The following is a 57,129-nucleotide window of genomic DNA, read 5'->3' on the forward strand; positions in this document are numbered from 1 at the left end:
GGAATAAGGTATGGGATCCGTGCAGCTTTCCTGAACCAAACCTGAGGCGTGCCCAGCTTTCTTCATTGCCTGTTAATTTGTAGGCTGCCCCAGCCCAATGGGCTGAGGGGAGGCGAGGGTGTTGTTTTCAACAAAAATTCCCGTGAAAAAAGCTAGGCGCGGTGCAATAATGGCGCCAAGCCATCACCCTATTTTTTAAAGTATTCTTGATGAAAACAACTTTTTTCGCGCAATTATTTATTGTTTCTATTGTTTCCCTGCTGGTCTGCGTTACGTTTCTCCTGATTAAAGAAATGCTCTAACGCGGCTCACGCTGTTTGTATTGTCGAATAAAAAATCTGCCCAATACAAAGACACTCCCGAGTATCAGCCCTAGAAAAGCGCCCAGGAAAACAAATTTCTTGGTGCTCTTGGTGGTATAAGTTTTTACGTCATCGAGAGTGTTAAACGCTTTTAATGTATTGCGGGCATCCAGTGTCGGCAAGTTAAGCGCTACGGCTTCGGTACTGGCAATCGCCATCGCGGATTTCAGCTGCGCAGTGGCCTGTTCTGCCGTGGTCGCAATGGTTGATGCGATGTAAAGCACAGGTTCACCTGCACCTGATTTCGGTGGGATGTCTTTCAAGCTGACGGATTTGGCAGCCATGACGCCCATCGCGGAATAGAAAACGTCATTCTGGATGGTGCTGTACAGCTTGGTTTCCAGCGACTGTGGACTCGGTGTAGCAGGCGCGTCCTTTTCATTCACTTCTTTATAAAGGCTGTAGAGCGAAGGTTTAGTGATGTAAGTGCTGGCAGTCCACTGTTCAGGTATCGATGCAGAGAGCGCCAGTGAAGCCGCGATGCCCACTGCGGCAGCCGCGATAATAGTGATCTTGCTTTTCCACAACGCCTGAACAAGGGGGATCAAATCAATTTCATCATCGTTGGTGCGGGCTTTAGAATTCGTTGGACTGCTCACGAAAAATTCCTATATTTGCGTTCCGGAATTGTAGAGAAAAAAACACGAAACGCCCATTTAATAGTGCGATGGGTGCTGGATGCGAATAATTCGTCTTTGTTGGGTTCGGCGCGACTTTTAGGTTGAGTCGCGCAGACTTTTCACAGGATCACTCCTACAGCACCTTCGTTCAAGCGGCTCGGATTTCAATGTCCGCCCTGCATCCGTCGGGCCACCAGATACACGCCAAGCCCGACCAGCGCCGTGGCCGCCCCGATGTACCCGGTGCTCGTCCATCCCAGCCCGGCCGTGATCGCCATCCCGCCAAACCACGGGCCCAGCGCGTTGGCCAGGTTGAATGCGGCATGGTTGGATGCCGCTGCCAGGCTCGGCGCTTCATGGGCGATATCCATCAAGCGGATCTGTAACGGCGCCGCCAATGACACCATGGTGCCGACCAGCCCGATACCCAGCAACACGCCCCACAACGAGCCTGCGGCAAACGGGAAGAACACCAGCACCGCCATCGACCACACCAAAATCAGGCCCACTGCGCGAAACTGCAGGCGGTCGAACAGTTTGCCGCCAGCAATATTGCCGATGATCCCACCCACGCCAAATGCCGCGAGGCCGAAGGGGATCCATTGCGGCGAGACTTTGGTGACTTCGAGCATGGTCGGCGCCAGGTAGCTGAACACGCAGAACATCCCCGCAAAGCCGATGGCGCCAATGGCCAGCGCCATCCATACCTGCGGTTTGGTGAAGGCGCGCAGTTCCTTGCGTGGATCGCTGCGTGGTTCGTCGTGGCGGTCGGGGACGAATTGCCAGACCAGTGCAATCGTGCACAACGCGATGACGCTCACTAGCGCAAACGCCGAGCGCCAGCCCAGATATTGACCGAGGAAGGTCGCAATCGGGTTGCCCAGGAGCATCGCCAGGGTCAGTCCCATCATCACCCGTGCTACAGCGCCGGCGCGCTTGTCGTTCGGCACCATGCTCGAAGCCACCACTGCGGCAATACCGAAATAGGCACCGTGGGGCAGGCCGCTGATAAATCGAAACGCCACCAGTGAGCCGAAGGTCGGGGTGAAGGCCGTGGCCAGGTTACCCAGGGCATACAGCCCCATCAGCAACAGCAGCATATGTTTGCGCAGGAGTTTGGCGCCGAGGATCGCCAGCAGGGGTGCACCGACCATCACGCCAAGGGCGTAGGCGCTGATCGCGTGGCCGACCTGGGGTTCGCTCAGGTTGAGGTTATGGGCGATGTCGGGCATCAGGCCCATGATGGCGAACTCGCCAGTGCCGATCGCGAAGGCGCCCACGGCCATGGCAGCTTCCATTTTTGCGGCGCTGCGCGCGGACAGCACATGCCCGGGTGTTTGCTGGATAGTCATGGGTAACTCTATTGGAATGGATTGCACGAAGGGGAGCCGTCGATGCTACGCAAGCGGCGCCGAGGGTGTCTAGAACAGCCTTTTTCGGCAGAGTTCCGCGCCTGTGACCCCAGGTCGCGCCTGCCAGGCTTGACATCGGAGCATTAAAAGCCGCGATTTAGAGCTGTCAATTGGCCAAACGGCGCATAAACGCTGTTTGCCGTGATATTCTGCGCGCCGTCTTGGTCTAGTCTTTCCTGGGTGCGTACATCCGCATACGTCCCAGCGATTGGCTGTCGCCCAGGTAGCTGAAGCCAATAATGATAAGAAGTCAGCGCAGAAGGGACATAAACAGTGAGGTCGATACGTCGGCCTTGTGTGCCCACCCTGCAGTTCTCTCGTGAATGTGCAAACCCCGCGGTGCTGCCTTGCGCAGCTGCGATGGAGGGTTGCCCATGATCAGGGGCGGTAGGGCGGATGGCGTTTTATCATAGGTGCTACTGATGTTTAAAAAAGTAAACACTGCCCTGCTGGGGCTGGCTTTGTCGCTGGGGATCAGCTCCGTTCACGCGGAAGAGGCAAAGAAAGTCGATGTGCTGCTCATTGGCGGCGGCATCATGAGTGCAACCCTGGGTGTATGGCTCAATGAGCTGGAGCCGGGTTGGTCGATGGAAATGGTCGAGCGTCTTGATGGCGTGGCCGAAGAAAGCTCCAACGGCTGGAACAACGCGGGTACCGGTCACTCGGCCCTGGCTGAGCTGAACTACACCCCGGAAGACAAGAACGGCAACGTTGAGATCCCGAAAGCGGTCGAGATCAACGAAGCGTTCCAGATCTCCCGTCAGTTCTGGGCCTGGCAGGTCCAGCAGGGCGTGCTGAAGAACCCGCGTTCGTTCATCAACACCACACCGCACATGAGCTTTGTGTGGGGCGATGACAATATCAAGTTCCTGAAAAAACGCTACGAAGCCCTGAAAGCGAGCCCGCTGTTCGCGGGCATGCAGTACTCCGAAGACCCGGCGCAGATCGCCAAGTGGGTTCCGCTGATGATGGAAGGGCGTGACCCGAACCAGAAAATCGCGGCGACCTGGAGCCCGCTGGGTACCGACATGAATTTCGGCGAGATCACTCGCCAGTTCGTCGCTCACCTGCAAACCACCCCTAAGTTCGACCTGAAACTGTCGAGCGAAGTGCAGGACATCACCAAGAACGCTGACGGTTCGTGGCGTGTGAGCTACAAAAACCTGAAAGACGGCACCAAGACCGAAACCGACGCCAAGTTCGTGTTCATCGGCGCGGGCGGCGGTGCACTGCACCTGCTGCAAAAGTCGGGCATTCCTGAAGCCAAGGAATATGCTGGCTTCCCGGTAGGCGGCTCGTTCCTGGTAACCGATAACCCAGCCGTGGCCGAGCAGCACCTGGCCAAGGCCTACGGTAAAGCGTCGGTGGGCGCACCGCCGATGTCGGTTCCGCACTTGGACACCCGCGTGCTGGATGGCAAGCGCGTGATCCTGTTTGGCCCATTCGCGACCTTCTCGACCAAGTTCCTGAAAGAAGGCTCGTACCTGGACCTGCTGACCAGCACCACCACTCACAACATCTGGCCAATGACCAAAGTCGGTATTCGTGAATACCCACTGGTCGAGTACCTTGCTGGCCAACTGATGCTGTCCGATGACGACCGCTTCAAGGCGCTGCAGGAATACTTCCCGAACGCCAAGCAATCCGACTGGCGCCTGTGGCAAGCCGGTCAGCGCGTGCAGATCATCAAGCGTGACGAAGAGCAGGGCGGCGTCCTGAAACTCGGTACCGAAGTGGTCAGCTCCGCTGACAACACCATTGCAGGCCTGTTGGGTGCATCGCCAGGCGCGTCCACCGCGGCTCCGATCATGCTGACCGTGCTGCAAAAAGTCTTCAAGGACAAGGTCGCGACCCCTGAGTGGCAGACCAAGCTGCACCAGATCGTACCGAGCTACGGCACCAAGCTGAACGACAGCCCTGAAGCGGTTGCCAAGGAATGGGCGTACACCGCCGAAATCCTGCAACTGCCGACGCCACCTGCGATTCCGCAAGGTGCTGCTCCGAAGGCCGCCGAGGCTGCCAAGCCAGCAGCTGAGCCAAGCAAGCCGGCCTCTGACCTGGCGCTGTAAGCCAAGTATCGAGTCGCTGTAAAAAGCCCGCTGAACCGGTAACGGTCAGCGGGCTTTTTTGTCCCTGGCGTTCAGACCTGGAAGTGCCTGAGCTGCTCATGCAGATGCAACGCCAGTGCATTGCTGCTATCGCACAACAAGTACAGGTGTTGTGCTGGTAGTGGAGGCAGGTCTGTTATCTGCCTGAGCCCTTCACCCATGCGGCTTTCCTCCATCAGGCCTACCGCCACGCCACTGCGAACGCAGGCCTCGACGGCGGATGAATTGGGGCTTTCCAGCAGCATCCGGTGATAAATCCCGTGATCCTTCAGTACCTGCAAGGCGGCGGCGCGATAGGGGCAGCCGGCGATGGGGACGGTGATGGGCAGCGGTGCATTCGACGGACAGCTAAAGTGCTCGGCCGCGACCCATAGCGGTTGTACGGGGCCGAGACGTTCACCCTGGGCCAGCGGGTGTGCGCTGACGGTGATGGTCAGGTCCAGGTGATTGGCCGTGAACAGGTTGAGCAGCTCGCCGCTGGTGCGGGCTTCGACTTCAAGCTCCAGCAGCGGGTTGTCAGCGATCAACCGGGGTAAAAACTCCCGAATGAAGGCCGGTGCATAGGTGTCCGGTACACCCAGGCGGATCTTGCCCTGCATGCGCTGGGGCATCAGCGAGATCAGCAGGCGATCATGGCTCTTGAGGAACTCGGTAGTTTCGCCCAGCAGTTTCTTACCGTAGAGCGTCAACTCCACGCCTTGGTTGTTGCGGCTGAACAAGCGCTGGCCCACCTGATCTTCGAGCTTTTGTATCTGTGTGGTCACGGTGGACGCGCTGCGGTGCACCTGCTCGGCCGCTTCGTTGAAACGTCCAAAGCGCGCCACGGCGTGAAAGGTACGCAGCAGGTCGATATTCAGTTGTTTGGCCATGATTCCGCTTTTATGGATTGATGGTGCAGATTATTCAAATATACAGAATCATGCGTGGCCCTTAGCCTTTCAGTCAATGCGTACTGACCGGAGGCTACATGACGCGATCAACCTTAAAGCGACTGCTGTTACAGGTGGCGTTCGTACTGTCATGGAGCTCCGGTTATATCGGCGCCAAACTGGGTACGCAGGGCGGCGGGGCGTTCAATCTGTTGTTCTGGCGATTCCTGTTGGTCGCGGTGTGCCTGGGGCTGTTCCTGAACGTCAGGTTGTTGAAGGTTTCTTTGGCGCAGGTTCGCCATTACGCCGTCATTGGGTTTCTCTCACAGTTCCTGTACCTGAGTTGCCTCTACGTCGCGATCCAGAACGGCTTGCCCCCCGGCATTGCTGCGATCATCGCGGCCCTGCAGCCGTTGATGACGGCGGCGTTGTCGACCGGCAGCGCAACCGAGCGCAGTGGTGGCTGGCAGTGGGTTGGCCTGATGATCAGCTTCGTTGGCGTTTCCATTGTGATAGCCGGGCAGTACGGCAGTGGCGGGGAAGGCGTTGGTCTTGTCATTTACTTGCTGCCCTTGGCTGCGGCGCTGGGGCTGACGCTGGCGACCCTGTATGAGCGCCGCACGGTGCAAAGCCAGGACGCAGGCTTGGTCTTGCCGCTGTTCATCCAGTCGTTGCTGACCTTGATCGGCTTTACCGTCGCCGTGCTCTATACCGACACGCTGAGCATTCCCCGCGATCCAGACGTATTGATCTCAATTGTCTGGCTCACTGTGTTCTCAACCTTCGTTGCCTATTTGAGCCTCTGGATGCTGCTGCGCGTCATGACCGCGACCCACGTCGCTGCGCTGGTCTACCTGGAGCCGCCAGTAACGCTGGTGTGGGCAGCGCTGATGTTCGGCGATGTGATCCATGCCTCGACCTGCGCCGGCATTGCCGTGGTTGTCGCCGGGCTGCTGTTGGTGCGTCTGAAACGACCGACCGTCGCGTGCGCCTCTTGAGGCTTGCGGGTTCAGCAAGCTGACAGACATCACCTGTTAAAAATACCCACAGCCAAGCAGGAGCGCGGCTGTCACAACGGGGGATTTTTCGCGGTGCAAGTGTTGGGCGTCAGCGCCCGAGGGGGTTGTATGTGGCTACGTTATGCGGCATTGACGGCCATGGTCGTCGCAGCATCCGGGTGTGTGCAAGAGCGCGTCGTGCATGAGCGCAGGCCGGTACAACGCGAATATGTGGAAGTCATCGCGCCGCAACCGCCGCCGGTTCAGGTGATCGAAGTCGAGCCGCCGGTGCGCTATGGCTACATTTGGTCACGCGGCTATTGGCGTTGGGAAGGCGGGCGCTATGTCGCAGTACACGGTCACTGGGAGCCGGTGCGCGAAGGTTATCGCTACGTGCATCCACATTGGGTCCAGCGCAACGACGGCTACCATTGGCAAGGCGGTGGCTGGGTTCGTTGAGCCTTGGTCAGATCGGCTTCGTCGTGCCCAGAAGCCGAACTTCACGCAATAGCGCGGCGCCGAGTTGATCGGTGCCCAGTTCCTTGTAGCCGACGGCTTTGATTTCGCCGTTCTCTTCTGCCTGGATGAGGATCACCGGGGTTTCCTTGCCGGTGGCTTCGTCGACGTGCAGGGCGTACTGCGGAATATCCAGCTTGATCGGCGTGCCTGCGGCCTGGCCTTTCACGTTGATCAGGAAGGCTGCACAGCCCGCGTCGACGTCCAGGCTGGTGGCGGAGCGACCACTGACGAAGCAGGTCTTTGGCAGGTCGGGCCAGGTGATCGATTCGGCGATCACCGTGCCGGACGCCATCGTCAAGGTAGCGAGAAGAAGCGTGCGCACGTAGGTCTTTCTCTCGATGGGGGTTGAACGCGACTTTTACCAAAGCCTGGTGGGCGTCGCAACGGCAAAGGCTCAGATCAGTCGTTTCATCCCCGCGGCCTTCGCAGCGTTCAAATCAAAGGTGGCGGTATATACGCAGCCTGCAGCATGAGCACAGCGTTCTATCAGGCAGTCCGCGAAATCGGCTGTGCTGGCGGTGAATCGTCGCAGTGCCTGCCAGATGATCTCGGCGTGTTCGATGGTCAGTTCTCGGGTGCGTAGCAGCGTTTCGAGCACGGTCACCACATCACCCTTGGCAGACTGATAACAACTTTGCAGGACCCATACCAACTCCACCACGGACACCAGGCTGACAAAGCCTGGTGCAAAGGCGGTGAGCGACTCAATCAATTCAGATGCCTTGGGCGATTGCACAGGATCGTCCTGGGTGACATAGCGCACCAGCACATTGGTATCCAGTCCGATCATCCCGCTTTCGCCCCTTGTGCCGCGATGGCACGGTTCATCTCATCCAGCGAGACGGCCTTGGCGGGCTTTTGGATCAGGCCTTTGAGGTCCTGTACGGTTTTGCTGGCGGCAATCATGGAAAATTTGCCGTCTTCCATTTCGACAAATTCAACGCGATCGCCTGTCTCCAGGCCCAGGGCAGTTCTGACCTGGACGGGAATGGTGATTTGCCCTTTTGAAGTAAGCGTGGCGGTGGCCATAGTGAAGATCTCCATCGTGATGCTCCTTACCTTAGGGTAAGGAATTATGGAGGACAAGATCCGTTGGTCCATAGGTTGCTCTTCTGGTGTGAGTTGATCGGAACAGGTAAAAAGATAGCCCGAGTTATGCCTCGGGCACGTCCGAAAACACCCGCAAAGAGATACAACATATGACCGATCGCCAGCTCATCATACCTATTGCCATGCAGCCCATTGTCGAACGCGCCGGCTACGTGCCCGCCGTCAAGATCGGCAAGACGTTGTACTGCGCGGGGCAGGTCGGACGCACGGCGGCATTGGCGGTGATTGACGACCCAGAGGCGCAATTCATCGCCGCCTGGGAGAACCTGAGGCAGGTGCTGGAGGAGGGTGGCTGTACGTTCGAGGACGTGGTGGACATGACCACCTACCACGTCAACATGAGCGAGCACATGGCGGTTTTCCGTGACGTGAAAAACCGCCTGTTCCCGCGCGGGCATTGCGCCTGGACCACCATCGGAGTGTCCGAACTGGCACACCCCGGCCTGCTGGTGGAGATCAAATGCGTGGCAGTGCAGCGCTAGCTTACTGAACCACGCGATAGCACGGCACATACGCCGCGCCTCCCGGCAGCTTCATGCGGTGCTGGGCGACAAATGCCTGTAGCAGCTCGTCCAGTGGTTTCATGATGGCCGGGTCACCGTGGATCTCGTAGGGGCCGTTCTGCTCGATCAGGCGGATGCCCTTGTCCTTCACGTTACCCGCTACGATCCCCGAGAACGCACGGCGCAGGTTGGCGGCGAGTTCGTGGGGCGGCAGCGCGTGGCTCAGTTGCAGGCTGGCCATGTTCTCGTGGGTCGGATCGAACGGGCGCTGGAAGCCCTCGTCGATCTTCAGCAGCCAGTTGAAGTGGAACGCGTCGTTGCGCTCGCGACGGAACTGCTTCACGGCCTTGAGGCCGGCGGTCATCTGGCGCGCCACTTCGGCGGGGTCGTCGATGATGATCTGGTAGTGCGCCTGCGCCGCTTCGCCCAAGGTGGCGCCGACGAACGCGTGCAACTGCTGCAGGTACGGCGCTGCGTGTTTCGGCCCGGTGAGGATGACCGGGAACGGCAGGTCGCGGTTGTCCGGGTGCATCAGGATGCCCAGCAGGTACAGGAACTCTTCGGCCGTGCCAGCGCCGCCTGGGAAGATGATGATGCCGTGGCCCACACGCACGAAGGCTTCAAGGCGTTTTTCGATGTCCGGCAGGATCACCAGCTCATTGACGATCGGGTTCGGCGCTTCGGCAGCGATGATGCCCGGCTCGGTCAGACCCAGGTAGCGGCCTCCGGTAATGCGTTGCTTGGCGTGGGAAATGGTCGCGCCTTTCATAGGGCCTTTCATCACGCCGGGGCCGCAGCCTGTGCACACGTCGAGGCTGCGCAGGCCCAGCTCGTGGCCGACCTTCTTGGTGTATTTGTATTCTTCGGTGTTGATCGAGTGCCCGCCCCAGCACACCACGATCTTCGGCTCGACACCGGGGCGCAGCGTACGGGCGTTGCGCAGCAGGTGGAACACGTAGTCGGTGATGCCCTGGGAATTGCTCAGGTCGATGCGCTGGCTGTCCAGTTCGTTCTCGGTGTAGACGATGTCGCGCAGTGCACTGAACAGCATTTCACGGGTGCTGGCGATCATTTCACCGTCGACGAAGGCGTCGGCGGGTGCGTTCAGCAGTTCCAGGCGTACGCCGCGGTCTTGCTGGTGGATGCGTACTTCAAAGTCTTTGTAGGCGTCGAGGATGGTCTTGGCGTTATCGATATGCGCGCCGGTGTTGAGGATCGCCAGGGCGCACTGGCGGAACAGGGTGTAGATGCTGCCGGTACCGGCTTCGCTCAGTTGCTGGACTTCACGTTGGGACAGGGTTTCGAGGCTGCCCTTGGGGCTGACGGAGGCATTGATGACATGACGTTGGGGCATTCTGATTCCTTGAAAGCGCAGCCACCGCACCCGCAAGGGGCCGCGATGGCTTGAGAATGATGGGCGCCGAATTCGGTCGCACGAGACGAATATTTACCTCAGGCGCAAGGCCGAGCGCAAACACCGTCCAGCACCATCATGCCGCAGAACTCACTGAATCAGCTTCCAGTTTTTGTAGAAAACCCGACGCAGGGTAAAGGCCATCCCGGCAAACCCAGCGATCACTGCGTTAAGGACCATCGGCACCGGTGTCGGCCGCACGATGTCGATAAACAGGCAGTAACGCTTGGCATCATTTTTGTTGAAAGACGCGTGCATCAGGGTGTCATCGAAGATAAACAGCGGGTCGTCGTGCCAGTAATGCTTGTGCTTGCCGACCTGGATGTAGACGCCTTCATGATGGGGCGCTGGTGCCATGTTGTAGAGCACGCGGAACATCATGCGCAGGGGGCCGAAATGGAAGGAGGTGGAGCGGTTTTCGTTGAATACCGACACGCCGATGGTCTTCACGAACGGTAGCTTTTTGCGCAGCTCCGGAATGTTGAGCGTGGTCTCGATGGGTTGGCCGTACCACTGAAAAAACAACATGCCGCGCTTCTTCTCGGCCATGCGTGCGTCCAGGTAACCGATGATTTCGTCCTTGTGGGCCATGGCGTCATCGAGCACCTGTTGCAGGTCTTCACGCCAGGCCGGTGGCAGGTCGGCCATCGTGTAGACGTGGCGGTTAGGTGAACTGAACAGGTCGAACAGGGTGTTGAACGGTGCCAGCAGCCAGGTGTTACGGCCACTGCCAATAAAGTATTTTTTGACGGTGGGCGCGTCATAGAGGCCATTACGCAGGAAGTCGTAAATGCCGCAGATCACCACCAGGCCGAAAAATACCAGCGTGGTCTCGGGGAAAATATCGATAATCATCAGCACGCCTAATACCCAGGCGACCGATACCGCTTTTTTACGCAAAGCAGGGTTATTCATGACACTCAGCTCCAGCAGGACGCCATTCGACAGGTCCGGATCCGTGGCCGCGAGTGGTGGGGTTTCGAAACATATTGAAACAACTGCGTCATGATAAGACGTTCGGCGCTGGAGAGGCGTTTTAAATATTGCAAAATTGTGAAGGCTCAACACAGTTTTTAACCGTCTCAGCGCTGAGTGGATTGGATTTTGTAAACAGAAGATTTGCGACTATCGTGACGCTTCGGTTTTTTGGACGTCATAGACCGGTACGATTGAAGTTGAATGGCCACCACTGGCCTTCGGCACCTTGGAAGAGGCAGAAATTTTATGATCATCAAACCGCGGGTTCGTGGCTTTATCTGTGTGACCGCTCACCCTGTTGGCTGTGAAGCGAACGTCAAAGAACAGATCGACTACGTGACTCAACACGGCGTCATCGAAGGCGGCCCGAAAAAGGTGCTGGTCCTCGGCGCTTCCACCGGTTACGGCCTGGCTGCGCGCATCAGTGCTGCCTTCGGCTGCGGCGCCGACACCCTGGGCGTGTTTTTTGAGAAAGAAGGCGAAGAAGGCAAGCTGAGCTCCGCCGGCTGGTACAACAGCGCCGCGTTCGAGAAGTTTGCTGTCGAGAAAGGCCTGTACGCCAAGAGCATCAACGGCGACGCGTTCTCCGACGAAATCAAGCGCCTGACCATCGAAACCATCAAGAAAGACCTGGGCAAGATCGACCTGGTGGTCTACAGCCTGGCCGCGCCGCGCCGTACCGACCCGCAAGGCGTGGTGCACAATTCCACCCTCAAGCCGATCGGCAAGGCTGTGACCCTGCGCGGGATCAATACCGACAAAGGCGTTGTGGTCGATACCACCCTTGAGCCTGCGACCCAGGAAGAAATCGACGGCACCGTCAAAGTGATGGGCGGCGAAGACTGGCAGCTGTGGATCGACGCCCTGCGTGACGCAGACGTGCTGGCCGAAGGTGCCAAGACCACTGCGTTCACCTACCTTGGTGAGAAGCTGACCCAGGACATCTACTGGAACGGCTCCATCGGCGAAGCCAAGAAAGACCTCGACAAGAAAGTCCTGACCCTGCGCGACAACCTCGCGGCTCTCAAGGGCGACGCCCGTGTGTCGGTGCTCAAGGCCGTGGTCACCCAGGCCAGCTCGGCCATTCCAATCATGCCGCTGTACCTGTCGCTGCTGTTCAAAGTGATGAAAGAGCAGGGCACCCACGAAGGTTGCATCGAACAGGTCTACGGCCTGTTCAAGGACAGCCTGTACGGCAGCCAGCCGAAACTCGACGCCGATGGCCGCTTGCGTGCCGACCTGGCCGAGTTGGAGCCGAAAGTCCAGGACGCCGTGGCGGCACTGTGGAACCAGGTCACCGACGACAACGTCAACGAGATCAGCGACTTTGCCGGCTACAAGGCTGAATTCCTGCGTCTGTTCGGTTTTGAAATCGACGGCGTGGACTACGAGGCTGACGTGAATCCGACCGTGAAGATCAACGGTCTCGTCTCGGCCTAATTGCTGGGGTGGGCAGCAGCCTCGATGATGAGGCTGCTGTTTCACTTGCGCCCTGCGTGATCAACCGTGGCTGAAGCGGTCTCGGGCTTGGTTGAAGCCAGTGCGTCTAATACTGGTCACTTCGTTCTCCCAAAGCGGGTTGATAGGCACCTGATATCCGCTGTCTTTGGCCGTTTTTATCAACTGCGCCAGTTCCTTGCTGTCGTGGATAATACAGACTTCGTCAAACTGCCCCAGCTTCGTCGGCAGGAAGAACGTCGCCGGGTAGTTGGCGGCGACCTCCGTAACGGGGTTCGCAGTATCAGTGCTGTGATGAACTACCCGCTCGCCGTTGCCGACCAACTTGTCATTGATCTGCTCTATCATTTGCTTTATTCGTGGCGTGACATTGCCTAGTTCGTGGTCAGCCTTATCATAGAAGTGTGAGGAGCTTTCGAAGTCTGCACGTAACTGCATGGGGACCTGGAAAGCCTCGGGATCAGAATGTTGCCTTTTATAGCGATCAACCTTTTGGGTGAACACGCTGTGCGCAACGTCGGGCAATGGGAGTCTATCGTCGGGGCCGAAGTTACTGATATGAGGCGCCACCATGTGCAGGTCGTAGTCGGCCGTCAGTGCTTTGCCGTTTTTCTCTTTCGCCAGTACTTCAACTTTCTTGCCCTCTTGGGTAATGAGGTAGTTCTGTTCTGATGGCGATGACCGCGTGCCTTCGAATGTATAGAGCTGTTGGCTTGGTCCTCGGGCACTGAATAGCAGTTTGCCGTTTTGCTCTTCCGGTTTAGTGATCTTGCCTAATTTCACCAATTCGTCGAGTCGGTTGTATGAAACCTCCAAAGGGACAGCAACCGCATATCCTTCGTTGATGGACTTCTCAACCTGGTTGTTAGCGCTGGCTACTCTGTCGGCGTCATTACGCTGGAACTTTTCAAGTTTACTGAAGGCTTGGTCCCGGCAGATTAAACCTGCTTGTGGCCCCCAGTTGGCGCTTTTTCCCTTGATATGTAGATCCTTGGTAGGGTGACCGGCCTCTATCAGCCCGGTTGCAATGGTTTCTACGGGGCGTACGCCGATGATGGAGTTGGTGTGTGCCGCGATTTTCTGCAAGGGGACAAGGTGGGTCGCGACGATCCCGGTTTCTTCTCTGGCGCGCTCAGCTGCAAGTTCTACCGGGTTGACTTCGCCTCGACCGGTACCGGTAGACTGCCTTGAAGGGGCGTCTTGCAATGCGTTTATGTGCGGCATGGAAGGAGCGTTAGCTGAGGTTATTCGTCCTATCATGGTACTACTCCGAATCATGTTTATCGGCATGTTGGATAATCCCTTCCAGACCAGCGTAATCCCTCGGTTGCACTTGAAAACACTAAGGGAGTCTTGAGTTTGTCGCGACAGAAAGAGTGTGACGGGTTGTGAGATGCCTCGTTGGACAGCGAGCGTTCAAGGCCCCAATCAAGGGGGGGTGTCACGCGGGCCGTATAGGAGCTGTGAAATTATCGGAGGGGTCCTACGCTTAATTGCTCGCGACCGTGTGTTACTGGTATGGGGGAGTGTTGCAACACACTCATTGGGAGGCGCATATGACAATTCGTGCAGTGGTTTTTGATTTCGGCGGTGTCCTGTTCGATTGGAGCCCGCAACACCTTTACCGCAAGCTGATTGCCGATGATCACGAACGGCAGTGGTTTCTTGAGAACATCTGCACCCAGGCCTGGAATACCGAACAGGACGCCGGTCGCTCCCTGGCCGAAGGCACCCGCCGCCTGATTGAGCAGTACCCAGATCATGAGCCCCTGATCCAGGCCTATTACGACCGTTGGCACGAAATGCTACGTGGTCCGCTGCCGGAGGGCGTGGCGATTCTGGAGGCGCTGCACCAGGCCGATATGCCGTTGTTCGGGCTCACCAACTGGTCGGCTGAGACCTTTCCTTATGCGCGAGCCAATTACCCATTCCTTGAATACTTTCGCGACATTGTGGTATCCGGCAAGCTGAAATTGATCAAGCCCGACGCAGCTATCTACAACGCCAGCCTCAGTCAGGTCCGTGCTCACCTGCCGGATATCCAGCCCGCTGAAGTGGTGTTTATCGATGATGTCGCTGGCAATATCGAAGCGGCCATCGCCCTTGGCTGGCAAGGGATTCACCATGTGTCTGCCGAGGGCACTGCGGCGCAATTGCGGGCGTTGGGCGTGGGCTTTTAGCGCGCCCACTTCTCCATGGCGAAGTCGACGAACGCCCGTAGTTTCGGCAGGCGGTAGCGGTCCTGGCCGTAGAGCAGGTGCATGGGGCGGCTGGGCAGTCGGTAGGTGGTTAACAGTGCCACCAGCTTGCCGCTTTCCAGATCCGGTTGCACCAGGGCATCGGCCAGCATGATGATGCCCATGCCGTTGACGGCCGCCTGGCGTAAGCCTTGCGAGCTGTTGATGGTCAATGAGCCGGACACCGGGACTTCCACCTCGCCGCCATCGCCGGTCATGCGCCACAGTTTGTCGGCGTCGCGCCAGTTGTCACTCGCTGGGTAGGCGAACGCCAGGCAGTCGTGGTGCTGCAGGTCATCGGGTGTCTGAGGCGTGCCACGTCGCGCCAGGTATTCAGGTGACGCGCAGAGTGTGAGGGTGTATGCCTGCATTGGCCTGGCGATCAGACTGGAGGTTTCCAGTTCGCCGAGACGGATCGCCACGTCGAAGCCGCTGTCGACCAGATCCATCCGCTCATTGCTCAGCACCACGTACAGGTTGATCAGCGGATAGCGCCGGGAAAATTCACTCAAGGCGGGTGTAAGGCGTTCGGTGCCGAACACGGGGGGCGCGGTGATGCGCAGGGTGCCTTTGGGGATGTCACTGTGGGCTTGTTCGGCGAGTTGCTCGGAGTCGGCCACCAGCCCCAGCACTTCCAGGCAGCGCTGGTAATACTGCCCGCCGAACTCCGTGAGGCTTTGTTTACGCGTGGTGCGTTTGAGCAGACTGACGCCCAGTCGCTGCTCCAGGGCGCGCAGGTGATTGCCGACCATGGTGGTGGACATCCCGCAAGCCTGGGCTGCCGCCGTCATGCTGCCGGTCTCGACCACTTTCACGTATACCGACATTGCCTGGAACAGATCCATTATCAAGCCTTGGTTTAAAGTCATTGCAGGAATTCGCAGTTTATCCAGCATGAGTGGCTAACGATACTGCAGCCATCACTACGATGCACTGGAGCCACACCATGACCGCCGCCTGCCTGATGACCACTTATCAACCCTTGGCCCTGAGCTTCACGCGCGGCCTGGGCACGCGACTCTGGGACCAGCAGGGCCGCGAATACCTGGACGCGGTTGCCGGCGTGGCGGTGACCAATGTCGGCCATTCGCACCCCCGGCTAGTAACGGCGATCAGTGAGCAGGCTGGGCTCTTGCTGCACACCTCCAATCTTTACAGCATCGACTGGCAACAACGGCTGGCCCAGCGCCTCTCTCAGTTGTCAGGCCTGGACCGCGCCTTCTTCAACAATTCCGGTGCTGAAGCCAATGAGACAGCGCTCAAGCTGGCGCGCCTGCATGGCTGGAAAAAGGGCATCGAAGAGCCGTTGGTGGTGGTGATGGAAAACGCCTTTCATGGCCGCACCCTCGGCACCATGGCCGCGAGCGATGGCCCTTCGGTGCGGCTGGGCTTCCAGCGTTTGCCGGGGGATTTTCTCAAGGTGGGCTTTGGTGATCTGGAGGCGCTGGAGGTGATCACCCAGAAGTTTGGTCCGCGTATCGCGGCGGTGCTGCTGGAGCCGATCCAGGGGGAAAGTGGCGTACTGCCGGCGCCACCGGGTTACCTGCGAGCCCTGCGCGACCACTGCACAGGCCATGGCTGGCTGATGATGCTGGACGAAATCCAGACCGGCATCGGCCGCACTGGCACCTGGTTCGCCTTCCAGCATGAAGGCATCGTCCCGGACGTGATGACCCTGGCCAAAGGCCTGGGCAATGGTGTGCCGATCGGCGCGTGCCTGGCTCGGTCCGCCGTGGCCCAATTGTTCACGCCAGGCAGTCACGGCAGCACCTTTGGTGGCAACCCGCTGGCGTGTCGTGTGGGGTGCACCGTGCTGGACATCATCGAAGAACAAGGCTTGCTGCAGAACGCCGCGCAACAGGGCGAGCGCCTGCTGGCGCGGTTGCGCGCGGAGTTGAGTGAGCACCCGCAGGTCCTGGCGATTCGTGGCCAGGGGCTGATGATTGGGATTGAGTTGGCCAGCCCTTATCGGGACCTGGCTCAGCGCGCCGCCCAGGAGCACGGGCTGCTGATCAACGTCACGCGAGGCAAGATCATTCGCCTGCTGCCGCCGCTGACCCTGAATGCCAAGGAGGTCGAGATGATCGTGCGGGCCATTACTCGGTTGCTGGCGTAGGGCCGTTGAGCCATTCCTGGTTCAGGGTTTCGGTATCGCCCAGGTATTCCAACAGCCAGGCCATGGCCGGGGACAGCTTGTTCTGCGCCCAGGCCACACACGACGGGCTGGCCGGAAACGGCCGGCTCAATTGCAGTGCCACCAACTCACCGCGCTCGATCCACGGCAACACCTGATGCGCTGGCGCCATGCCGACGCACAGGCCGTCGCGCAGGCAATCGATGGCAGAAGCCCAATTGGGCACCACCAAGCGTCGCTGGTTATCCAATGTCCACGTGTCGCGCTTGGGCAGGTTACGCGAGGTGTCGGTCATGCACAGCGAGGCAAAGGGGCGCAGTTGATCGTCACTCAGTAACCCTTCGACACTGGCCAGAGGGTGTCGCGCGCTGACCACGCACAGCCAGTTCAACAAGCCCATGTCGCGGAAAGTGAAGTGGCTGGCCACGGGCACCGCGCTGGTCGCGCCGATCACAATGTCGGTGCGTTCATCGGCCAGGGCATCCCACACGCCGTTGTACACCTCGTATTCCAGCAGCAGCTCGACCTCAGGAAATTGTCGATAGAAGTCCAACACCAACTGTCGGCAGCGCTGGGGTTTGACGATGGAATCCACGGCCACCTTCAATTGGCCGCTCCAGCCATTGGCCACCTGCTGGCACAGGCGTCGTGTGCCGAGCATTTTTTTCATCACGCCACGGGCTTCGTCGATAAACAGGCGGCCAGCGGGCGTCAGTTCCACGTCCCGGTGGCGCCGCACAAACAGCGGCACTGCCAACCATTCTTCCAACTGGCGCACGGTATAGCTGACGGCCGACGGCACGCGATGCAGTTCCTGGGCGGCGGCGCTGAAACTGCCATGGCGCGCCACGGCATCGACCACATCCAGGGAATATTCTGACCACATGGCGGCTGCCTTCAAATTTATTGATAAGAGTGTCCAATTATTATCGCTTCACACAGAAAATGTCAGCTTCATAATGGGCGCCAGTCAGCAAATAGTTTGATGGCAGGATTAACAAGGCTTCAATGAAAAATTCTTTTGGTTTCACTTGGTATCTGGCGGGGCTGAGCATGCTCGGTTACCTCGCCATGGACATGTACTTGCCGGCATTCGGCGCCATGGGCGAACAGTTGCAGATTGGCGCAGGCGCGGTGGGTGCCAGCTTGAGTATTTTCCTCGCCGGCTTTGCGGTGGGGCAGTTGTTGTGGGGGCCGTTATCCGACCGCCTGGGGCGCAAGCCCATCCTGCTCGCCGGGCTGAGCCTGTTTGTGCTGGGTTGCGCGGGGATGTTCTGGGTCGAGACCGCACCGCAATTGCTGGCGCTGCGTTTTGTCCAGGCGATTGGCGTGTGTTCCGCCGCCGTCAGTTGGCAGGCGCTGGTGATCGACCGCTACCCGGCCGACAAGGCTCATCGTGTGTTCGCCAGCATCATGCCGCTGATGTCGTTGTCGCCAGCGCTGGCGCCGTTGCTGGGCGCGATGGTGCTGAACCACTTGGGTTGGCAGGCAATCTTCGGCGTATTGCTGGGCGTCTCATTGCTGTTGCTGCTACCGACGTTGTTCCTACGCACCACGGCGAAACGTCCGGCAGAGGAGGGTGAGCGTTCGCGCCTCGGTTATGGGCAGTTACTGACGTCTCGCGTGTTTACCGGCAACGTCATGATCTTCGCCGCCTGCTCGGCCAGTTTCTTCGCCTGGCTGACGGCTTCGCCCTTCATCCTGGGCGACATGGGCTACAGCCCCAATGACATTGGCCTGAGCTACGTATTGCCGACATTGGCCTTCCTGGTCGGTGGCTACAGTTGCCGCAGCGCCTTGCAGCACTTCCAGGGCAAGACGCTGTTGCCCTGGTTGCTGCTGGCGTATTGCATCAGCATGCTGGCGTTGTACCTGGTTGCCACGCTGACGGTGCCAACCCTCACCACCTTGCTGATTCCGTTCTGCCTGATGGCGCTGGTCAACGGCGCCAGTTACCCCATCGTCGTGGCGAATGCGCTGATGCCGTTTGCGGAAAATTCCGGCAAGGCAGCGGCATTGCAAAACACCCTGCAACTGGGCCTGTGTTTCCTCAGCAGCCTGCTGGTATCGTCGATGATCGACCAGCCGCTGCTGATTACCGTGATCGTGATGCTGGCGACCGCGCCACTGGCGGTGTTGGGTTACTGGCTGGCGCGGCCGAAAGCCGGTGATTCGGAACTGGCGACCGCCTAGAACGTCACTTCCAGGTTCACCGTCGGCGTCGATGTGCGGCTACCCCGGCCGCCATCCACGCCGAACTTGTTATGCCAATACTCGTAACCCACCCCCAGGTAGAGGTTTGGCTTGACGTTTTTGCCCGGTCGCACCGCCACCATCAACGCGGTACGCATCAGGGCCTCGGGCGCGGTGTCACGGCCGTGGTAGTCCTCGCCTTTTTCCCCGACGTAATTGATGAAACCCTGGAATTTCGCCGCATGGTTGGCGATTTCGAAGGGGCGCATCCACGTCAGGTTGAGCATGTAGGTGTCTTCAAACGTGTGGTTCGACTCTTTCGCGCCGGGGATGCCGGTGTGGTTCCTTTCCTTGTAGTACATCAGGCTCAGGTCGAGAACGCCGACGGTGTTGAACTTCACTGTCGGGCCAATCACCAGTGCGCGTTTCTTCGCTGAGGCGAAGTTGTTGTTACGGTTGGCGTCAAAACCCAGGGTCAGCGCGTAATCCTTGACTAGGCCGGTGCCCAACGGCACATCGAACACCCGCGACGCATACAGTTGGTGGCGGTACACCGCGTACACCTCACTCCCGCCATGATCAGTACCCTTGCGCGGGTCACGGCTGTCGGACAGGAACACATCGAGGTTGAGGAAATTGCTGCCGTACTGGTAGCCGCTGGCGTGGGTGAAGCTGTAGATGCGCTTGCTGAATTCGTCGGGGTTATTCGGATTGGTGAACTGCTGGCCGTAGCGAAATCCTACGCTGTTGTTCATCCATTCCACTGCGACGGCCTCCCCGCCGCCGAGCAGGGTGAGTGCGACGGTTGCGCCCTGTAGTGCCTTTTTCATTGTTCTGGGTCCTTTGGCGTTCTGGCTCATCACGGCCGGATTGTTTTTGTAACGCCGATGGAGGGTAACTTGTTCGATTGATTGTATACAACTCTATGGACATCCAGTCCAAACATTGCATACAGTGGCCGCACAACAAAAACAGAGAACCCCTCACCATGACTATCCCGAAGGCGTCACCGCAGCGGCCAGAAGATGAGAATCTTGGCGTCGCCGCCAACATGGCTTACGGCCTGCAACATGTGCTCACGATGTATGGCGGCATTGTTGCGGTGCCCCTGATTGTCGGCCAGGCGGCCGGGTTGTCCCCGGCGGATATCGGCCTGCTGATCGCCGCGTCGCTGTTTGCCGGTGGCTTGGCCACGCTGTTGCAGACCTTGGGTCTACCGTTTTTTGGCTGTCAGTTGCCGCTGGTGCAGGGCGTGTCGTTTGCCGGTGTGGCAACCATGGTGGCGATTGTCGGCAGTGATGGCGCCGGCGGGGTGCCGGCGATTCTCGGGGCGGTCATGGCTGCGTCGTTTATCGGGCTGCTGATAACCCCGGTGTTTTCACGGATCACCAAGTTCTTCCCGCCGCTGGTGACGGGCATCGTGATCACGACCATCGGCCTGACCCTGATGCCCGTTGCGGCGCGCTGGGCCATGGGCGGCAACAGTCGCGCGGCGGATTTTGGCAGCATGTCCAACATCGGCCTGGCGGCGCTGACCCTGGTGCTGGTGTTGCTGCTGAGCAAGATTGGCAGCGCGACTATCTCGCGTCTGTCGATTTTGCTGGCCATGGTCATCGGCACGGTGATTGCGGTATTCCTCGGCATGGCCGACTTCTCCGGCGTGACCCAGGGGCCGATGTTCGGTTTCCCTGCGCCATTCCATTTCGGCATGCCAACCTTCCATGTCGCCGCGATCATTTCCATGTGCATTGTGGTGATGGTAACCCTGGTCGAGACCTCGGCGGACATCCTGGCGGTGGGCGAGATCATCGACACCAAGGTCGATTCGAAACGCCTGGGCAACGGCCTGCGCGCCGACATGCTGTCGAGCATGTTTGCGCCGATCTTCGGTTCATTCACCCAAAGCGCCTTCGCCCAAAACGTCGGCCTGGTGGCGGTGACCGGGGTCAAGAGCCGCTTTGTGGTAGCCACGGGCGGGCTGTTCCTGGTAATTCTCGGCTTGTTGCCCTTCATGGGCAGGGTGATCGCGGCGGTGCCGACTTCCGTGTTGGGCGGGGCCGGGATTGTGCTGTTCGGCACCGTGGCGGCCAGTGGCATCCGCACGCTGTCGAAGGTGGATTACCGCAACAACATGAACCTGATCATCGTGGCCACTTCCATCGGTTTTGGCATGATCCCGATTGCGGCACCGAGCTTCTATGATCACTTCCCGACCTGGTTCGCGACCATCTTCCACTCAGGGATCAGTTCGTCGGCCATCATGGCGATCCTGCTGAACCTGGCATTCAACCACTTCACCGCCGGTAACTCAGACCAGCAGTCGGTGTTTGTGGCAGGGACTGAGCGCAGCCTGTGCTTCCGTGATGTGTCGGAACTGCGCGATGGGGATTACTTCAAAGGCGGCAAGTTGTTTGATGCCGAGGGGCGGGAGATTCCGCTGGTGCCGGATGCCCCGAAAAGGGCAACCAAAGCTGAGGCTACCGAGGTCTGAAGTAAGGGGGGCTGGCCTGCCAGCCCCTACACTGATTCAGCCAGCCTTGAGCACGTTGTACTTCGCTGAACATACCTCATCCAGAAACTTCACCACAGTCCCCATGCACGCCTGGCGTTCTTCCACATGGGGCATGTGGCTGGAGTCTTCAAACAGCGCCCAGCGCACATCGGCGATTTCATCCAGGAACGGCTTGACCACCAGCGGCGTGGCCTCGTCGTGTCGGCCAGAGATCACCAGTGTCGGTACATTGATCGCCGACAGACGGCCCGTGGACTTCCAGTCTTTCAAGCTGCCGATCACATGGAACTCGGTCGGGCCACTCATGGCGTGGTACACCGTCGGGTCTGCGTCGACCGCAGCGAATGTGCGTGCCACTTCCTCTGGCCACGGGATGACTCGGCACACGTGCTGGTCATAAAACACCCGTGATGCAGCGAGGTATTCAGGGTCCTGGTAAGTGCCAGCGGCTTCGTGCTTGAGCAGGGTTTCATGCACACCTTCCGGCAACAATTTGCGCAGTCGGTTGGCTTCGCTGACCCAGGTGCGCATGCAGGTGGGCGAGTTGGCCGGGATGAACGCGCGCAGGCCCTTGGGCTGCAGGATCGCGTGTTCACTGCCGAGCATGCCGCCCCAGGATTGGCCGAGGATCGCGTAGTTATCGCTGATCTGCAGGTGGTCCAGCAGGTTGTCGAGTTCTGCGAGGAACAGGCCCACGGTCCAAAAGGACGGGTCTTTTTCGGGGAGATGAGTGGAGCGGCCGTTGCCCAACTGATCGTAGTGGATCACGGCATGGCCGCTGGCGGCGACGTCCTTGAACGCGTCAACATAATCATGGGTGCATCCGGGGCCGCCGTGGATAACCACCAGGGGAGTGCGGCCGGTCGACAAGTCACCGGTGACGCGGTACCAGGTTTGGTAGGCGCCAAACGCCGCATACCCTTCGCGGATTTTTTCGATGAATTCCATTTCGTACCCTGCTCTGAAAAAAGGATCAGGGACACGATAATGCGTGGGCGAAATTTAAGTAACTAGCAAAACAGCTAGGTTTTGCCCACCGGTCAGTCTTCGAGCAGGCGGTAATGGGTGGCGCGCACCACCGCCTGCACGCGGTTCTTGGCCCCCAGCTTGTGCATCGCCGAGGCCAAGTGCAGGGTAACCACCGCCAGCGAGCGGCTCAATTGCGTGGCAATTTCGGCGGCTGTCAGCCCGTCGGCGGCCCATTTGAGGCACTCGCGTTCGCGTTTGGTCAGGTGAATATGCGGATAAGTGCGTAGCTCCTTGCTGAACAGCGGGTAGGCCGCTTCCTGCAAGGCATGGGAAATCAGGCTGAAATCCGACAGGGTCTGCTGTGCATCCTTCAACACGGTGCGGGCGTTGCCGGTGCGCAGGCCAGTCAGCGAGGCGAAGCCGCCACGGGGCAGGTGGATCGGCACGCTGACGCCGCAGGTCAATTGCTGGTCGTGCAAGTAGGACGAAACCGGCGCATGGCAGGGATCGATGATCTTTTGCAGTGGGGTATCGGCCTTGACGTCGTAGGACCACACGAACGGTGACACCGTGCTCAGGGCCAGATGCTGCACCGGGTCGATCTGGTAGAACCCTTCGCTGCACCACAGGGCATGCCAGTCGGGCGGGGTATTACGCAGTGCGAGCACCGAGGGCGTGATCAATGCGCCATCCTGGTCCATCGGCACCGGGGTGTAGTCATACACCAATGCATCGAAGCCCAGTTGTTGGGCGAGGATAAAGGTATTGTCCATCTGCTCGTCCAGGCTCCTGCCCGGCATCAGACGGTGATTTAACGCAGTCAGCTTGGCCAGCATCCGTTCGGCTCCCGAATTCATTTGAATCTCGACTTGCGGCAAGTAGAATGCCACGCCCCGGCGAAGGACTGCCAGGCCAAACCTATAAGAAATACTAGGTTATGGACGCACGGCATCCTCGGTAGTGTTGGCCTGATAAACGGCCGCTACCTGCCAGGCCGATACAACACAAGGAATGTATGCATGTGGCGTGAAATTGCCCCCGACCAGCAGTACAACGTGCAAGTCGACGGCCATAACCTCGTGGTCTATAGCTTTGGCGAAGGCGATGAGGTGCTGTTGTGCCTCAACGGCGGGCCTGGCCTGCCGTGTGACTACTTGCGCGACGCCCATGGCTGGCTCAAAGAGCATAACCTGCGAGTGGTTGCATTCGACCAGCTTGGCACGGGCGCATCAGCCAGACCCACCGACGTTTCGCTGTGGGAAATCCGCCGTTATGTCGAAGAAGTCGAAACCGTGCGTCAGGCCCTGGGCTTGGGCCGTGTGCACCTGCTCGGGCATTCCTGGGGCGGCTGGCTCGGTATCGAATACGCCATCCATTACCCCGACTCGCTGAAAAGCCTGATCCTGGAAAACACCGTGGGCGACATTCCGCACCTGTCCCAGGAACTGGAGCGCCTGCGCGGCGCCCTCGGCAGCGAAACCGTGGCGATGATGCAGCGCCACGAAGCCATGGGCACTTTGGACCATCCGCAATACCAGGCCGCGATCACCTTGCTCAACTATCGCCACGTGTGCCGCCTGGACGAGTGGCCCGCGCCGGTCAAACGCTCCCTCGACGACTGGAACATGGGCCCCTACGAGACCATGCAGGGCCCCAACGAATTCCTCTACATCGGCAACCTCAAGGACTGGAACCGCATCCCCGAGATGGCCGAGTTCAAGATGCCGATCCTGATCACCACCGGCCAGCACGACGAACTCACCCCCGCCTGCGCCATGCGCATGAAACTCGCGGCCCGGCACGCCGAACTGCACGTCTTCCCCAACAGCAGCCATATGCCATTCTATGAAGAACCCCAGGCATATTTCCCGGTGCTGCTGGACTTTCTCGCTCGTCATCGAGGCTGACGGATGAACCTGGCGCGCTACCGTTTTGTGCTGTCCCGGCCGCTGCAATTGCTGCCGGTGCTGTTTGGCATCAGCCTGATCACCTTTGTGCTGGTGCGCTCGATTCCCGGCGACCCGGCGCGCGCGCTTCTGGGCTCGCGCAGCACGCCCGACGCCTTGCTGAAGATCCGCGCCCAGTACGGCCTCGACCAGCCGTTATGGCTGCAATATTTCTACTTTCTGAAGAACCTGCTCAAGGGCGACCTCGGCCAATCGCTGCTGTACAAGGTCGACGCCCTCAAGCTGATCGTCACGCGCATCGAGCCTACGCTGGTGCTGGTGCTCGGCAGTGTGCTGCTGGCGCTGTTGATCGCGGTGCCGATGGCAACCTTGGCTGCGCGCAATAAAGGCGGCTGGGTAGATAACCTGATCCGTGTGTTCACCACCGTCGGCCTGGGTATGCCGGCGTTCTGGCTGGGGTTGATGTTGATCCTGTTGCTGAGTGTGCAGTGGGGTTTGTTTCCGGTGTCGGGCTATGGCCGCACCTGGCTGGACAAGGCGCACCACATGGTTTTGCCCTGCCTGACGATTGCCCTGGCGCTGTCGGCGGTGCTGGTGCGCAACCTGCGGGCGAGCATGTTGATGGAATTGCAGGCCGACCATGTGACCGCCGCCCGGGCACGTGGATTGTCGGAAGCTGCGGTGTTTCGTCGCCATGTGTTGCCCAATTCCCTGGTGCCGGCGGTCAACCTGCTGGCGGTCAATATCGGCTGGCTGATCAGTGGCACGGTGGTGATCGAAAGCCTGTTCGCCATCCCCGGCATCGGCCAATTGCTGGTGCGTGGGATCTTTACCCGCGATTACATGGTGGTGCAGGGCGTGGCCATGGTGCTGGCCTGCGCGACAGTGATCGTCAACTTCATCGCTGACGTAGCGACGGTGGCCCTTGACCCACGGGTGAAGATGCAATGAGCAGCCGCCCGTTGATTGCCCCTTGGCGCTTGCGCCTGCGCTTTGGCTTTCGCAATGGCCGGCTGACGGCGGCGTGGGGCTTGCTGATTCTGCTGGCGTGGCTGGTGCTTGCGGTGTTTGCACCGTGGATCGCACCCTACGACCCGATTGCGCAGAACACGGATTTCAGTTTGCTCGGACCTAGCCTGGCTCATCCGTTTGGTACGGATAACTATGGTCGGGACATCCTTTCCAGGGTGATCTGGGGCGCACGCATTGACCTGCAACTGGCCATCGTCGGAGTGATCTTCCCGTTCATGATCGGCACCTTCGTTGGCGCGGTCTCCGGATACATCGGCGGGCGTTTTGACAGTGTCTGCATGCGTGTGATCGATGTGATCCTGGCATTTCCGTTCCTGGTGTTGATGTTGGCGATCATGGCCATCCTCGGTCCGGGTTTGAAGAGCTTCTACATTGCCATGGCGCTGGTGGGCTGGGTGTCGTATGCGCGGCTGATCCGCTCGCAGATCCTGGTGCTCAAGGAAAGCGACTTTGCCCTGGCCGCCAAGAGCCTGGGCTTTGGCCATGGGCGGATTCTGTTCCGGCACCTGTTGCCCAATGCGATGTTCGGCTCCATCGTGTTTTCCATGTCGGACGCGGTGTTGGTGTTGCTCAATGGCGCCGCGGTGAGTTACCTGGGCTTGGGCGTGCAACCGCCGACCGCCGAATGGGGCACGATGGTGGCCGAAGGGCAGGCCTTCATCACCACCGCTTGGTGGATCTGCACCTTTCCGGGCCTGGCCATCGTGACACTGGCCATGGGTTTTAGCCTGCTCGCTGATGGCGTGGCGCAAGTGCTGGGGGATCGCTCATGAGCCTGTTGCAAGTGCGCGACCTCAGTGTGATCGCCAACAACGCCGGGCGGGATGTGACCTTGGTGGATCGCGTGTCCTTCGATCTGGCCGAGGGCGAGATCCTCGGCCTGGTCGGGGAAAGCGGCTCGGGCAAAACCATGGCCTGTCGCGGCCTGATGCGTTTATTGCCTTCCCCCAATCTGCGGGTGCAAGGCGGTGCCGTAAGGCTGGCCGGCCAGGATCTATTGTCACTGGATGACGCCGGCATGCGTGCCGTGCGCGGCGGTCAGTTGGGCATGATTTTCCAGAACCCCAGCAGCCACCTCGACCCGTTGATGCGCATCGGTGAGCAGATTGCCGAGGGCATTCGCCTGCACCAAGGCGCCTCGAAAAAAGACGCACGGCTGCAAGCTATCGACGTGCTGCGACAGGTGGGCATCCCCGATCCCCAGGCGCGGGTCGATAACTACCCCCACGAGTTTTCCGGTGGCATGCGCCAGCGCGCGATGATCGCCGTGGCCCTGGGCTGCAACCCGAAAGTGCTGATCGCCGACGAACCCACCACGGCCCTGGATGTAACGGTGCAGGCGCAGATCCTGCGGCTGTTGCTGGAATTGCGCGACCAGCGCGGTTTGTCGATCATCATGATTACCCACGACCTCGGCGTGGTCGCGCAAACCTGCGACGCCATCGCCGTGATGTACGCCGGGCGCCTGTGTGAGCACGGCAGCAAATATGATTTGCTGGCGCATCCGCAACATCCTTACACCGCAGGCTTGATTGATTGCCAGCCCGCCCACAGCAGTGGCCACGCGTTGCTGCGCACGATCCCTGGGCAGCCTCCGTTGCTGGACGCATTGCCCGCCGGCTGCCGCTTCAACCCGCGTTGCCCACAGGTCGGCGCCTTGTGCACCGAGGTGCTGCCGGAAGGCGCGCGAGTCGCCTGTCATTACCCCTTGGGAGTGCACCCATGAGCCTGCTGCAGATCAAGGACCTTGAGGTGAAGTTTGCCGCGTCCGGCACCGGTTTGTTCGGTTTGAACAAACAGTGGGTGAGGGCGGTGAACGGCGTGTCGCTAGACCTGGCGGCGGGTGAAACCCTGGGGTTGGTCGGTGAGTCTGGCAGCGGCAAAAGCACCCTGGGTCGCGCCATCCTGCACCTCAATCCGATCAGCGCCGGGCAGGTGTTGTTTGATGGCATCGACATGGCTCACGGTAGCGCCATCGACATCACTCGTCTGCGCCATGAAACCGCAATGATCTTCCAGGACCCGTATGCCGCGCTGAATCCGCGCCACACCATCGGCGAGACGATTGCCGAAGTGTTGCGGGTGCAGCGCAAAGTCGCGCCGGAGCAGGTTCCGGCGCGCGTGAATGAACTGCTTGACCTGGTCGGCCTGCGCCCCGAACTGGCCAGCCGCAAACCCGGCTCACTCAGTGGTGGGCAATGCCAGCGCGTCGGCATTGCCCGGGCACTGGCGGTGGAGCCACGGCTGATCATCGCTGATGAGTGTGTGGCGGCGCTGGATGTGTCGATCCAGGGCCAGATCATCAACCTGTTGCTGGAACTGCAACAGCGCATGAACCTGGCGATCCTGTTCATCGCCCATGACCTGGCCATCGTTCGTCGTTTGTGCGACCGCGTGGCGGTGATGTACCTGGGCAAGATCGTCGAGGAGGGCCCAGTGGAGGCGGTCTTTACCGCGCCACGTCACCCGTATACGGCGGCGTTGATCCAGGCGATTCCCGAGATCGATCCCCATCGGCCATTGCCTGCCGAACCCTTGCCGGGTGAACCGCCGAGTCCGCTGAATTTGCCTACAGGCTGCGCCTTCCACCCGCGTTGCCGGCATGCCCGAGCCTTGTGTTCCGTGGTGTTGCCGCCGACGCATTTCCTGCACGAGCATCGGTACAGTTGCGTGCTTGAAGAACCTTTGCTTTGACCCTTCCCTGCCATTCATGAACAAGGAGTTATGACATGCAATCGCGCCACTTGAAGTTGCTCGCCGCCGCTACATTGACCGCATGGTCCCTCACTGCCGGGCTGGCCCACGCCGCCGGCGTCCTGACCATCGGCTGCCGTGAAGACAGCACCACGTTCGACCCGATCAAAAGCGCACAAAACCGCGACACTTGGGTATTCGCCAACGTCTACGACACTCTGGTACGCGTCGACAACCTGGGCACCAAGATGGAACCGGGCCTGGCCGAAAGCTGGGACATTTCCAAGGATGGCCTGACCTACACCTTCAAACTGCGTGATGCGAAGTTCTCCGACGGCTCGGCGATCACCGCTGACGACGCCGCGTTCAGCCTGCTGCGCATCCGCGACAACAAGGCCTCGCTGTGGGCCGATCCGTTCAACTTGATCAACACGGCCAAGGCGGCTGATCCGAAAACCCTGGTGGTCACCCTGAAGACGCCGGCGGTAGCCTTCCTCTCGCAATTGGCGTCGCCAACGGTGTCGATCCTGTCGGAAAAAGCCATGACCAAAATGGGCGAAGACGCCTACTCGGAAAACCCGGTGACCTCCGGCGCGTTTACCGTGGACGAGTGGCGCAAGGGGGATCGGGTGATCCTCAAGAAGAACCCGAACTTCTGGCAAGCCAAGAACGTCAGCCTGGATGGCGTGGAGTGGGTCTCCGTGACCGACGACAACACGCGCATGCGCATGGTGCAGAACAACGAGTTGGACACGGCGATCTTTGTACCCTTCTCGCGGGTCGAAGAGCTGAAGAAAGACAAGAACGTGGTGATCCACGCCGACCCGTCCACCCGTGAGGATCACCTGCTGATCAACCACGAGCACGGCCTGCTGGCCAAGCCGGAGGTGCGTCAGGCGCTGGACATGGCCATCGACAAACAATCGCTGGTGAAGACCGCCACTTACGGTCAAGGCACCGTGGCTTATTCCTACATTCCAAAGGGCTCGCTCTACCACTACGCCAACAACCTGCAACGCCCGTACGACCCGACCGCCGCCAAGAAGCTGCTGGAGCAGGCCGGTGCCAAGGACTTGAAGCTCAACTACGTGGTCAACGCCGGCAACGAAGCCGACGAGCAGATTGCGGTGATCATCAAGGACCAACTGGCCAAGGTCGGTGTGACCGCCAACCTGCAAAAGGTCGACCCGACCCAGAGCTGGCAGATGCTGGTGGACGGTGAGTACGACATTTCGGTGATGTACTGGACCAACGACATCCTTGACCCGGACCAGAAGACCACCTTCGTGCTGGGCCACGACACCAACCAGAACTACATGACCCGCTACAAGAACGACAAGGTCAAGGCGCTGGTGGCACAGGCGCGCATCGAGGCGGACCCGGTCAAGCGCGAGCAGATGTATGTCGAGTTGCAGAAACTGGCGAAACAGGACGTGAACTGGATCGACTTGTACTACAGCCCGTACATCAACATCTCACGCAAGAATGTGAGCAACTTCCTGCAAAACCCGCTGGGGCGTTTCACCCTTGAGGAAGTGGTGAAAAACTAAGATCCAGAGAGCACTGCATACAACTGTGGGAGCGGGCTTGCTCGCGAAAGCGGTACATCAGTCAGTAATTTTTTGACTGACACTCCGCTTTCGCGAGCAATCCCGCTCCCACATTTAGTTCTCTTGCGTACCTGTTATTGCGCGTCAAACGCCTGGCCGTTGATGCCGGCACTGTCCGGCCCCATCAGGTACAGGTACACCGGCATGATCTCTTCCGGAGCAGGCCGCTCCATCGGGTTTTCCCCCGGATACGCCTGGGCGCGCATGCTGGTGCGCGTGCCACCTGGGTTGATGCTGTTGGAGCGTACCGCGGCCACATCCTCAAGCTCATCGGCCAGGGTTTGCATCAAGCCCTCAGTCGCAAACTTCGACACGCCATAGGCGCCCCAGTAAGCCCGACCCTTGCGCCCAACGCTGCTGGAGGTGAACACCACCGACGCATCCTGGGACAGCTTGAGCAGTGGCAACAAAGTGCTGGTCAGCATGAACATCGCATTGACGTTCACGTGCATCACCCGCATGAAATTCTCACCGGACAACTGCTCGATCGGCGTACGTGGGCCGATGATCGAGGCGTTGTGCAGCAGGCCGTCGAGGTGGCCGAATTCCTTTTCGATCATCGCGGCCAGCTCATCGTATTGATGGGGCAGGGCGGTCTCCAGGTTGAACGGGATCACCACCGGTTGCGGCTGGCCCGCGGCTTCGATTTCGTCATACACCTGGGCCAGGTTGGCTTCGGTCTTGCCCAGCAACAGCACGGTGGCGCCGTGGGCGGCGTAGGTTTTTGCCGCCGCGGCGCCTATCCCGCGACCGGCGCCGGTCACCAGGATCACCCGGCCTTTGAGCAGTTCTGGACGTGCAGAGTAATCAAACATAAACAACCTCGACAGAATTCACAGAAAATCCATTTCGACCATCAGCAACTGCACAGTGCGTTATCCAGCACCTTGCGCAGTTCCAGCGGGTGATCCACCACCACATCGGCGCCCCAGTGGCGCGGGTTGTCGTCCGGGTGGATATAGCCGTAGGTGACCGCCGCAGTGCGGGTGCCGGCGTCGCGGCCGGACTCGATATCGCGCAGGTCATCGCCCACGAACAGTACGCTGGCCGGGTCCAGGTCGAGCATCTTGCACGCCAGGATCATCGGCTCCGGGTCCGGCTTGCTGTTCTTCACATGATCGGGGCAGATCAGCAGCGCCGAGCGCTCGGCCAGGCCCAACTGCTGCATGATCGGCTCGGCAAAACGCAGTGGCTTGTTGGTAACCACGCCCCAGACCAGCTTGGACTTCTCGATGTCTTCCAGCAGCTCGGCCATGCCGTCGAACAGTTTGCTGTGGACCGCGCAGCCTTTGAGGTAGCGCTCGAGGAATTCCTGGCGCAGCTCCTCAAAGCCTGGGGATTCCGGGTCCATGGAAAAGGTCACGGCCACCATCGCCTTTGCACCGCCGGAAATTTCATCGCGGATGTGCTGGGGGTTGATCGGCGCCAGGTCGCGGTCGGCGCGCATGGCCTGGCAGATGGCGATAAAGTCCGGCGCGGTATCCAGCAGGGTACCGTCCATGTCGAAGAGAACCGCTCGCAACTTCACAGGCTCACTCCTCGCGCAGGGTCTGGATCATGTAGTTGACGTCAACGTCGTTGGCCAGCTTGTAGTGCTTGGTCAGCGGGTTGTAGGTCAGGCCGATGATGTCCTTGACGGTCAGCCCGGCCTGGCGGCTCCAGGCGCCCAGCTCGGACGGGCGGATGAATTTCTTGAAGTCATGGGTGCCGCGCGGCAGCAGCTTCATGATGTATTCGGCGCCGATGATCGCGAACAGGTAGGCCTTGGGGTTGCGGTTGATAGTGGAGAAGAACACCTGGCCGCCCGGCTTGACCATGCGGAAGCACGCGCGGATCACCGAGGACGGGTCCGGCACGTGTTCGAGCATTTCCAGGCAGGTGACCACGTCAAACTGCTCGGGCATCTCTTCGGCCAGGGCTTCGGCGGTGATCTGGCGGTATTCCACGCTCACGCCGGATTCCAGCTGATGCAACTGGGCCACGGCCAGCGGGGCTTCGCCCATGTCGATGCCCATCACGGTGGCGCCGCGTTGGGCCATGGCTTCGCTGAGGATGCCGCCGCCGCAGCCCACGTCCAGCACCTTTTTGCCGGCCAGGTTGACGCGCTCGTCAATCCAGTTGACCCGCAGCGGGTTGATGTCGTGCAGTGGCTTGAACTCGCTTTCGCGGTCCCACCAGCGGTGAGCCAGGGCTTCGAACTTGGCGATTTCGGCGTGGTCGACGTTGCTCATGGTGAATCCTCTAAATCTGATAAATCGTTGGGTCAGTCCTGAACCCAGGGGTTCAAAACCTTCGTTATTCGCTGTGCCCGCTGATGCGTTGGCCCCAGGCAATGGCCGTGGCGGTCAACTGTTGTTCATCCATGCGGGTCAATTGCCGGTCGTCGAGCAACTGCTTGCCGGCGACCCAAAGGTGTTTCACGCAATCGCGTCCGGTGGCATATATAAGCTGTGAGACCGGATCGTAGATCGGTTGTTGCGCCAGCCCCGACAGATCGAAGGCGACGATATCCGCCGCCTTGCCGACCTCCAGCGAGCCAATCTCGCTTTCCAGGCCCATGGCCCGTGCACCGTTGAGGGTGGCCATGCGCAGGGCGCGATGGGCATCCAGCGCGGTGGCCGAACCGGCGACGGCCTTGGCCAGCATCGCTGCGGTACGGGTTTCACCCAGCAGGTCGAGGTCATTGTTGCTGGCGGCGCCGTCGGTGCCGATGGCCACGTTCACGCCAGCCTGCCACAGGCGCTCCACCGGGCAAAAGCCGCTGGCCAGTTTCAGGTTCGATTCCGGGCAGTGAATGATGCTGGTGTTGCTTTCTACCAGCAAAGCCAGGTCATCCTCGCTGATTTGGGTCATATGAACGGCCTGGAAGCGCGGCCCCAACAGCCCGAGGCGACCCAGGCGCGCTAATGGCCGTTCGCCGGTCTGCTCGACGGCTTGCTGCACTTCAAAGGCGGTTTCGTGAACGTGCATGTGGATGGCGGCGTCCAGTTCTTCGGCGATTACGCGGATTTTCTCCAGGTTGTCGTCGCACACGGTGTAGGGCGCGTGCGGGCCGAAGGTGATCTTGATGCGTGGGTGGTGCTTGAGGTCGCCGAACAACTCGACGCCCTGACGAATCGCCTCATCGGCGGTGCTGGCGCCGGGGATCGGGAAGTCCAGGATCGGGATCGCAATCTGCGCGCGCATGCCACTGTTGTGCACACAGTCACTGGCGACCTTGGGGTAGAAGTACATGTCGGAGAAGCAGGTGATGCCGCCCTTGAGCTGTTCGGCGATGGCCAGGTCGGTGCCGTCGCGCACGAAGGCTTCATCAACCCACTTGGCCTCGGCGGGCCAGATATGTTTTTCCAGCCAGGTCATCAGCGGCAGGTCGTCGGCCAAGCCGCGAAACAGGCTCATCGCCGCATGCCCGTGGGCGTTGATCAGGCCGGGGCTGAGCAGCATGCCGGGCAGTTCGCGCACTTCGTTGGACGAAAGCTTCAACGCTGCGGCCCGTGGGCCGATAAACACGATGCGCCCGTCGCGGATGCCCAGCCCGTGTTCCTTGAGCACCACTCCGGCCGGTTCGACAGGCACCAGCCAGGTTGGCAGCAACAATAAGTCGAGCGGGGCGGCAGTGGCGGTCATCGCAGGCTTCTTCCCAGGCAGCTATAAAAGAAGGACGAAGTATACCCGAGCGTCCTGGCTGGCGGATCGCTATAATCGGCGGCTTTGTTTATGAGTGCGGAGTAAGGGATGCGCGATCGACTGTTGGCAGCGGAGAAAGTGAAGGCCATCGATTGGCGTGATGGCGCGCTGTACCTGCTCGATCAGCGTGCCTTGCCGTCCCGGGAAAGCTGGGTGGCCTGCGTGACGGTCGATGACGTGGCGGCCGCCATTCGTTCGATGGTGGTGCGCGGTGCGCCGGCCATTGGTATCAGCGCCGCGTATGGCCTGGTGCTGGCCGCCCGTGAGCGCATCGCCGAGGGTGGTGACTGGCAGGCTGCGTGGGAAGAAGACTACGCACTGCTGGCCGATGCCCGACCCACCGCGTCGAATTTGTTCTGGGCGTTGAAACGCATGCGCGACCGCCTGGACCGCGTCAAAAAGCACGCCGATCCGCTGGCGGTGCTGGAGGCAGAAGCCATCGCCATCCATGAAAGTGATCGCGAAGCCAATCTCACCATGGCCCAACTGGGCGTCGAGCTGATCCGCAAGCACCAGGGCAATGCCCAGGCCATCCTCACCCACGGCAACGCAGGCGCCCTGGCGACCGGCGGCGTGGGCACGGCGCTCGGGGTGATTCGTGCGGCTTATCTTGAGGGCATGGTCGAGCAGGTCTACGCCAATGAAACCCGGCCTTGGCTGCAAGGTTCGCGGCTGACCGCCTGGGAGCTGGCGGGCGAGGGCATCCCGGTGACGGTGAATGCCGATTCTGCAGGCGCACACATCCTCAAGACCAAGGGCGTGACCTGGGTGATCGTCGGCGCCGATTGCATTGCTGCCAATGGCGATGTGATCAGCAAGATCGGCACCTACCAATTGGCGGTGTGTGCGATGCACCACGGTGTACGTTTCATGGTGGTGGCGCCGAGTTCAACCCTGGACCTGATGATGGCCACGGGTGATGAGGTCGCCCTGGAAGAGCGCGATACCGGCGAGTTGCTGGAAGTCGCCGGCCAGCGTTTCGCCGCCGATGTGAGCGCCTACAACCCGGTGTTCGACGTGACCCCGGCCGACCTGATCGACGTGATCGTGACCGAAAAAGGCGTGGTCGAACGGCCGGACACCGCCAAGCTGGCCAAGTTGATGTGCCGTAAGCGCCTGCATTAAGCCAATTCGTCATCAAAATTGGGCTTGGATCCAGCTCTGAGCCCCTCTCGTCGCCCTCAAGCCTGTCATCCGTCAACTTACTATGCTCCATGCACATCAGGGGGATAGGTGCGTGGCGGCGATTGTGATAACATCCGGCGGTTTCCAGGGTTGCCCCGAGGGGTGGCCTATAACGTGCAGATCCGTGTCATAACTCGTTGATTTGTCGTAAGTCGTTGTCAGACACTCTGTCGGCAGCGGCGAGCTTCGTTCGTCCCATATGGATGTGACGAGGTTTCACCCGAAAAAGGAATCAGGCTTCTCATGGGCGAACTGGCCAAAGAAATCCTCCCGGTCAATATCGAAGACGAGCTGAAACAGTCCTACCTCGACTACGCGATGAGCGTAATTGTCGGTCGGGCACTGCCTGATGCGCGCGATGGCTTGAAGCCCGTGCACCGGCGTGTGCTGTTCGCGATGAGCGAGCTGGGTAACGACTGGAACAAGCCGTACAAGAAATCTGCCCGTGTTGTCGGTGACGTGATCGGTAAGTATCACCCCCACGGCGACACTGCGGTGTACGACACCATCGTTCGGATGGCCCAGCCGTTTTCCCTGCGCTACCTGTTGGTAGACGGTCAGGGCAACTTCGGTTCGGTCGACGGCGACAACGCCGCGGCCATGCGATACACCGAAGTGCGCATGACCAAGCTGGCGCACGAGCTGCTGGCCGACCTGCATAAAGAAACCGTGGACTGGGTGCCGAACTACGACGGCACCGAAATGATCCCGGCCGTCATGCCGACCAAGATCCCCAACCTGCTGGTCAACGGTTCCAGCGGTATCGCCGTGGGCATGGCGACCAACATCCCGCCGCACAACCTCGGTGAAGTCATCGACGGTTGCCTGGCCCTCATCGACAACCCTGAGCTGACCGTCGATGAGCTGATGCAATACATCCCCGGCCCGGACTTCCCGACCGCCGCGATCATCAACGGTCGCGCCGGCATCATCGAAGCCTACCGCACCGGTCGCGGCCGCATTTACATGCGCGCCCGCTCGATGATCGAAGACATCGACAAGGTCGGTGGCCGCCAGCAGATCGTCATCACTGAACTCCCGTACCAGCTGAACAAAGCGCGCCTGATCGAGAAGATCGCCGAGCTGGTTAAAGAGAAGAAGCTCGAAGGCATCACCGAGCTGCGCGACGAGTCCGACAAAGACGGTATGCGCGTGGTGATCGAGCTGCGTCGTGGCGAAGTGCCTGAGGTGATCCTCAACAACCTCTACGCCCAGACCCAGCTGCAAAGCGTGTTTGGTATCAACGTGGTTGCACTGATCGACGGCCGCCCGCGCATCCTGAACCTCAAGGATCTGCTGGAAGCCTTCGTTCGTCACCGTCGTGAAGTAGTGACCCGCCGTACCGTGTTCGAACTGCGCAAGGCCCGCGAACGCGGCCACATCCTGGAAGGCCAGGCGGTTGCGCTGTCGAACATCGACCCGGTCATTGCCCTGATCAAGGCCTCGCCAACCCCGTCGGAAGCCAAGGAAGCGCTGATCAGCACCCCTTGGGAATCCAGCGCCGTGGTGGCCATGGTTGAGCGTGCCGGCGCCGATTCGTGCCGTCCAGAGACCCTGGACCCGCAATACGGCCTGCGCGAAGGCAAGTACTTCCTGTCCCCGGAACAGGCCCAGGCCATCCTGGAACTGCGCCTGCACCGCCTGACCGGCCTGGAGCACGAGAAGCTGCTGGCCGAGTACCAGGAGATCCTCAACCAGATCGGCGAGTTGATCCGCATCCTCAGCAGCGCCGTGCGCCTGATGGAAGTGATCCGCGAAGAACTGGAAGTGATCCGCGCCGAATACGGCGACGTGCGCCGCACCGAGATCCTCGATGCCCGCCTCGACCTGACCCTGGGTGACATGATCCCGGAAGAAGAGCGTGTGGTGACCATCTCCCACGGTGGCTATGCCAAGACCCAGCCATTGGCGGCGTACCAGGCCCAGCGTCGTGGCGGTAAAGGTAAATCGGCTACCGGCGTGAAGGATGAGGACTACATCGCTCACCTGCTGGTCGCCAACAGCCACACCACGCTGCTGCTGTTCTCCAGCAAAGGCAAGGTGTACTGGCTGAAAACCTACGAAATCCCGGAAGCGTCCCGTGCCGCTCGTGGTCGTCCGCTGGTCAACCTGCTGCCGCTGGACAGTGATGAATACATCACCACCATGCTGCCGGTCGAGGAATACACCGAAGGTCACTTCATCTTCATGGCCACCGCCAAAGGCACTGTGAAGAAGACCCCGCTGGAATCCTTCAGCCGTCAGCGCAGCGTGGGCCTGATCGCCCTGGAGCTGGACGAAGGTGACGTACTGATCTCCGCTGCCATTACCGATGGCGAGCGTGAAGTCATGCTGTTCTCCGACGGCGGCAAGGTCACGCGCTTCAAGGAATCCGACGTTCGTGCCATGGGCCGTACCGCCCGCGGTGTACGCGGCATGCGCCTGCCGGAAGGGCAGAAGCTGATTTCGATGCTGATCCCGGAAGAAGGCAGCCAGATCCTCACCGCTTCCGAGCGTGGTTACGGCAAGCGTACGGCCATCAGCGAGTTCCCGGAGTACAAGCGTGGCGGCCAGGGCGTGATTGCCATGGTCAGCAACGACCGCAACGGCCGTCTGGTCGGCGCGGTGCAGGTGCTCGACGGCGAGGAAATCATGCTGATTTCCGACCAGGGCACCCTGGTGCGTACCCGTGTGGCTGAAGTGTCGAGCCTGGGCCGTAACACCCAGGGCGTGACCCTGATCAAGCTGGCCAAGGACGAAAAACTGGTTGGCCTGGAGCGTGTCCAGGAGCCGTCGGAAGTCGAAGGCGAAGAGCTGGAAGGTGAAGAGTTTGACGGCGAGGTGATCGCAGCCGGCGATGACAACGTCGACGAGCCGACCCTCGACGCTGCCGCAGACGAAGAAGAACCGCAGGAATAAGCGGACACACAGGGGGCGGATGAAGATTCGCCCCCTTGTTGTTTGTCCCTTCTGAAAGTATTGAAACACCCGTTTATTGCACCACCCCACCAGATCAGAGTGAGATTGGATGTGAGCAAGAGAGCCTATAACTTCTGTGCCGGTCCCGCGGCGCTTCCTGAAGCAGTCCTGCAGCGTGCGCAGGGTGAACTCCTCGACTGGCATGGAAAAGGCCTCTCCGTGATGGAAATGAGCCATCGCAGCGATGAGTTCGTGTCCATCGCCACCAAGGCCGAGCAGGACCTGCGCGACTTGCTGGACATCCCATCCAATTACAAAGTGCTGTTCCTGCAGGGCGGCGCCAGCCAGCAGTTCGCCCAGATCCCGCTGAACCTGCTGCCGGAAGACGGCACGGCTGACTATATCGACACGGGCATCTGGGGCCAGAAGGCCATTGAAGAGGCTTCCCGTTACGGTCACGTGAATGTCGCGGGTACCGCCAAGCCGTACGACTACTTCGCCATTCCCGGTCAGAACGAGTGGAAGCTGTCGAAGGACGCTGCCTACGTGCACTATGTCGCGAACGAAACCATCGGCGGCCTGGAGTTTGACTGGGTGCCGGAAGTCGGTGACGTGCCGCTGGTGTGCGACATGTCCTCGGACATCCTTTCGCGTCCTATCGATGTCTCCAAGTACGGCATGATCTACGCCGGCGCGCAGAAGAACATCGGCCCGAGCGGCATCCTGGTCAACATCATCCGCGAAGACCTGCTCGGTCGCGCCCGTTCGCTGTGCCCGACCATGCTCAACTACAAGGTCGCGGCCGATAACGGCTCGATGTACAACACGCCGCCGGCGTTTGCCTGGTACCTCTCCGGCCTGGTGTTCGAGTGGCTGAAAGAGCAGGGCGGTGTGGCCGCCATGGGCAAGCTCAACGAAGTGAAGAAGCGCACCCTGTACGACTTCATCGACGCCAGCGGCCTGTACAGCAACCCAATCAACCTCACCGACCGCTCGTGGATGAACGTACCGTTCCGCCTGGCTGACGACCGCCTGGACAAGCCGTTCCTGGCTGGTGCCGACGAGCGCGGCCTGCTCAACCTCAAGGGCCACCGCTCGGTGGGTGGCATGCGCGCCTCCATCTACAACGCCGTCGACATCCACGCGATCAACGCGTTGGTTGCCTACATGGCAGAGTTCGAAAAGGAACACGGCTAATGTCTGAGCAAGAACTCAAGGCCCTGCGCGTACGCATTGACAGCCTGGACGAGAAAGTCCTGGAGCTGATCAGTGAACGTGCGCGGTGCGCCCAGGAAGTGGCACGGGTGAAGATGGCGTCCCTGGCCGAAGGCGAAGTGCCGGTGTTCTACCGGCCCGAGCGCGAAGCCCAGGTGCTCAAGCGCGTGATGGAGCGCAACAAAGGCCCACTGGGTAATGAAGAGATGGCGCGGTTGTTCCGTGAAATCATGTCTTCTTGCCTGGCCCTGGAGCAGCCGCTGAAAGTGGCTTACCTCGGCCCCGAAGGTACCTTCACCCAGGCGGCGGCCATGAAGCACTTCGGCCACGCGGTGATCAGCAAGCCAATGGCGGCGATCGACGAAGTGTTCCGTGAAGTGGCGGCCGGTGCGGTGAATTTTGGCGTGGTGCCGGTGGAAAACTCCACCGAAGGCGCGGTCAACCACACGCTGGACAGCTTCCTTGAGCACGACATGGTGATCTGCGGCGAAGTCGAGCTGCGCATCCACCACCACCTGTTGGTGGGCGAGAACACCAAGACCGACAGCATCAGCCGTATCTACTCCCACGCCCAGTCCCTGGCCCAGTGCCGCAAGTGGCTGGACGCGCACTACCCGAATGTCGAGCGCGTGGCGGTCTCCAGCAATGCCGAGGCGGCCAAGCGCGTCAAGGGTGAGTGGAACTCGGCGGCCATCGCCGGTGATATGGCAGCGGGCCTGTATGGCCTGACGCGTCTGGCTGAGAAAATCGAGGATCGCCCGGACAACTCCACGCGCTTCCTGATGATCGGCAGCCAGGAAGTGCCGCCAACGGGCGACGACAAGACGTCCATCATCGTCTCCATGAGCAACAAGCCCGGCGCGCTGCATGAGCTGCTGGTGCCGTTCCACGATAACGGGATTGACCTGACGCGCATCGAGACTCGTCCTTCGCGCAGCGGTAAATGGACTTACGTGTTCTTTATCGACTTCATCGGCCACCACCGCGACCCACTGGTCAAAGGTGTGCTGGAGAAAATCAGTCAGGAAGCCGTGGCACTCAAGGTGCTGGGCTCTTACCCGAAAGCGGTTTTGTGAGGCTTTAACATGAGTGGCAACTTCCTCGCCCTGGCGCAGCCGGGCGTGCAACAACTGTCGCCTTACGTTCCGGGCAAGCCTGTGGACGAGTTGGCGCGTGAGTTGAACCTGGACCCGGCGAACATCGTCAAGCTGGCCAGTAACGAAAACCCGCTGGGCCCGAGCCCAAAAGTGTTGGCGGCGATTCGTGAAGAACTGGCTGAGCTGACCCGCTACCCCGATGGCAACGGCTTTGCCCTCAAGACACTGCTGGCGGAAAAATGCCGGGTCGAGCTGAACCAGGTCACCCTGGGCAACGGCTCCAACGACATTCTTGAGCTGGTTGGCCGTGCATACTTGGCGCCGGGCTTGAACGCGGTTTTCAGTGAGCACGCGTTTGCGGTCTATCCGATCGTGACCCAGGCGGTCGGTGCTGATGCGCGCGTTGTTCCTGCGAAGGATTGGGGTCACGACCTGCCAGCCATGCTGGCGGCGATCGACGCCCAGACCCGCGTGGTGTTTATCGCCAACCCGAACAACCCGACCGGCACCTGGTTCGACGCGCAAGCGCTGAACGACTTCCTGCAAGACGTGCCGGAACACGTGCTGGTCGTGCTGGACGAGGCCTACATCGAATACGCCGAAGGCAGTGATTTGCCGAACGGCCTGGATTACCTGGCGGCGTACCCGAACCTGCTGGTCTCGCGTACGTTCTCCAAGGCGTATGGCCTGGCGTCGCTGCGGGTCGGCTATGGCCTGTCCACCGCCGTGGTGGCCGATGTGCTGAACCGTGTACGCCAGCCGTTCAACGTCAACAGCCTCGCCCTCGCGGCGGCGTGTGCGGCGGTGAAAGATGCCGAGTACCTGGAAGAAGGCCGTCGCATCAACGAAAGCGGCATGCTGCAACTGCAGGAAGGCTTCCGTGAACTGGGCCTGGGCTGGATCCCGTCCAAGGGTAACTTCATTTGTGTCGACCTCGGCCAAGAGGCTGCTCCGGTGTTCCAGGGGCTGTTGCGCGAAGGCGTGATCGTGCGTCCGACCGCCAACTACGGCATGCCGAACCACCTGCGCATCACCATCGGCCTGCCAGCAGAAAACGCCCGCTTCCTGGAGGCGCTGGCCAAGGTTCTGGCCCGTGGTTGATGTCACTGCATTGCAACCTGTTGTGCCTATGATCGGTCGCCTGGTGGTGGTCGGTCTGGGGTTGATCGGCGGCTCCTTCGCCAAAGGCCTGCGTGAAAGCGGGCTGTGTGGCGAAGTGGTCGGTGTGGACCTGGATCCGCAATCGCGCAAGTTGGCGGTTGAGTTGGGGGTGGTGGATCGCTGTGAGGCGGACCTGGCGCTCGCGTGCCAGGGCGCAGATGTGATCCAGCTGGCCGTCCCGATCCTGGCCATGGAGAAATTGCTCGCCGTGCTGGCGGGCATGGACCTGGGCCAGGCAATCCTGACAGATGTCGGCAGTGCCAAAGGCAATGTGGTGCGCGCGGCGCAACAGGCCTTTGGCGGCATGCCGCCGCGCTTCGTACCGGGCCATCCGATTGCCGGCTCCGAGCAGAGCGGGGTGGAGGCGTCCAATGCGCAGCTGTTCCGTCGCCATAAAGTCATCCTGACGCCGCTTGCGCAAACCGATCCGGCTGCGTTGGCGGTGGTGGATCGTTTGTGGCGTGAGCTGGGCGCGGATGTCGAGCATATGCAGGTCGAGCGCCATGACGAAGTGCTGGCCGCGACCAGTCATCTGCCGCACTTGCTCGCATTTGGCCTGGTGGACTCCCTGGCCAAGCGCAACGAAAACCTCGAGATTTTCCGTTACGCCGCCGGTGGCTTCCGTGATTTTACGCGGATTGCCGGCAGCGACCCGGTGATGTGGCACGACATCTTCCTCGCCAATCGCGAAGCGGTGTTGCGCACCCTGGACACCTTCCGTAGCGACCTCGACGCCTTGCGCGACGCGGTTGATGCTGGAGATGGCCATCAATTATTGGGCGTGTTCACCCGTGCGAGGGTGGCGCGTGAGCATTTCAGCAAGATCCTGGCGCGCCGGGCCTACATGGAAACCGCTGTGAACGCTGATGAGTTGACCTTCCTCGCCGAACCGGGTGGCCGCTTGAGCGGAAGCATTCGGGTGCCGGGCGATAAGTCGATCTCCCATCGGTCGATCATGCTGGGTTCGTTGGCTGAGGGTGTGACTGAGGTCGAAGGTTTCCTTGAGGGCGAAGATGCCCTGGCGACCTTGCAGGCGTTTCGCGACATGGGTGTGGTGATTGAAGGCCCGCACCATGGGCGCGTGACCATTCATGGCGTGGGGCTGCATGGCCTGAAGCCGGCGCCGGGGCCGATTTACCTGGGTAACTCCGGTACTTCCATGCGTTTGCTGTCCGGGTTGCTGGCGGCGCAGAGCTTTGACAGTGTGCTGACCGGCGATGCGTCCTTGTCCAAGCGCCCGATGAGTCGTGTAGCCAAGCCGCTGCGGGAAATGGGAGCGGTGATCGAGACGGGGCCGGAAGGGCGTCCGCCGCTGAACATTCGCGGTGGCCAGTCGTTGAAAGGCCTGGCTTATGCGATGCCGATGGCCAGTGCCCAGGTCAAATCCTGCCTGTTGTTGGCTGGGTTGTACGCTGAAGGTAAAACCGCGGTGACCGAGCCTGCGCCGACCCGTGACCATACCGAGCGCATGTTGCGTGGCTTTGGTTATCCGGTGGCGGTGGAGGGAGCGACGGCGTCGGTGGAGTCCGGTCATGCGCTGACGGCTGCCCATATAGAAGTGCCGGGGGATATTTCCTCTTCAGCGTTTTTCCTGGTAGCGGCTTCTATTGCTGAAGGTTCTGAGCTGCTGCTTGAGCATGTGGGTGTCAATCCGACGCGCACCGGCGTGATCGATATCCTGCGACTGATGGGGGCGGATATCACCCTGGAAAACCGGCGTGAGGTGGGTGGAGAGCCTGTCGCGGATCTGCGCGTACGAGCGGCACCGCTGAAGGGTATCGAGATTCCCGAGGCGCTGGTGCCGTTGGCGATCGATGAGTTTCCGGTGTTGTTCGTCGCGGCGGCCTGTGCCGAGGGACGAACGGTGTTGCGTGGCGCTTCAGAGCTGCGCGTAAAGGAGTCCGACCGTATCCAGGTCATGGCCGACGGTCTGCTGGCGTTGGGCGTGAAGTGTGAACCTACCCCTGATGGGATTATCATTGAGGGTGGCCCGATGGGCGGTGGCGACGTGCATGCCCATGGCGATCACCGCATTGCCATGGCCTTCAGCGTGGCTTCCCTACGGGCGGCGGCGCCGATTCGTATCCGTGACTGCGCCAATGTTGCTACGTCTTTTCCGAATTTTCTTACACTGTGTGCCCACGTCGGCATCCGTGTTGCCCAAGAGGCTCAATTGTGAATATCAAAGCACCGGTGATTACCATCGACGGGCCAAGCGGCTCGGGCAAAGGCACGATCGCCGGCATCCTGGCCAAGCGCCTGGGCTGGTGCCTGCTGGATTCCGGCGCGCTGTACCGCCTGCTGGCATTTGCCGCACGCAACCATGGCGTCGACCTGACCAACGAAGAATCCCTGAAACTGTTGGCGGCGCACCTTGATGTGCAGTTTGTCGGCGCGACGGAAGGTCATCCCCAGCGCATCATCCTCGAAGGGGACGATGTGACCGATGACCTGCGCAACGAGCAGGTCGGCTCCTGGGCTTCCCAGGTTGCCGCGTTGCCGGCCGTGCGTGATGCGCTGCTGCAGCGTCAGCGGGCTTTTCAGGAGCCGCCGGGCCTGGTGGCCGATGGTCGTGATATGGGCACCGTGGTGTTTCCCGAGGCGCCTCTGAAGATTTTCCTGACCGCCAGCGCCGAGGAACGGGCTCGCCGCCGCTACTTGCAGTTGAAGGGCAAAGTCGATGGTGTTAGTCTGTCGAGTCTGCTAGATGAGATCCGTGCACGCGATGAGCGTGATACCCAGCGCGCAGTAGCCCCGCTCAAGCCGGCGGCTGATGCCATACAGCTGGATTCCACGGAGTTGTCCATCGAGCAGGTGCTGGAACGCATCTTGAGTGAAATCGCCATTCGCGATATCGCCGGGTGATCAAGAAGGCCGCAGGGGACCAGTCATAGTCCTGCGGTGGCTTCTTTTAACTGAAACTGACCCACACCGTCTGGGGTGTGGAGATGGGCGTATTCTTCGCCCTTATCAACAGGAATTAAAATGAGCGAAAGCTTTGCGGAACTCTTTGAAGAAAGCCTAAAAACCCTGAACCTTCAGGCAGGCTCCATCATCACCGGTGTTATCGTTGATATCGATTACCAAGCTCGCTGGGTAACCGTTCACGCTGGTCTGAAGTCTGAAGCTCTGATCCCGCTGGAACAGTTCTACAACGATGCTGGTGATCTGACAATCAATGTCGGTGACGAAGTTCACGTTGCTCTGGACTCGGTTGAAGACGGTTTCGGTGAAACCAAGCTGTCCCGTGAAAAAGCCAAGCGCGCTGAATGCTGGATTGTTCTCGAAGCAGCCTTCGCAGCTGAAGAAGTGGTCAAGGGCGTTATCAACGGTAAGGTTAAAGGCGGCTTCACTGTCGACGTTAACGGCATCCGTGCGTTCCTGCCAGGTTCTTTGGTCGACGTTCGTCCTGTGCGCGACACCACGCACCTGGAAGGCAAAGAACTCGAATTCAAGGTCATCAAACTCGACCAGAAGCGCAACAACGTTGTCGTTTCCCGTCGCAGCGTCCTGGAAGCAGAGAACTCCGCCGAGCGTGAAGCTCTGCTGGAATCCCTGCAGGAAGGCCAACAAGTCAAAGGTATCGTCAAAAACCTCACCGACTACGGCGCATTCGTCGACCTGGGTGGCGTGGATGGCCTGCTGCACATTACCGACATGGCTTGGAAGCGCATCAAGCATCCTTCCGAAATCGTCAACGTTGGCGACGAGATCGATGTCAAGGTTCTGAAATACGATCGCGAGCGCAACCGTGTTTCCCTGGGCCTGAAGCAACTGGGTGAAGATCCATGGGTTGCTATCAAAGCCCGTTACCCAGAAAGCACTCGCGTAACCGCGCGTGTTACCAACCTGACCGACTACGGCTGCTTCGCTGAGCTGGAAGAAGGCGTGGAAGGCCTGGTACACGTTTCCGAAATGGACTGGACCAACAAAAACATCCACCCTTCGAAAGTCGTACAAGTCGGCGACGAAGTGGAAGTTATGGTTCTGGACATCGACGAAGAGCGTCGTCGTATCTCCCTGGGCATCAAGCAGTGCAAATCTAACCCATGGGAAGATTTCTCTGGCCAGTTCAACAAGGGCGATAAAATCTCCGGCACCATCAAGTCGATCACCGATTTCGGTATCTTCATTGGTCTGGACGGCGGCATCGACGGCCTGGTTCACCTGTCCGACATCTCCTGGAACGAAGTGGGCGAAGAAGCTGTTCGTCGTTTCAAGAAGGGCGACGAGCTGGACACCGTTATCCTGTCGGTTGACCCAGAGCGCGAGCGCATCTCCCTGGGTATCAAGCAACTGGAAAGCGACCCGTTCTCTGAATACGTTCAGGACAACGACAAAGGCGCAATCGTTAAAGGCATCGTGAAAGAAGTTGACGCTAAAGGCGCCATCATCACTCTGGCCGACGATATCGAAGCGACTCTGAAAGCCTCCGAAATCAGCCGTGACCGCGTTGAAGACGCGCGCAACGTTCTGAAAGAAGGCCAGGAAGTAGAAGCCAAGATCATCAGCGTTGACCGCAAGAGCCGTGTAATCCAGCTCTCCATCAAGTCGAAAGACGATGCTGAAGAGAAAGAAGCCATCCAAAGCTTGAAAGACAAGCCTTCGGATAGCATCGCTGCTGGTCCTACCACTCTGGGCGACCTGTTGCGTGCACAAATGGAAAAACAGAACTAAGTTCTGTCAGACCATAGAAAAAGGGCGACTTCGGTCGCCCTTTTTTGTGCCTGAAATTCGTTGAATCAACAACTTAGAACCAAGGCGTACAGCTCAGTGTCAGAACTGACTATAGTCTCAAGAAAAAAAGCGTTCTCTTGTTGTAGCTTCAGTAAGGATTTGAATGAACAGGCTTATCGTAATACTCGCCGTGGTAATGCTTGCAGGCTGCTCCACCACCAGCGCCAAGACCCACGCCAAACGCGGCGTGAGCGGCATCGAGATCGATTGCTCAGGGCTGGGCAACAACTGGCAGAAGTGCGAAAAGCGCGCCGCCCGAGAGTGCAAGATGCAAGGCTACAAGGTCATCACCAAGTCCAGTGACGCCAAGGATGAGGAGGGCGACTACCTGTTCGGCTGGAATCCTGCTGGCGCAGTAACGCGGACGATGCTGGTCATCTGCAATTGAGCGTATAGCGCGTGCGATACGGGTGTTTATTCAACCAGCAGATAAGTTTATGCATGGGCTGTTCAAATTCATCAAGTCATGCTAAAACCTTCGAAGCGCTTTTCCTAGCTGCTTGAAAAAGAAGGGAAAAATATGACGAAGTCGGAGTTGATCGAACGAATTGTCACCCATCAAGGGCTGCTCTCATCCAAGGATGTCGAGCTGGCTATCAAGACCATGCTTGAGCAAATGTCCCAGTGTCTAGCAACCGGGGACCGGATCGAGATCCGGGGGTTTGGCAGTTTTTCGCTGCACTACCGCGCGCCGCGGGTAGGGCGGAATCCGAAGACTGGACAGTCCGTCAGCCTTGACGGCAAGTTCGTTCCTCACTTCAAGCCGGGTAAAGAGTTGCGTGATCGGGTGAACGAAGAAGAGGAAGAAGGCGTCTGACTGTTTTTGGGGTAGGAGAAGGTTATGCGTGGGGTTAAGCGCGTTGTACTGGTGCTGATGGTGCTGGTGGTTGCGTTGGTGGTTTTGGCGTTTGTATTAGAGAACCAGCAAGGTGCCTCTTTGTCTTTCTTCGGCTTTGCAACAGGTCAGCTGCCAGTTTCGGTATTTGTGGTTGTGGCATTTATTGTTGGTATGCTCATTGGGCCGCTCTTGAGCGCGGTGGTGTCTAAGCGTCGTCGCGCGTCCGCTTCTACAGCACGTATATAGAGCCTGCTGTTGCGTGATTTGCCGCAATAGTTGGTAAAGTTTCTATCCCGTCTATCAGATAGGTTACCGTCGTTGCGCTGTGTAGCGATGCGGCTGCTTGGCTGAGCAGCAGCGCTAGGGGAGCCGTGCGCGTTAGTCGGTTCTTGTGAGCAGCCATCTATTTTATCCTTACTTGGGCATGTCTTATATGGCTGCCTGGTCGCCTAAGAACTGTCCTGATTGTTATATAGGCAAAAAATTTTCGATGGACACTCTGTGCTTTAAAAAATGAGCGGAGACGCTTGATTTAAAGTTACACCATTAAAATAAAAGAGCATGCGCTGACCTGTACTGCGTAACAAGGCAGTAGTCTTTTGAAAACAGGCTGCCAACTGAGCGCGCGAGCCTTTGAAAGGCTTGCTGGGCACTCTTTGACGCTCATCCCCTCCCTTCCTGATCCTAAAAATAACCCCGCGCTGAGCTTTGCTTTTGGGGTGCGGTTTTCTTATGTTTTGTCTATGCAATGAGTGAGAAATATCTGTAGGTCGGCTCCTGTGGGAGTGGGGGGCTGAGGGCTTTTCGATAGAGCCTTCTGACAGACTCTTTGTGCATGCTGCCGGTTGTCCGTTGGGGAGATCTGCCAGCTTAGCGAAGAACTCTCCGATATCTTGTGTACACAGCGTTTTATCCTCATTTTTCAATGATTCAATGAGCGATCTATTTCGATCCTACGAGTAATTGCAGTGCCTGCGGGGCGTTGATCTGATATTTTCCTAGCTTAATTTTGACGACTGGCCGGTGAGCACCCCCGAGGCCCACGTAAGGCATTTACTCAAGCATCGTGAGTGGTATCCATGACCTGGGATGGCGGCGAAAAAAATGAAAGGTCCTATCCCTGCCATAGCAGGCTACGGATTACTTTATACTTCTCGCAGTTTTCAAGCGCGCTTGCTGGGTGCTTCCGGTGTGTCAGACCTTGGCGGGCGTCATTTTCGACGTTTACCGCGTTGAGCACCATTTAGGTGTCAGTGAGCGAGCAAGACCTTGCTATCCCATGGCCCAGAGCTAGCTGAAGGCCTCTGGCTCGCTGCATGGGTACGTTGCACCAGGGCGCCGTTCCCCAGGCTAGACGTTGAATCAAAAATAAATTTGGCCACCGCACCGGCGTTGGCTGAGGAGAACTCTAAATGAGCCTGATTAATTTAATCGAATTTAATGTCCTGGGAGACGAACGAGGTCAGCTTGTTGTACTCGAGGCTATGAAAAACGTCCCTTTCGACATCAAGCGCGTGTACTACCTGACGGGCACCAAGCCTGAAGTACCGCGCGGCTTTCATGCGCATAAAGAACTGGAGCAGGTGGCGGTCTGCGTGTCCGGAGAATGCTTGATGATCATGGACGACGGGGTGAAAAAAGAAGAGGTGTGGTTGGACTCGCCCAGCAAAGCTATCTTTATTGGCAAGATGATCTGGCACGAAATGCATCGTTTCAGCCCAGATTGCGTTTTGCTAGTGGTCGCCAGTGATTTGTATGATGAAAATGATTACATTCGCTCGTATGCAAAATTTGTCGGGATGATAAACAATGACTAATATTCACCCTCTCGCGGACGTTCAAAGTGAACATGTTGGGCCTACTACACGAGTATGGCAATTTAGCGTTGTATTGAAGGGCGCCATTATTGGAGAGGGCTGCAACCTCTGCGCGCATACTTTAATTGAAGGTGATGTTGTTATTGGGAATAACGTGACCGTGAAGTCCGGCGTATTTTTATGGGCTGGAACGCGCGTTGCGGATGATGTTTTTATTGGTCCGAATGCAACGTTCACCAATGATGTTTCGCCGCGCTCAAAACAGTACCCTGAGCGTTTTGAAGGAATTACGGTCGAGCAGGGGGCGAGCATAGGCGCCAATGCGACTATCTTGCCAGGTATCGTTATCGGTCGTTATGCAATGGTCGGTGCCGGGGCTGTCGTAACAAAAGATGTTCCTGAGTACGCAGTCGTGGTAGGCAACCCAGCCAAAGTCATTAGGTATATGGAAAAATGATCAATTTTCTAGATTTGAAATCCGTGAACGCGGCGCACCACGATGAGCTGGCAGCGGCCTGCGACCGAGTTATTCGATCGGGCTGGTATATCGGTGGCCGTGAGCTCGCAAACTTTGAGACTGAGTTTGCTGAATATTGTGGTTCTAAACATTGTATCGGCGTTGCCAACGGGCTAGATGCTTTGGTCCTGACGATGCGCGCCTGGATGGCTTTGGGCCGCCTCGCGGAGGGCGATGAAGTTATCGTGCCCTCCAATACCTATATCGCAAGTATATTAGCCATTTCGGAAAATCGCCTGACGCCAGTACTGGTTGAACCGGACGTGACAACCTTCAACCTTTGCCCTGCGAACGTCAGGAAGGCGATAACACCCAAGACACGAGCGATATTACCTGTCCATTTATATGGCCAGCTCGCCGACATGCCTCAAATACTCGCGATCGCCGAAGAACACAAACTTCTCGTGTTGGAAGATGCTGCGCAGTCGCACGGTGCCAGTTTCAATGGCAAGAAAGCTGGTAGTTGGGGGCATGCCGCTGGATTCAGCTTTTATCCCGGTAAGAACCTCGGCGCTTTGGGGGATGCGGGGGCAATCACCACTGACGACTCGGAACTCGCCGATACCCTGCGAGCGTTGCGCAATTACGGTTCCCACGAAAAATACAAAAATTTGTATCGCGGGGTTAACAGCCGGCTCGATGAAATCCAAGCAGCGATGCTGTGCGTTAAATTAAAGTATTTGGATGAGCAAACACGACACCGGCGAGAGATCGCTACCCTTTACTCTGAAGGGATTGATAATTTGGCTATCCAGCTACCTTCGACGGGAGGACGTTCAGCTACTGACTTCGAGAATCATGTTTGGCATCTTTTTGTCATCCGTAGCGCGCAGCGTGACGCACTTAAAGAGCATTTGGCAGCGAAAGGGGTCGAGACACTCATCCATTACCCGATTCCTCCGCATCAGCAACCTGCTTACTCTGAGTGGAGCGACCACTCTTACCCCGTCTCCGAGAGTATCCATAATCAAGTACTGAGTCTTCCAATGGGGCCATCGTTGAGCTTGGATGATGCGAGGCTGGTGATTGAAGCGTGCAATAGCTTTTCGGGAAATGGTTGATCGGGAATGACTTTAATCCGAACAAGCCTGCTGAATGCAATTGCCGTGTTCATCAAAATGTTGACCTTGTTGGGCATCAATAAAGTTTTGGCGATCTACGTCGGCCCGAGTGGCTACGCGGCACTTGGGCAGTTTCAGAACGCGGTACAGATGATCACTACCTTTGCCAGTGGTGCCGTTAACACAGGGGTTACCAAATACACGGCGGAATATAAAGATGATGTAGCTGCACAACACCGAGTCTGGCGAACAGCGGGAACCATTGCACTGTCAGGGTCGCTGTTCTTTTCGGTTTTGATTGTCATATTCAACGAGACCCTGGCAATCTGGTTTCTGAAAGATGCCGGTTTTGGTGGTGTGTTCGTTTGGTTTGGTACAACGCTTGTACTGTTCACGCTGAATACGCTGATGCTGGCGATATTGAACGGCAAAAAGGAGATCGGTAAATACGTCATTGCCAATATTGCAGGTAGCTTGTTTTCACTGCTGGTGACGGCATTGATGTCGATGTCATACGGCCTGTACGGCGCGTTGGTCGCGCTGGCTGTATACCAATCTCTCAGCTGTTTCATCACGTTCTTTTTGTGTTTAAAGTCACCATGGTTCAAGTTGTCTTACATGATTGGCACGTTAGACAAAAAGACCACAATCAATTTGTCGAAATTTACAGTAATGGCACTTTCATCAGCCTTGTGCGTGCCAATCAGTCACATATTGGTCCGGAATCACCTTGGTGAGACGTTTGGCTGGCAGTCTGCCGGTTATTGGGAGGCAATGTGGAGGCTCAGTTCGGCTTACCTGATGTTGGTCACCACAACGCTGAGTGTTTATTATTTACCAAAGTTGTCTGAGCTGAAAGAATCCAAAGATATAAAAAATGAGATCCTGCAAGGCTATAAGGTGATTTTCCCGGTTGCTATTGCATGCGGTTTAATTATGTATTTCCTACGCGATTTCATTATTTCCGTTCTGTTTACCTCTGACTTTTTGCCAATGCGCGATTTGTTTGGATGGCAGATGCTAGGTGATGTGCTGAAAATCGCGAGCTGGATCTTGGGTTATGTATTGGCGGCACGGGCGTACTGGAAGATTTTTGTATTTTCAGAACTGTTCTTTGCGTTGCTGTTCTATGTGCTAGTGGTTGTTTTTTCGAGTTTCGAGTTGGAAAGTGCCGTTATAGCGCACGCGGTTACTTATGCGTTGCACTTTTGCTTTATGTTTGCAGTGATGAAAAAGAAGGGGATATTTGCTTGAGCGGCCTATTTAAAAAAATCAGTGCCTACGGCATTGGCCGGCTTCCGGTCTATGTGTTTATCAAAGCATTTCAGTCTTTTCGTATAAAAGTCTATCGCCATCTGTTTTCCGATAATCGGGCGCATACCAAGGGCGTGAAATTCAACCAGCCAGCGCAATTTGTTGGGTTAGGATCAATTGTGTTTGACTCTCAAGTGACGGTGGGCGTCTGGCCATCGCCCTACTTGATGGGGGGCTATGCTTATTTTGAGGCACGAACGGCTACCGCAGAAATTACTGTGGGTGAGGGAACATGTTTCAATAATTCGGCGGTGGTTATAGCTGATCGCGGTAAAGTTGAGATCGGTCGTCGCTGCATGATGGGCAATAATTTTTTTGTTGCTGATTCCGACTTTCATGGGTTGGAAGTAGAAAATAGAACGAACGGTCAATATCAGTGCGCAGATGTCTTCATCGGTGATGACGTATTTTTCGGAAATGATGTCAAAGTGCTTAAAGGTGTGACTATCCACAATGGAGCTGTCATTGGCAGCGGGGCCGTCGTTACCGGCGATGTGCCCGCAGGATGTATATACGCTGGAGTACCTGCCAAGTTTGTCAGACACATTTCCCGACGTGAAGGAGACATCGTTGATGAATAATGATCATGCGTCTAGCCCGTTAGTGACCATGTGCGTACCTGTCTATAATCACGAACATTTTGTGGTGGACAGTGTTAGAAGTATTATTGAGCAGACTTATCAGAATATTGAATTAATTATCATTGATGACGGGTCTACGGATCGCTCGGCAGAAAAAGTCGCAAGTCTGGTTGACGAATGTGAGGCGCGATTTACCCGTTTTCGGTTCGTCTCACGCCCTAACAAAGGTTTGTCAGGAACACTGAATGACGCATTGCAATGGGCGACCGGCACTTATTTTTCTGCGCTGGCGTCAGATGATATTTTGTATCCGACAAAAACCGCAGTACTGGTTAAACACATGATAGAAAATCCGAAGTGTGTTGCTTCATTTGGTTCCGTGTCGCTGATCGACGACCAGGGGATTGAAAGAGGTTTCAGGAAGAGCGCAGGAAAGCATAAATTTGATGAGATTTTCTTGTTGAAGACTGAGTTGCCGGCGCCCGCCAGTATGGTGGTTCTGCAGGCGATCATCGAAGCGGGCAGCTACAATCCAGAGGTCAAGATAGAAGACTGGGATATGTGGATGCGTCTGACGATTGGGAATGATAAATTTGTAGAGGTTCTTCCCGACGTACTCGCGAAGTATCGCATGCACCCTGCCAATACCATGAAACAGCATGATCTAGTGCATGATGGCTTGCTATTGATTGTCAAGCAGCATAAGACTCACCCTCTGTATAATCGTGTCTTGTGTATTTTAAACTGTGTTCGATTCAGGAATTTGGCGACAGGCCGGAAAAAAGAAGCCTTAGGTTTACTCGCCAAACTGCTGATGAATCCTGACAGCTATCGTGAGCCACGGCTATATCAAGGGGTACTGTACTTATTGCTTAAGTGGTGAGCGGGTTGAGTAGTATCCGCTGTTGGGTATTTGTAAGGTTGTGTTGAGTCACTAAGAGTGAAAAATGTGGAAAATGTTCAGGATGGGCTCGTCAATAGAAGCATGCCGATGTGGCGTGCGTTCCTGGTGCTGGTGTTAGTACTGGGGTTTCCGCGAATTTACGGCACGGAAATACCGATGGCGCTGATTCTTGTGCCGTTCTATCTTACGGGCTTCTGTCGTTTTTTTTTCGCGCGAGGTTGGTTTGCTGTTGTTTTTTGTATTTTATTCGCAATTTGGGTGATAGGTGGCGTTCTAGCCTACATGAATGGGGGCGGCGAAAGTCGTGATCTTTTCTTTCATATAGTTGTTTCAGTCAAAGTACTACTAAACTTTTTTTTCGGCTATGTCATTTGTCGCGTCATTCTTGCCAAGCCTTCAGCCCTTATTGCCTGGCTGATATTCCAAATCCTCGTTATCGTGTTCTCGATGCTAAGTCATGGGTTTTATTCGTTCATGCTTGGTTTTATTTCACCACGTTCTGCAGATGTGTTTCAGCATATCTATGGGCTCAGGGCGTTGGGTTTCGGTTTGTTTCATGTTGATGGCGCGCTGACGATTGTACTGGCACTGTTTTTCAGTATTTTGGTATCTGATTCAAAATTTATGAATGGCCTGTTGCTGGTCCTCTTGTTACCCCTGTCGATGGCAGTGGCGAGAAGCGCAGTGGTGGCGTATGCGATTATGAGCGTTTTCAGAAAAGGCTTTTTGTTTAAGTTGATTTTGGTCTTGGCGCTCTTAGTGATGATCTCGCTGAGTTTCTATGTGAACAGTGGACCGCTATTTGAAGCGACTGAAATTTTTCGAAACTTATTCCAGCATGGTGAGCTGAGAAGTCACAGTGTCAACGTGTTATCAGAGATGTACACCCTTCCGAATACTTTGAGTGAGTGGTTGTTCGGCGGCGGGCAGTACTTTTCCGGAAGTGAAAACTCCCTTGAGTTCTATAAAGGCACCGACGTGGGGTACCTCAGAATTCTTTATTTTTCGGGTATAGGCTCAGTGTTTGCTTATATCCTGCTGAATTCCTATTTTTTGCTGGGACTGATTTTTGCCCGTGGCGGCCCTGGCTTTTTCAAAATTCGGCATTTTGCCTTTGCGCTCACCGTTATCTTCCTGATCATCAACTTCAAGGGGTTGCAGGGAATGCCAATTTTCGCCATTGCCCTCTATGTATATGCTGTTGAGTCTCATAGAAAACAACGTTCCGGCCCCATCGTAAGGTCTGGCGAATTGTCTAACGAGCGTTCTGGCGAAAAGGAGGTGAGATGAGAGCGTTGGTATTGGGCGCAAATGGCTTCATCGGTTCCAATCTTGTTCAATACCTTACTGAGCAAGGTGTCCAGGTGAGGGTCTTGACGCGTAAGGGGCTCACACAGGCTAACTCATCGGTTGAAACCGTTATTGGCGATTTGGTTGGAGATGATATCGACTACCCGGCGCTACTTTCTTGCTGCGATGTCATATTCAATTGCGCAGGCGAGATTCATAACGAGCAGTTGATGCATCGGCTCCACGTGGACGCGACGGCTAAGTTTTTGGATGCCGTGGCGGTCGCTTCAGCTCAAGGACAATCGATACGGTGGGTTCAATTGAGCAGTGTCGGAGCCTACGGCCCTTCACGCGCCAAGAGTCGTGTAGTGACTGAGGACATGCCTACGAACCCTGTAGGGACTTATGAAATCACCAAGACGTTGGCGGATGCTTTGATCACAACCCGTGAAATGCCAGAGTCTTTTTCATTTTCCATACTGCGTCCTTCCAATGTGTTTGGACCGACAATGTCTAACAATTCGTTAAGACAACTCGGTCAGATGGTCAAAAAGAGACGTTTTTTCTTCATCGGCTTCTCCCCTGCCACGGCTACCTACATTCATGTTGATGATGTGGTTTGGGCGCTTTATAGATGCGCTACGGACCCACGAGCGAAAGGGCAAATATTCAACCTTTCAAATGATTGCATGATGCCCGAACTCATTGCCGGCATGGCGCGTGCGCAGGGCGTGGCAACGCCTCGCCTGGTAGTACCGGAATTTATGGTACGCGTGGCGGTAGCGCTTGTTTCGCCACTGACCCGTGGTCGGATTACCCAGAAGCGTGTTGATGCCCTGGTGAGCCATACGACTTATTCCGCCAAGAAAGCCGCAGATCTGTTGGATTTTGCGCCCGGCAAGCCTGTCCCGGAAAGTATCGGTGAGCTCTTTGGCTAGCCATTTACTCGCTAACGGCTCATTAATGCGCCCCAGAGCAATTGTGGGTGTGGCAAAATGTACCGTTTTTAACGCAGTCTGCGAGGTGAGAGTTGGCTGACAGAAAATTGCGGGTAGCGCGTGTCTCGACAGTACCTTTTTTCGTGCTTACCCAGTTGAGCTCTCAGATTCAAACGCTTCAGGCGCTGGGAACGGAAATTACGGTAATCGCCAGCGATGACGAATTCGCAGATAAAATGGCTGCTCTTGCTGATGTGGCCTTTACGCCAATAAACATTTCAAGAAATATCAGCCCGCTCAACGATCTGGTCAGTTTGGTGAAGTTGTTTCGCGTGTTCAAGTCAAGTCAATTCGATATCGTCCATTCGACCACGCCCAAAGCGGGTTTGCTATGCGCGATAGCAGCGCTTTTTGCACGTATCCCAGTTCGAATCCATACGTTCACCGGACAGCCTTGGGTGACAATGTCTGGCATGAAGCGCCAGGTCCTGAAGTACTGTGACCGGTTAATTGGTGCCTTGAATACACACTCTTATACGGACAGTGAAAGTCAGCGGCAATTTCTTGTCGATAACAACATTGTCTTTCCCGCAAGGATAAGTGTTCTTGGTAGTGGGTCATTGGCGGGTGTTGATCTGAAACGTTTCAACCGAGACAAGTATACCGAACAGGACAGCCTTTCCTTGAAAAGCCAACTGGGTATTCCGGCGGACGGCAAGGTAATACTATTCGTCGGCCGAATCACCCAAGACAAAGGCATTCAAGAGTTAGTCGATGCTTTTCACAGCATTGCTTTGCATGACGTATCCCTTCATTTGCTTCTGGTGGGGCCTTTTGAAGATAACGGCAAGGCGATTGTGGATTCTGTGAGCAGCAGTGATGTCGCAACGCGCATCCACAGTGTTGGCTTTTCGGACGAACCCGAAAAATACATGGCAATAGCCGACTTGCTCTGCTTACCCAGTTACCGTGAAGGCTTTGGTACGGTTGTTATCGAGGCGGGCGCTATGGCGTTGCCGACCGTTGGAACCGATATTTACGGTCTCTCCGACGCGGTTGTAAACGGCGTCACAGGTGTTCTAGTCCCGCCGAGGGATACGCGATCTCTTGGTGAGGCATTAACACGCTTATTGGTTGACGATGATGCTCGTCTGCGTATGGGGGAAAACGCCAATGCGAGGGCTTGTTCCGAGTTCAGTTCGGCCAAGTGCGCGACGTTATTGTTAGACGATTATAAAAGGCTTTTGAATGAGCGCTGATGGATTGGAGAGGGTCTCTCGCGTAGCGGTGACGGGCGCAAGCGGCTTTGTAGGCGGTGCTTTGATCAAGCTCCTTTCGACGCACAGCAACTTTGACCCGGTGGCTATTTACAGAACTACACCAGAACGACCTCCCCTGGGGTGTGAGACGTTTGTGTGCGGAGAATTGGCTTCAGACACGGATTTCACCGCTGCATTGAAAGGGGCTGATAGCGTTGTTCATTGCGCTGCTCGCGTGCACGTCATGAACGAGCGTGCTGCCGACCCCATGGCTGAATTCAGGCTGGCAAATGTGGCGGCAACTCACAACCTTGCCAGGCAGGCGGCGAAATGTGGTGTAAGACGTTTTGTCTTCATCAGCTCCATCAAGGTCAATGGTGAGTCGACTCAATCGGGTCAGCCTTACCGAGCAGATGATGTGCCTATGCCTGCTGACGCTTATGGCGTCTCTAAGATGGAGGCGGAGGAAGGACTGAGAAATATTGCCGCTGAAACAGGCATGGATGTCGTTATCATTCGGCCCGTGCTTGTATATGGACCCGGAGTGAAGGCTAACTTTTTCAATATGATAAAGTTGTTGGACAGGGGCGTTGTACTCCCGTTCGGTGCAATCAATAACAAACGCAGCTTGGTGTCTCTTTATAATCTCGTGGATTTGATAAGCGTTTGTCTCACGCATCCCGCCGCTGCTAATCAGACGTTTTTGGTCAGTGATGGTCAGGATGTGTCGACTACGCAGTTGCTCAGGAAGATGGCGGAAGCACTTCGGTGCCGTGCACGGTTGTTACCCGTCCCTAGCAGCTTGCTTGTTGCTGCCGCCAGGTTGCTGAACAAAAAGTCGTTGTCTCAACGCCTGTGCGGGAACTTGCAGGTTGATATTGAGAAGAACCGCGAATTATTGGGATGGACACCTCCGATGTCCGTTGAACAAGGTTTTGCATTGACCGCGGAGCACTTCCAGGGGCATACGGAAAAATGATATTGGCTATAA

General features: G+C 57.8%; 55 protein-coding genes (1 of these 55 only partly in view). 37 read left to right on the plus strand and 18 right to left on the minus strand.

Features of this window, described 5'->3' with window-relative positions:
* Window positions 1-298: 298 nt before the first annotated feature.
* A complete protein-coding gene (locus tag HX823_RS26605) occupies window positions 299-961 on the minus strand; it encodes a Wzz/FepE/Etk N-terminal domain-containing protein (RefSeq protein ID WP_177077498.1) in 663 nt (220 codons plus the stop codon).
* A gap of 185 nt (window positions 962-1,146) precedes the next feature.
* Window positions 1,147-2,334: an MFS transporter gene (locus HX823_RS26610; protein WP_177077500.1), complete on the minus strand. Its 1,188-nt coding sequence runs from the start codon at window positions 2,332-2,334 to the stop codon at window positions 1,147-1,149.
* A 482-nt stretch (window positions 2,335-2,816) separates the two neighbouring features.
* On the opposite strand from HX823_RS26610, the gene mqo reads away from it, so the two are divergent.
* Window positions 2,817-4,463, plus strand: a complete 1,647-nt coding sequence (gene mqo, locus HX823_RS26615; RefSeq protein ID WP_038850366.1) for a malate dehydrogenase (quinone) — start codon at window positions 2,817-2,819, stop codon at window positions 4,461-4,463.
* Window positions 4,464-4,534: 71 nt separating this feature from the next.
* Here mqo and HX823_RS26620 read toward each other — a convergent pair whose 3' ends face one another.
* Complete coding sequence (locus HX823_RS26620) at window positions 4,535-5,371, minus strand: LysR family transcriptional regulator (RefSeq protein WP_038850367.1); 837 nt, start codon at window positions 5,369-5,371, stop codon at window positions 4,535-4,537.
* A 98-nt stretch (window positions 5,372-5,469) separates the two neighbouring features.
* Here HX823_RS26620 and HX823_RS26625 point away from each other — a divergent pair, with 98 nt between their 5' ends.
* Window positions 5,470-6,369 (plus strand): DMT family transporter, encoded by a 900-nt coding sequence (locus HX823_RS26625; protein WP_177077502.1) that lies wholly within the window; start codon window positions 5,470-5,472, stop codon window positions 6,367-6,369.
* A 129-nt stretch (window positions 6,370-6,498) separates the two neighbouring features.
* The gene (locus HX823_RS26630) at window positions 6,499-6,828 is read left to right on the plus strand and encodes a YXWGXW repeat-containing protein (RefSeq protein ID WP_033902551.1); all 330 of its coding nucleotides are present in this window, start codon (window positions 6,499-6,501) and stop codon (window positions 6,826-6,828) included.
* Window positions 6,829-6,835: 7 nt separating this feature from the next.
* Here the strand turns inward: HX823_RS26630 and HX823_RS26635 are convergent, their stop codons facing one another.
* The 3 genes from HX823_RS26635 to HX823_RS26645 form a co-directional block, all read right to left on the minus strand.
* Entirely contained in the window at window positions 6,836-7,210 is a 375-nt protein-coding gene (locus tag HX823_RS26635; RefSeq protein WP_370590802.1) for a hypothetical protein, read from the minus strand.
* A gap of 72 nt (window positions 7,211-7,282) precedes the next feature.
* Window positions 7,283-7,678, minus strand: coding sequence for a PIN domain-containing protein (locus HX823_RS26640; RefSeq protein ID WP_177077504.1), 396 nt, complete (start codon window positions 7,676-7,678; stop codon window positions 7,283-7,285).
* Entirely contained in the window at window positions 7,675-7,932 is a 258-nt protein-coding gene (locus HX823_RS26645) for an AbrB/MazE/SpoVT family DNA-binding domain-containing protein (RefSeq protein ID WP_038850370.1), read from the minus strand. The genes HX823_RS26640 and HX823_RS26645 overlap by 4 nt, the downstream gene beginning before the upstream one ends.
* A gap of 155 nt (window positions 7,933-8,087) precedes the next feature.
* Between HX823_RS26645 and HX823_RS26650 the strand changes: the two genes are divergently transcribed.
* The gene (locus HX823_RS26650) at window positions 8,088-8,480 is read left to right on the plus strand and encodes a RidA family protein (protein ID WP_038850371.1); all 393 of its coding nucleotides are present in this window, start codon (window positions 8,088-8,090) and stop codon (window positions 8,478-8,480) included.
* Between the two features lies 1 nt (window position 8,481).
* Here the strand turns inward: HX823_RS26650 and ppnN are convergent, their stop codons facing one another.
* Window positions 8,482-9,855, minus strand: coding sequence for a nucleotide 5'-monophosphate nucleosidase PpnN (gene ppnN, locus HX823_RS26655; RefSeq protein WP_038850372.1), 1,374 nt, complete (start codon window positions 9,853-9,855; stop codon window positions 8,482-8,484).
* Between the two features lie 150 nt (window positions 9,856-10,005).
* A complete protein-coding gene (locus HX823_RS26660; protein ID WP_038850373.1) occupies window positions 10,006-10,830 on the minus strand; it encodes an aspartyl/asparaginyl beta-hydroxylase domain-containing protein in 825 nt (274 codons plus the stop codon).
* A 309-nt stretch (window positions 10,831-11,139) separates the two neighbouring features.
* Between HX823_RS26660 and fabV the strand changes: the two genes are divergently transcribed.
* The gene (fabV, locus tag HX823_RS26665; RefSeq protein WP_177077506.1) at window positions 11,140-12,333 is read left to right on the plus strand and encodes an enoyl-ACP reductase FabV; all 1,194 of its coding nucleotides are present in this window, start codon (window positions 11,140-11,142) and stop codon (window positions 12,331-12,333) included.
* Window positions 12,334-12,393: 60 nt separating this feature from the next.
* On the opposite strand, the gene HX823_RS26670 is transcribed toward fabV, so the two are convergent.
* A complete protein-coding gene (locus HX823_RS26670) occupies window positions 12,394-13,575 on the minus strand; it encodes a CyaA/EF/ExoY family adenylyl cyclase toxin (protein WP_256350271.1) in 1,182 nt (393 codons plus the stop codon).
* A gap of 332 nt (window positions 13,576-13,907) precedes the next feature.
* On the opposite strand from HX823_RS26670, the gene HX823_RS26675 reads away from it, so the two are divergent.
* Window positions 13,908-14,531: an HAD family phosphatase gene (locus tag HX823_RS26675; protein WP_177077510.1), complete on the plus strand. Its 624-nt coding sequence runs from the start codon at window positions 13,908-13,910 to the stop codon at window positions 14,529-14,531.
* Here the strand turns inward: HX823_RS26675 and HX823_RS26680 are convergent.
* Window positions 14,528-15,433, minus strand: coding sequence for a LysR family transcriptional regulator (locus tag HX823_RS26680; protein WP_177077512.1), 906 nt, complete (start codon window positions 15,431-15,433; stop codon window positions 14,528-14,530). The two genes, HX823_RS26675 and HX823_RS26680, sit on opposite strands and share 4 nt — an antisense overlap.
* A 101-nt stretch (window positions 15,434-15,534) precedes the next feature.
* On the opposite strand from HX823_RS26680, the gene HX823_RS26685 reads away from it, so the two are divergent.
* Window positions 15,535-16,704 (plus strand): aspartate aminotransferase family protein, encoded by a 1,170-nt coding sequence (locus HX823_RS26685; RefSeq protein ID WP_177077513.1) that lies wholly within the window; start codon window positions 15,535-15,537, stop codon window positions 16,702-16,704.
* Here the strand turns inward: HX823_RS26685 and punR are convergent.
* Entirely contained in the window at window positions 16,685-17,608 is a 924-nt protein-coding gene (gene punR, locus HX823_RS26690) for a DNA-binding transcriptional activator PunR (RefSeq protein ID WP_122725047.1), read from the minus strand. The genes HX823_RS26685 and punR overlap by 20 nt on opposite strands.
* A 122-nt stretch (window positions 17,609-17,730) precedes the next feature.
* Between punR and punC the strand changes: the two genes are divergently transcribed.
* Window positions 17,731-18,915, plus strand: coding sequence for a purine nucleoside transporter PunC (punC, locus tag HX823_RS26695; protein ID WP_177077515.1), 1,185 nt, complete (start codon window positions 17,731-17,733; stop codon window positions 18,913-18,915).
* On the opposite strand, the gene HX823_RS26700 is transcribed toward punC, so the two are convergent.
* Window positions 18,912-19,745, minus strand: coding sequence for a nucleoside-binding outer membrane protein (locus HX823_RS26700; RefSeq protein ID WP_038850379.1), 834 nt, complete (start codon window positions 19,743-19,745; stop codon window positions 18,912-18,914). The genes punC and HX823_RS26700 overlap by 4 nt on opposite strands.
* A 158-nt stretch (window positions 19,746-19,903) precedes the next feature.
* Between HX823_RS26700 and HX823_RS26705 the strand changes: the two genes are divergently transcribed.
* Window positions 19,904-21,406 carry a nucleobase:cation symporter-2 family protein gene (locus tag HX823_RS26705; protein ID WP_177077518.1) on the plus strand — a complete coding sequence of 501 codons (1,503 nt, stop codon included), beginning with the start codon at window positions 19,904-19,906 and terminating at the stop codon, window positions 21,404-21,406.
* A 36-nt stretch (window positions 21,407-21,442) separates the two neighbouring features.
* Here the strand turns inward: HX823_RS26705 and HX823_RS26710 are convergent, their stop codons facing one another.
* Window positions 21,443-22,375 (minus strand): proline iminopeptidase-family hydrolase, encoded by a 933-nt coding sequence (locus HX823_RS26710; RefSeq protein WP_177077520.1) that lies wholly within the window; start codon window positions 22,373-22,375, stop codon window positions 21,443-21,445.
* Between the two features lie 92 nt (window positions 22,376-22,467).
* Window positions 22,468-23,232, minus strand: coding sequence for a LuxR family transcriptional regulator (locus tag HX823_RS26715; RefSeq protein ID WP_038850381.1), 765 nt, complete (start codon window positions 23,230-23,232; stop codon window positions 22,468-22,470).
* Between the two features lie 183 nt (window positions 23,233-23,415).
* Here HX823_RS26715 and HX823_RS26720 point away from each other — a divergent pair, with 183 nt between their 5' ends.
* Genes HX823_RS26720 through HX823_RS26745 form a run of 6 tightly spaced genes read left to right on the plus strand, consistent with a single transcriptional unit; the run spans window position 23,416 to window position 29,579 of the window.
* Entirely contained in the window at window positions 23,416-24,303 is an 888-nt protein-coding gene (locus tag HX823_RS26720) for a proline iminopeptidase-family hydrolase (protein ID WP_177077522.1), read from the plus strand.
* 3 nt (window positions 24,304-24,306) lie between these two features.
* Complete coding sequence (locus HX823_RS26725; protein ID WP_038850383.1) at window positions 24,307-25,254, plus strand: ABC transporter permease; 948 nt, start codon at window positions 24,307-24,309, stop codon at window positions 25,252-25,254.
* Window positions 25,251-26,108, plus strand: coding sequence for an ABC transporter permease (locus HX823_RS26730; RefSeq protein WP_177077524.1), 858 nt, complete (start codon window positions 25,251-25,253; stop codon window positions 26,106-26,108). The genes HX823_RS26725 and HX823_RS26730 overlap by 4 nt, the downstream gene beginning before the upstream one ends.
* Window positions 26,105-27,061, plus strand: a complete 957-nt coding sequence (locus tag HX823_RS26735; protein ID WP_025999657.1) for an ABC transporter ATP-binding protein — start codon at window positions 26,105-26,107, stop codon at window positions 27,059-27,061. Before HX823_RS26730 ends, HX823_RS26735 begins: the two co-directional genes overlap by 4 nt.
* Complete coding sequence (locus tag HX823_RS26740; protein WP_177077525.1) at window positions 27,058-28,029, plus strand: ABC transporter ATP-binding protein; 972 nt, start codon at window positions 27,058-27,060, stop codon at window positions 28,027-28,029. The genes HX823_RS26735 and HX823_RS26740 overlap by 4 nt, the downstream gene beginning before the upstream one ends.
* Before the next feature lie 35 nt (window positions 28,030-28,064).
* Window positions 28,065-29,579, plus strand: a complete 1,515-nt coding sequence (locus HX823_RS26745) for an ABC transporter substrate-binding protein (RefSeq protein ID WP_038850386.1) — start codon at window positions 28,065-28,067, stop codon at window positions 29,577-29,579.
* A gap of 134 nt (window positions 29,580-29,713) precedes the next feature.
* Here the strand turns inward: HX823_RS26745 and HX823_RS26750 are convergent, their stop codons facing one another.
* The 4 genes from HX823_RS26750 to HX823_RS26765 all read right to left on the minus strand — a co-directional run bounded on the left by HX823_RS26750 (window position 29,714) and on the right by HX823_RS26765 (window position 33,266).
* On the minus strand, window positions 29,714-30,454 hold the full coding sequence (locus HX823_RS26750) for a YciK family oxidoreductase (protein ID WP_016975315.1): 741 nt from the start codon (window positions 30,452-30,454) through the stop codon (window positions 29,714-29,716).
* Window positions 30,455-30,495: 41 nt separating this feature from the next.
* Window positions 30,496-31,167 (minus strand): N-acetylmuramic acid 6-phosphate phosphatase MupP, encoded by a 672-nt coding sequence (gene mupP / locus HX823_RS26755; protein ID WP_033902529.1) that lies wholly within the window; start codon window positions 31,165-31,167, stop codon window positions 30,496-30,498.
* Window positions 31,168-31,171: 4 nt separating this feature from the next.
* Window positions 31,172-31,870, minus strand: coding sequence for a bifunctional 2-polyprenyl-6-hydroxyphenol methylase/3-demethylubiquinol 3-O-methyltransferase UbiG (gene ubiG, locus HX823_RS26760; protein WP_003189760.1), 699 nt, complete (start codon window positions 31,868-31,870; stop codon window positions 31,172-31,174).
* Window positions 31,871-31,934: 64 nt separating this feature from the next.
* The gene (locus HX823_RS26765; RefSeq protein ID WP_177077527.1) at window positions 31,935-33,266 is read right to left on the minus strand and encodes a TRZ/ATZ family hydrolase; all 1,332 of its coding nucleotides are present in this window, start codon (window positions 33,264-33,266) and stop codon (window positions 31,935-31,937) included.
* 108 nt (window positions 33,267-33,374) lie between these two features.
* Between HX823_RS26765 and mtnA the strand changes: the two genes are divergently transcribed.
* From mtnA to HX823_RS26875, 22 genes are all read left to right on the plus strand, one after another.
* Entirely contained in the window at window positions 33,375-34,451 is a 1,077-nt protein-coding gene (gene mtnA / locus HX823_RS26770) for an S-methyl-5-thioribose-1-phosphate isomerase (protein WP_177077529.1), read from the plus strand.
* 303 nt (window positions 34,452-34,754) lie between these two features.
* The gene (gene gyrA / locus HX823_RS26775) at window positions 34,755-37,409 is read left to right on the plus strand and encodes a DNA gyrase subunit A (RefSeq protein WP_005786294.1); all 2,655 of its coding nucleotides are present in this window, start codon (window positions 34,755-34,757) and stop codon (window positions 37,407-37,409) included.
* Between the two features lie 111 nt (window positions 37,410-37,520).
* Window positions 37,521-38,606 (plus strand): 3-phosphoserine/phosphohydroxythreonine transaminase, encoded by a 1,086-nt coding sequence (gene serC / locus HX823_RS26780; protein WP_016975319.1) that lies wholly within the window; start codon window positions 37,521-37,523, stop codon window positions 38,604-38,606.
* On the plus strand, window positions 38,606-39,700 hold the full coding sequence (gene pheA / locus HX823_RS26785) for a prephenate dehydratase (protein WP_003172650.1): 1,095 nt from the start codon (window positions 38,606-38,608) through the stop codon (window positions 39,698-39,700). The genes serC and pheA overlap by 1 nt, the downstream gene beginning before the upstream one ends.
* Before the next feature lie 9 nt (window positions 39,701-39,709).
* Entirely contained in the window at window positions 39,710-40,822 is a 1,113-nt protein-coding gene (gene hisC / locus HX823_RS26790; protein ID WP_177077531.1) for a histidinol-phosphate transaminase, read from the plus strand.
* A gap of 28 nt (window positions 40,823-40,850) precedes the next feature.
* Window positions 40,851-43,061 (plus strand): bifunctional prephenate dehydrogenase/3-phosphoshikimate 1-carboxyvinyltransferase, encoded by a 2,211-nt coding sequence (locus tag HX823_RS26795; RefSeq protein WP_177077566.1) that lies wholly within the window; start codon window positions 40,851-40,853, stop codon window positions 43,059-43,061.
* On the plus strand, window positions 43,058-43,747 hold the full coding sequence (cmk, locus tag HX823_RS26800) for a (d)CMP kinase (RefSeq protein ID WP_003172653.1): 690 nt from the start codon (window positions 43,058-43,060) through the stop codon (window positions 43,745-43,747). The genes HX823_RS26795 and cmk overlap by 4 nt, the downstream gene beginning before the upstream one ends.
* Window positions 43,748-43,867: 120 nt before the next feature.
* Window positions 43,868-45,559, plus strand: coding sequence for a 30S ribosomal protein S1 (gene rpsA / locus HX823_RS26805; protein WP_012722933.1), 1,692 nt, complete (start codon window positions 43,868-43,870; stop codon window positions 45,557-45,559).
* Between the two features lie 163 nt (window positions 45,560-45,722).
* On the plus strand, window positions 45,723-46,007 hold the full coding sequence (locus HX823_RS26810; protein WP_038844484.1) for a lipoprotein: 285 nt from the start codon (window positions 45,723-45,725) through the stop codon (window positions 46,005-46,007).
* Between the two features lie 132 nt (window positions 46,008-46,139).
* Window positions 46,140-46,436 (plus strand): integration host factor subunit beta, encoded by a 297-nt coding sequence (ihfB, locus tag HX823_RS26815; protein WP_003189779.1) that lies wholly within the window; start codon window positions 46,140-46,142, stop codon window positions 46,434-46,436.
* Window positions 46,437-46,460: 24 nt separating this feature from the next.
* Complete coding sequence (locus HX823_RS26820) at window positions 46,461-46,703, plus strand: LapA family protein (RefSeq protein WP_038844486.1); 243 nt, start codon at window positions 46,461-46,463, stop codon at window positions 46,701-46,703.
* Window positions 46,704-47,869: 1,166 nt separating this feature from the next.
* Entirely contained in the window at window positions 47,870-48,274 is a 405-nt protein-coding gene (locus HX823_RS26825) for an FdtA/QdtA family cupin domain-containing protein (RefSeq protein WP_038844489.1), read from the plus strand.
* Window positions 48,267-48,731 (plus strand): acyltransferase, encoded by a 465-nt coding sequence (locus tag HX823_RS26830; protein WP_038844490.1) that lies wholly within the window; start codon window positions 48,267-48,269, stop codon window positions 48,729-48,731. The genes HX823_RS26825 and HX823_RS26830 overlap by 8 nt, the downstream gene beginning before the upstream one ends.
* Window positions 48,728-49,852, plus strand: a complete 1,125-nt coding sequence (locus tag HX823_RS26835) for a DegT/DnrJ/EryC1/StrS aminotransferase family protein (protein ID WP_177077533.1) — start codon at window positions 48,728-48,730, stop codon at window positions 49,850-49,852. The genes HX823_RS26830 and HX823_RS26835 overlap by 4 nt, the downstream gene beginning before the upstream one ends.
* Before the next feature lie 6 nt (window positions 49,853-49,858).
* The gene (locus HX823_RS26840; protein ID WP_177077535.1) at window positions 49,859-51,106 is read left to right on the plus strand and encodes an O-antigen translocase; all 1,248 of its coding nucleotides are present in this window, start codon (window positions 49,859-49,861) and stop codon (window positions 51,104-51,106) included.
* Entirely contained in the window at window positions 51,103-51,747 is a 645-nt protein-coding gene (locus HX823_RS32090) for an acyltransferase (RefSeq protein WP_256350272.1), read from the plus strand. Before HX823_RS26840 ends, HX823_RS32090 begins: the two co-directional genes overlap by 4 nt.
* The gene (locus HX823_RS26850) at window positions 51,740-52,630 is read left to right on the plus strand and encodes a glycosyltransferase (RefSeq protein WP_177077537.1); all 891 of its coding nucleotides are present in this window, start codon (window positions 51,740-51,742) and stop codon (window positions 52,628-52,630) included. The genes HX823_RS32090 and HX823_RS26850 overlap by 8 nt, the downstream gene beginning before the upstream one ends.
* 57 nt (window positions 52,631-52,687) lie before the next feature.
* The gene (locus HX823_RS26855; RefSeq protein ID WP_218170035.1) at window positions 52,688-53,941 is read left to right on the plus strand and encodes a hypothetical protein; all 1,254 of its coding nucleotides are present in this window, start codon (window positions 52,688-52,690) and stop codon (window positions 53,939-53,941) included.
* Window positions 53,938-54,879 carry an NAD(P)-dependent oxidoreductase gene (locus HX823_RS26860; protein ID WP_177077541.1) on the plus strand — a complete coding sequence of 314 codons (942 nt, stop codon included), beginning with the start codon at window positions 53,938-53,940 and terminating at the stop codon, window positions 54,877-54,879. Before HX823_RS26855 ends, HX823_RS26860 begins: the two co-directional genes overlap by 4 nt.
* A gap of 143 nt (window positions 54,880-55,022) precedes the next feature.
* Entirely contained in the window at window positions 55,023-56,138 is a 1,116-nt protein-coding gene (locus HX823_RS26865; RefSeq protein WP_371317982.1) for a glycosyltransferase family 4 protein, read from the plus strand.
* Complete coding sequence (locus HX823_RS26870; protein WP_038844501.1) at window positions 56,128-57,117, plus strand: SDR family oxidoreductase; 990 nt, start codon at window positions 56,128-56,130, stop codon at window positions 57,115-57,117. Before HX823_RS26865 ends, HX823_RS26870 begins: the two co-directional genes overlap by 11 nt.
* On the plus strand, window positions 57,114-57,129 hold the beginning of the coding sequence (locus HX823_RS26875) for a glycosyltransferase family 4 protein (RefSeq protein WP_038844503.1). The gene runs 1,001 nt beyond the window's last position; 16 of the gene's 1,017 nt are visible here — the first part of the coding sequence; it begins with the start codon at window positions 57,114-57,116; its stop codon lies beyond the right edge, outside the window. The genes HX823_RS26870 and HX823_RS26875 overlap by 4 nt, the downstream gene beginning before the upstream one ends.

The organism is Pseudomonas sp. P7759 (genome assembly GCF_013386445.1).
GTDB classification, from domain to species: domain Bacteria; phylum Pseudomonadota; class Gammaproteobacteria; order Pseudomonadales; family Pseudomonadaceae; genus Aquipseudomonas; species Aquipseudomonas azotoformans_A.

Coding starts and splice junctions, on each gene's coding strand:
- HX823_RS26610 (WP_177077500.1), bottom strand. CDS start 2,334: ATGACTATCCAGCAAACACCCGGGCATGTGCTGTCCGCGCGCAGCGCC.
- mqo (WP_038850366.1), top strand. CDS start 2,817: ATGTTTAAAAAAGTAAACACTGCCCTGCTGGGGCTGGCTTTGTCGCTG.
- HX823_RS26620 (WP_038850367.1), bottom strand. CDS start 5,371: ATGGCCAAACAACTGAATATCGACCTGCTGCGTACCTTTCACGCCGTG.
- HX823_RS26625 (WP_177077502.1), top strand. CDS start 5,470: ATGACGCGATCAACCTTAAAGCGACTGCTGTTACAGGTGGCGTTCGTA.
- HX823_RS26630 (WP_033902551.1), top strand. CDS start 6,499: ATGTGGCTACGTTATGCGGCATTGACGGCCATGGTCGTCGCAGCATCC.
- HX823_RS26640 (WP_177077504.1), bottom strand. CDS start 7,678: ATGATCGGACTGGATACCAATGTGCTGGTGCGCTATGTCACCCAGGAC.
- HX823_RS26645 (WP_038850370.1), bottom strand. CDS start 7,932: ATGGAGATCTTCACTATGGCCACCGCCACGCTTACTTCAAAAGGGCAA.
- HX823_RS26650 (WP_038850371.1), top strand. CDS start 8,088: ATGACCGATCGCCAGCTCATCATACCTATTGCCATGCAGCCCATTGTC.
- ppnN (WP_038850372.1), bottom strand. CDS start 9,855: ATGCCCCAACGTCATGTCATCAATGCCTCCGTCAGCCCCAAGGGCAGC.
- HX823_RS26660 (WP_038850373.1), bottom strand. CDS start 10,830: ATGAATAACCCTGCTTTGCGTAAAAAAGCGGTATCGGTCGCCTGGGTA.
- fabV (WP_177077506.1), top strand. CDS start 11,140: ATGATCATCAAACCGCGGGTTCGTGGCTTTATCTGTGTGACCGCTCAC.
- HX823_RS26670 (WP_256350271.1), bottom strand. CDS start 13,575: ATGCCGCACATAAACGCATTGCAAGACGCCCCTTCAAGGCAGTCTACC.
- HX823_RS26675 (WP_177077510.1), top strand. CDS start 13,908: ATGACAATTCGTGCAGTGGTTTTTGATTTCGGCGGTGTCCTGTTCGAT.
- HX823_RS26680 (WP_177077512.1), bottom strand. CDS start 15,433: ATGGATCTGTTCCAGGCAATGTCGGTATACGTGAAAGTGGTCGAGACC.
- HX823_RS26685 (WP_177077513.1), top strand. CDS start 15,535: ATGACCGCCGCCTGCCTGATGACCACTTATCAACCCTTGGCCCTGAGC.
- punR (WP_122725047.1), bottom strand. CDS start 17,608: ATGTGGTCAGAATATTCCCTGGATGTGGTCGATGCCGTGGCGCGCCAT.
- punC (WP_177077515.1), top strand. CDS start 17,731: ATGAAAAATTCTTTTGGTTTCACTTGGTATCTGGCGGGGCTGAGCATG.
- HX823_RS26700 (WP_038850379.1), bottom strand. CDS start 19,745: ATGAAAAAGGCACTACAGGGCGCAACCGTCGCACTCACCCTGCTCGGC.
- HX823_RS26705 (WP_177077518.1), top strand. CDS start 19,904: ATGACTATCCCGAAGGCGTCACCGCAGCGGCCAGAAGATGAGAATCTT.
- HX823_RS26710 (WP_177077520.1), bottom strand. CDS start 22,375: ATGGAATTCATCGAAAAAATCCGCGAAGGGTATGCGGCGTTTGGCGCC.
- HX823_RS26715 (WP_038850381.1), bottom strand. CDS start 23,232: ATGCTGGCCAAGCTGACTGCGTTAAATCACCGTCTGATGCCGGGCAGG.
- HX823_RS26720 (WP_177077522.1), top strand. CDS start 23,416: ATGTGGCGTGAAATTGCCCCCGACCAGCAGTACAACGTGCAAGTCGAC.
- HX823_RS26725 (WP_038850383.1), top strand. CDS start 24,307: ATGAACCTGGCGCGCTACCGTTTTGTGCTGTCCCGGCCGCTGCAATTG.
- HX823_RS26730 (WP_177077524.1), top strand. CDS start 25,251: ATGAGCAGCCGCCCGTTGATTGCCCCTTGGCGCTTGCGCCTGCGCTTT.
- HX823_RS26735 (WP_025999657.1), top strand. CDS start 26,105: ATGAGCCTGTTGCAAGTGCGCGACCTCAGTGTGATCGCCAACAACGCC.
- HX823_RS26740 (WP_177077525.1), top strand. CDS start 27,058: ATGAGCCTGCTGCAGATCAAGGACCTTGAGGTGAAGTTTGCCGCGTCC.
- HX823_RS26745 (WP_038850386.1), top strand. CDS start 28,065: ATGCAATCGCGCCACTTGAAGTTGCTCGCCGCCGCTACATTGACCGCA.
- HX823_RS26750 (WP_016975315.1), bottom strand. CDS start 30,454: ATGTTTGATTACTCTGCACGTCCAGAACTGCTCAAAGGCCGGGTGATC.
- ubiG (WP_003189760.1), bottom strand. CDS start 31,870: ATGAGCAACGTCGACCACGCCGAAATCGCCAAGTTCGAAGCCCTGGCT.
- HX823_RS26765 (WP_177077527.1), bottom strand. CDS start 33,266: ATGACCGCCACTGCCGCCCCGCTCGACTTATTGTTGCTGCCAACCTGG.
- mtnA (WP_177077529.1), top strand. CDS start 33,375: ATGCGCGATCGACTGTTGGCAGCGGAGAAAGTGAAGGCCATCGATTGG.
- gyrA (WP_005786294.1), top strand. CDS start 34,755: ATGGGCGAACTGGCCAAAGAAATCCTCCCGGTCAATATCGAAGACGAG.
- pheA (WP_003172650.1), top strand. CDS start 38,606: ATGTCTGAGCAAGAACTCAAGGCCCTGCGCGTACGCATTGACAGCCTG.
- hisC (WP_177077531.1), top strand. CDS start 39,710: ATGAGTGGCAACTTCCTCGCCCTGGCGCAGCCGGGCGTGCAACAACTG.
- HX823_RS26795 (WP_177077566.1), top strand. CDS start 40,851: ATGATCGGTCGCCTGGTGGTGGTCGGTCTGGGGTTGATCGGCGGCTCC.
- rpsA (WP_012722933.1), top strand. CDS start 43,868: ATGAGCGAAAGCTTTGCGGAACTCTTTGAAGAAAGCCTAAAAACCCTG.
- HX823_RS26810 (WP_038844484.1), top strand. CDS start 45,723: ATGAACAGGCTTATCGTAATACTCGCCGTGGTAATGCTTGCAGGCTGC.
- ihfB (WP_003189779.1), top strand. CDS start 46,140: ATGACGAAGTCGGAGTTGATCGAACGAATTGTCACCCATCAAGGGCTG.
- HX823_RS26820 (WP_038844486.1), top strand. CDS start 46,461: ATGCGTGGGGTTAAGCGCGTTGTACTGGTGCTGATGGTGCTGGTGGTT.
- HX823_RS26825 (WP_038844489.1), top strand. CDS start 47,870: ATGAGCCTGATTAATTTAATCGAATTTAATGTCCTGGGAGACGAACGA.
- HX823_RS26830 (WP_038844490.1), top strand. CDS start 48,267: ATGACTAATATTCACCCTCTCGCGGACGTTCAAAGTGAACATGTTGGG.
- HX823_RS26835 (WP_177077533.1), top strand. CDS start 48,728: ATGATCAATTTTCTAGATTTGAAATCCGTGAACGCGGCGCACCACGAT.
- HX823_RS26840 (WP_177077535.1), top strand. CDS start 49,859: ATGACTTTAATCCGAACAAGCCTGCTGAATGCAATTGCCGTGTTCATC.
- HX823_RS26850 (WP_177077537.1), top strand. CDS start 51,740: ATGAATAATGATCATGCGTCTAGCCCGTTAGTGACCATGTGCGTACCT.
- HX823_RS26860 (WP_177077541.1), top strand. CDS start 53,938: ATGAGAGCGTTGGTATTGGGCGCAAATGGCTTCATCGGTTCCAATCTT.
- HX823_RS26870 (WP_038844501.1), top strand. CDS start 56,128: ATGAGCGCTGATGGATTGGAGAGGGTCTCTCGCGTAGCGGTGACGGGC.